The following is a 57,216-nucleotide window of genomic DNA, read 5'->3' as shown; positions in this document are numbered from 1 at the left end:
CGACGGTAGCGTGACCGACCATGAGCGTCCTCGTCATCGGTGGTAGCGGGTTCCTCGGCGGCGAGGTCGTCCGGCAGTCGCTGGAGGCGGGCCATCGGGTGGCCGCGACGTACGCGACACGTCGGCCCGACGGCGAAGGGGTGTCGTGGTCCTCCCTGGACGTCCGGGATCGCCGACAGGCGATCGACCTGATGGACGCCGTTCGGCCGGACGTCGTCGTCAACGCCGCCTACCGACAGGACGACTGGGCGATCACCGCCGACGGTGCCGCGCACGTGGCGCTCGCCGCCGCCGCGACCGGGGCGCGGCTGGTCCACGTCTCCAGCGACGCCGTGTTCTCGGGCGCCGCGGTCCACTACGACGAGACGGCCGACCCCGACCCGATCACCCCCTACGGTGCGGCCAAGGCCGCGGCGGAGACGGCGATCAAGGCCATCGACCCGGGCGCGGTGATCGTCCGCACCTCGTTGATCGTCGGCGACGGAGGCTCGGTCCACGAACGCCGGGTGCACGCCCTGGCGGCGGGAGAGCTCGGGGGAGTGCTGTTCACCGACGTCGTGCGCTGCCCCGTCCACGTCCGCGATCTGGTCGCCGCGCTCCTGGAGCTCGCGTCGTCCGAGCACGGGGGCGTTCACCACGTCGCCGGAGCCGACGCGGTCAGCCGCCACGAACTGGGCGTGCTGATCGCCCGTCGGGACGGCCTGGACCCGGCCGCGCTGCCTTCCGGACGGCGCGCCGACACCGGCCTGTCGGGACCGACGGACGTGCGCCTGGACTGCGCGGCCACACGGCGGCGACTCCCGCACACCGACCTGCGCGGTGCCCGGGAGTTCCTGTAGCCGACCACACGTTCCCACAGTCGGCCGCCCCGTGCAGGCAGCCGAGCAAGAGCGGCATCCGTGTGTATTCTGACGTGCGGATTTCTCAGCCTCATGATAAGGGCGAGAATTTATTTGTGCCTTTTGTGGAGATCGACCTTTTGCGTCAGACGAGGGCCGGTCGTATCGGTGAAATCAGTATCCTAGTTCCGACAGGCCTCGTTCCATGTCGGTGACGAAGTCTTTCCAAGAAGAGAGTCGTGACACCGGACCTGAAGGGTCCAGTCGCTGGAGAAGTTGTCGCCTGTTCTCCGAGAATCGGAGATTGAACTGCTTCAACTTGCGCCCTGAGAGCTCTGATGCGTCCGCCAGAACTCGCTTGAGTTCGGCTTTGGGATCGGGCACCGACTCGATCTTGTGCAACGGCGGTATGTTGAGTCGGCACCGGCCGTTGGGGTTCGCCGCGACCTTGCGAATCGCGGTTTCATCCACGAGTAACCAGGCTTCGGTCATGCGTATCGGGATGACTGGAACGCACACGCTTGCGGGCATGTGCTCTTGCACGGCAACACGGATCTCATCGAGGCGGAGACGCCTTCCCACGCCGTCCGCGTCCCGATGGACGGCTACGATCTCGTACTCGCCGCCCAACGCACGGATGGCCGACAGTTTGTCGTGCAAGGTGTGGCCCACGTGACCGAGTCGACCGAGTTCGGGGTTGGTCACCGCGACTTCAGCGCCTCGCTCGGCCGCGATGGTCTCGATGTGATCGGTGATGCCGTCATCGCTGCTGCCCTCGCCTAGAAAAAGGAGGCGGACGGTCATGCCTCCTCCAAGGAGGTCTGGGCTCCAGGAGGTGTGGTGAGGTACGGCAGGATGTCCGGTCTCGCGACAGAGGGCGTTCCCCCGGATTTCGCTCGCCAGCTCCTGGTCATCGGTCGCAGCCGCAGAGCCTTGGTGATGCTCCCCTCTGGCCCACGCAGCCGTACGCTGTCGGCGAAGAGCAGGTCATCTTGATTCACGAGTTGCACGACACCGGGAGAGTGGGTGTTCACCAATATCTGACGGAAGGGATTGTCATCGCCCGGTGGTTCTTCGGGATCCACGGCCAATTCGGTGACGAGATTCACCATCGCCGCGAGATTTCCGGGATGGATTCCGTTTTCCGGTTCCTCCATGCAGAGCACCCCGCGGACGGATGGGTCCTCTTTCAGGACGCACAAGGCGAGGAACCTCAAAGTTCCCTCGGAGAGTCCCCGCGCGGGCATCTGTAGCCCATTGGCCTCTTTGAGTTGCACGGTGAGGAGTTCGCGCACTCCGTCTTCGATCACTCGCAGTTCGTCCACGGACACCCCGGCCAGATCAGCGAGTCTTGTGGAAACCCTGGAGTAAACGCGGTCGGGATCTCCGTGAGGGTCTTGCTGGGCGATACGGAAGAGGGTTCCGGGCAAGTGGAGCCCGTTGGCGCCCATCTTTTGAGGATCGGTGTACCGATCTGCCGCGCGCAGCGCCGTCGGCTCCAGAGCGAGGCGCTGCCAGGACTGCATTTCCCTTCGTGCGGCGAGAATCGTCGGGTCATCGCTACTCGTCACCGTGCTCACAACGGTTGCCGGAGCCCGAGAAGCCGCTGCCGGTTTGGGCTGCCCTCTGCTGCCACCGTCCTGGTGGATACTGACGGTCGTTTGACCGTCCTTGACCGTCGTGGAAATAAAAGCCTGACCGCTGCGATTATTTTTCAGTATTTTGTCGCGGAACTTGCTCTTACTGTGAGGGAAAAGCAGGCGATGTGGGGCATTGCCCAGGTTGATGTGCTTCAGGCTCTCGTGCAAGAGGGTGACGCGGCCGATTCTGTCGGCTCCCGATGGTGGCAGAAATCCGAGGCGCAATTCGTACCGGAGATAGGTGCTGGTGGCTTTTGCCTCCCGGCCGAAGTCATCCTCCACCGCTTCGGGAACGATCATCTCCGCTGCAAAACTCATTTCACGTTCATGAGTCCCATAGCCGTTCCAGAAAAGCTCTCGTGGGTCTCCTGAGCGCTCCCCTCCTGTGCCTCGTACCTCGATCGCGGCTTCGATGAGCGAACGGCTGGACAGCAAGCTCAAGAACTGGATCGCGTCGAACAGGTTCGACTTTCCTGTTCCATTTTCTCCAGCGATGCACGTGAACGGTCCGAAATCAACCTCCAGTCCGAGCAGGTTCTTGAAGCCGTCGACCTCCAGTCGGGTGAGCATGCGATCCCCTGTCCATCACTGCCGGGTCCTTCGGCCGCCCGTATGCGGGACGTCGGTCGAGGAGAAGGACGACCGCATGACATACGGTCAATCGGCAATCTAGCAAGCCGAACCGGCGAACCGGTCGGCTCGGCGCCACGGATCCGCTCGGACACCCCTCGGGGGTGCGACCGCCCGGACCTCGGGCGGCCGCACCCGTCGTCGCCTCACACCACGCCGAAGACGAATCCGCCCGGGGACTTCGTGTCCTCGCCGAAGAGGTACTCCCGCGCCGACAGCACGAACTCCTCCCGGCTGATGTGCCCGTCGCCGTCGATGTCCACGTGCGCGAACCGGGTGCGGGCGTCCGCCTCGGTCGCGCCCAGCGCGGCCGCGTAGACCAGGAACTCCGCCAGGCTGATCCGCCCGTCCCCGTCCTCGTCCAGCAGGTCGAACACCGCCTCGGCCACCGCCTCCGCCGCGTTGAACCTGCTGCGGTCCTCCGACGCCGCGTGCATCGCCGTCACGAACGCCTCGCGCTCCAGGCGGTCCTCGGCCCCCGAGTGCCGCACCAGTTCCTGCCACAGCGACCGGTAGGCCGTCTCGATCGCGTGCGCCTTGGGCTCGGTGGGGTCCAGTACGTAACCGGTCACGTACCTGTCCACGAGCCGTTGATAGTCCGCCCAGGTCGCGACCTTGTCCCCGTCGGTGTCGAGCACGTCGAACAGCTCGTTGAAGCGGGCGATGATCGCCTCGGAGGGGGTGACGCTCACGTGGTTCCTTCCATCGGTCGGGGCGGGCGGGTCCCACCCCTGTCGTACGAGTCCCATGCTGCCGAAAAGGTTCCCTCCGCGTGCCGTTATCGGCGTGTTCACCACGCGTGGCGGACGACCTCCCGCCCGCCGGACCAGGGGATCCCCGCGACCGCGGTGCCCCGGCGCCCTTGCGTCGGGTGCCCGGGTGGCGTGGACCGTGTGCACCGAGCGCGGTGCCCAGGTGACGCCACCACCGGGAGGGGAGGTGGGCGCCGAGCATCCATGTGTCCGGGTCTAAGGTCGAGTCCGACAACGACGTCGAGACGAGGACACGAAGATGGACGTACGCACCTACATCGAGGAGAACCGGGACGGGTTCCTCTCCGCACTCAAGGAGTGGCTGGCGATCCCCTCGATCTCCGCCGACCCCGAGCACCACGATGACGTGCGCGGATCCGCCCGATGGCTGGCCGATCACCTCACCGCCACCGGCTTTCCCACCGTCGAGGTGTGGGAGACCCCCGGCCTGCCCGCCGTGTTCGCCGAATGGCCGGCCGTCGACCCCGACGCGCCCACCGTGCTCGTCTACGGCCATCACGACGTGCAGCCCGTCGACCCCGTCGAGGCCTGGGACACCGACCCCTTCACCCCCACCGAGCGCGGCACCTCCCTGTTCGCCCGCGGCGCCTCCGACGACAAGGGCCAGGTCCTCTTCCACGCCCTGGGTGTACGCGCCGCCCTGGCCGCCTCCGGCGCCGACGCCCCGCCCGTCACCCTCAAGTTCCTCGTCGAGGGCGAGGAGGAGTCCGGATCGGTCCACTTCGCGGACCTCATGCGCGCCAACCGCGACCGCCTGGCCTGCGACGTCGTCGTCATCTCCGACACCACCATGTGGGCCGCCGACACCCCGTCCATGTGCGTGGGCATGCGCGGCGTCACCGACGTCGAGATCTCCCTGTACGGCCCCGACCGCGACCTGCACAGCGGCTCCTTCGGCGGTGCCGTTCCCAACCCGCTCCAGGCCATGAGCGGACTGCTCGCCGCCCTGCACGACGATGACGACCGCGTCGCCGTCCCCGGGTTCTACGACGGGGTCGTCGAGGCCGACGCCGAGGAGCGCGAACTCATCGCCCGCCTGCCCTTCGACGAGAAGGAATGGCTGGCCACCGCCGCCTCCACCGCCACCTGGGGCGAGAAGGGCTACAGCACCCTGGAGCGCGTCTGGCTGCGGCCCACCGCCGAGATCAACGGCATGTGGGGCGGTCACACCGGTGCCGGCGGCAAGACCATCGTCCCCCGCTCCGCGCACGCCAAGATCAGCTTCCGCCTCGTCCCCGGCCAGGAGCCCCTGGAGATCCAGGCCCGCGTCCGCGCGTTCGTCGAGGCCCGGGTCCCCGCCGGCCTGCGCGCCGAACTGGAGTTCGGCGGCGGTGTGCGCGCCTGCGCCTCCGACCTGTCCTCCACGGCCCTCAAGGCGGCCCGCGCCGCGATGGAGCGCGCCTTCGGGGTCCCGGTGCTCTTCACCCGGGAGGGCGGCAGCGGTCCCGAGGCAGACATCGCCGACATCCTCCAGGCCCCGCTGGTGTTCGTCGCCGTCGGACTCGACGAGGACCGCATCCACGCCCCCAACGAGAAGGTCGAGGTTCCGCTCCTCCTCAAGGGCGCCGAGAGCGTCGCCTACCTGTGGGAGGAGCTGGGCGGCGGGGTCTGAACCGGACGGGTTCCGCGTTCGGGCATGACGCGGGACCCGATGGTGTTACTCCTTTAGGCATCGGCCGCGCCCCGCGCGGGGCGCGGCCCGCCCGATCCGCACGTTCCCGGAAGGCCTCATGCACGTCGACACCACCCCCACCCTGTCCCGCGCCGCCGTCGACCCCGTCGCGCACCGCCGCTCGGACGACGCCTGGCTGGAGAAGGCGTGGGCGGACCCCGACACCCGGGTCCTGGAACTGGAGGGCGGCGACCCCCTCTCCTACGGGTGGAAGGCCCTCATGGCCAAGCAGTCCCGGGCGCTCGCCACCACCGACGGGCCGCCCGCGCTGGTCTTCACCTCACCGGAACGGGCACCGGAGGGTGAACGCTACCTGCTGGGGGAGGCCGACGGCCGGGCCTACTTCGCGGTCCGCTCGCCCCGCGAACTCACCGAACGCGACGGAGCCCGTCCCGCCTCCCTGCGCGAACTCGGCCCCCTGCTCGGCGACCACGACACGGGGCTGCTCACCCGCGCCGTCGCCCTGGCCAACTGGCACGCCACCCACCGGTTCTGTCCCGCCTGCGGATCGCCCACCGTCATCTCCGCCGCCGGCCACCTGCGCACGTGCGAACGGGAGGGCCGCGAACAGTTCCCCCGCACCGACCCGGCGGTCATCATGCTGGTGCACCGCGACCAGGAGGGGGAGCAGGAGATCCTGCTCGGCAACAACCCGCACTGGGACGCGCGCCGCTTCTCCGTGCTGGCCGGGTTCGTCGAGGCCGGCGAGTCCCTGGAACAGGCGGTGATCCGCGAGGTGGCCGAAGAGGCGGGGATCGTCGTCGAGACCCCACGCTACCTGTCATCGCAGCCGTGGCCGTTCCCGCGCAGCCTCATGATGGGCTACACCGCGCGCGCCGTCGGCGAGACCGAGCGCACCGACGACGAGCTGGGCGCCCTGCGCTGGTTCACCCGCTCCGCGCTGGCGGAGACGGCGGCCGTCGGCGAGATCGTGCTCCCGGGACGGATCTCGATCGCCCGCTCCCTCATCGAGCACTGGTACGGGGGAGAACTCCCCGGCCAGTGGTAGCCGGGAGGCGGAGGCCCCGGAGACGACCAGGCCGCCTCCCGTGCCGCTTCGGGCCTCCGCTCCGTCCGCCCACTCCCGGAAGGCCGTCGACGAACGGTCGACGGTCCTTCCCGGCACCGTGTCCGGGCGCCCGGAGGGCGGGATACCGGGAGGCACGGTGTCGTCACACGGACATCCTCGTTCCCCGGGACGTCCACTCCACCGGCCTCCGGTAACCCCGCGGGCGCCCTAGTTCGAGTTCGCGCCGGGGGAGACGCTCAGCTCGTCCGGCAGCACCGTCAACGGACTGGTACTGCTCTCCACCACGTCCCGGGCCAGGTCGGCGACCTTGCGTCCACGCGAACGCGCCGATGAGCGCAGCCGCTCGAACGCCTCGCGCGTCGGCATGGTGTGCCGCTCCGCCAGGACGCCGATCGCCTGCTCCACCACCACACGCGAGTGCAGCGCGTGCTCCAACTGGGCGATGGTGTGGCGCAACCGCTCCACCTCCGTGGCCCCCTCCGGCGCCCGACCGGGCGCCTGCGACCGGGGCCGCTCCCCGCCCTCCTCCTCCGTGAGCAAATCGGCGAGGACCATCGCGCTCACCAGGTCGGGCAGCTCGTGCCCGTTCCCCACGCGCCACCCCGTCGGGGTGCGGCGCACCACGCCGACCGCGTCGGCGACCGCTATGTCATGAGAACTCACGTCGTCCCCCAACTCAACACTCCCCGTCGTCATCCGTCCGAGCCGTCAGAGCGGCCGGTGCGGTCGTGTCGGGGACGCCCCTCGGGGTTCTGGGGGGCCGCCGCCCCGCGGGAGGGAACCCACGGGGCGGCGTTTCTCCGACCTACGACAGCTCGGCCAGCTTCTTCTTCACCTGAGCGAGCGACGGGTTGGTCATCGCCGCTCCGTCACTGAAGACCACCGTCGGGACCGTTTGGTTCCCGTTGTTGACCTTCATCACGAGTTCCGCGGCCTCCGGGCGTTCCTCGATGTTCACCTCGTGCCCGGTGATCCCTTCCCGGGCCAGCTGGCTCTTGAGCCGCTTGCAGTACCCGCACCAGGGGGTGGTGTACATCGTGAAATTCTCGGTCGCCGTGCTCGTCATCTCGCTCACGTTCTCTCCGTCCTGCGGTCGGCGTTCCACGCCCGGTCCCACATCCCAACACCGTGGGCCCCGGTCCGCTTCCCTCGACCGCGCGACACAACGTGGGACGCCTCACAGGGCCGGGTGGTTCTGAAATGTGTCATTCGGCTCGATCGGCCCGCTGACGCGTCCGGGCGGTCGCTCCGGCCCCTGTGCCCCCTTTCGGAACCGACCTGTGGACGGGTGCGGATCCGTCCCCCGGGAGACCGATACTTGAGAGACTGTCCCCGGAACAGCACAACCGTCTCGACCACCCTCAGGAGCACCATGGACCCCGACCGCGTCCTGGAGGGACTGGACCCGGAGCAGACCCTGGCGGCGCGTGCGCTGCGCGGCCCCGTGTGCATCCTGGCCGGTGCCGGAACCGGGAAGACCCGCGCCATCACCCACCGCATCGCACACGCGGTCGCCGCCGGAGTGGTCTCCGAGCAGCAGGTCCTCGCGGTCACCTTCACCAACCGCGCCGCCGGTGAGATGCGCGGCCGCCTGCGCTCCCTGGGCGCCCCCCGGGTACAGGCCCGCACCTTCCACGCGGCCGCCCTGCGCCAGCTCTCCTTCTTCTGGCCCCAGGTCATCGGTGGCGAGAAGCCCACCCTCATCGACAGCAAGATCCAGGCGGTGGCCCGCGCGGCCCACTCCGTCGGCGTCCAGCCCGACCGCACCGGTCTGCGCGACCTGGCCTCCGAGATCGAATGGGCCAAGGTCACCCAGGTCCGCCCCACCGACTACGAGCGCGTCATCGCCAAGACCTCCCGACAGGCCCCGATGCCCGCCGGCGAGGTCGCCCGGGTCTTCGAGGCCTATGAGGAACTGCGCCGGGAGCACAACCTCCTCGACTTCGAGTCGATGCTCGAACTCACCGCGGCCATGATCAACGAGTACCCGGCCATCGCCCAGCGCGTCCGTGACCAGTACCGCTATTTCGTCGTCGACGAGTTCCAGGACGTCAACCCGCTCCAGAAACTCCTGCTCGACGCCTGGCTGGGCGACCGCGACGACCTGTGCGTGGTCGGCGACCCCAGCCAGACCATCTACTCCTTCGCCGGCGCCACCCCCTCCTACCTCACCGGTTTCGCCGCCCGCTACCCGCACTCCACCGTGGTCGAACTGGTCCGCGACTACCGCTCCACCCCGCAGGTGGTGCGGGTCGCCAACCACGTCATCTCCCAGGCCGGCGGCACCACCTCCGCCGGACACCTCACCCTCCAGGCCCAGCGCCCCGACGGGCCCGACCCCGTCTACCAGGAGTACGAGGACGAACCCGCGGAGGCCACCGGGGTCGCCCGCAAGATCGGCGTCCTGCTGGAGGAGGGCGTCCCGGCCGGCGAGATCGCCGTCCTGGTGCGCACCAACGCCCAGTCCGCCGCCTACGAACAGGCCCTCACCGACCAGGGGGTGCCGTTCACCGTGCGCGGCACCGCCCGGTTCTTCGAACGCCCCGAGATCAAGAAGGCCGTACACCTGCTGCGCGGCGCCCGCCACGAGGCGGCGGGGGAGGAGCCGGCCCCGCTCATCTCCACCGTCCGTCAGCTCCTCGGGCAGATCGGCCTCACCGACACCGCCCCCGAGGGCCGTCAGGCCCGCGAACGCTGGGAGTCGCTGACCGCGATGGTCCAGCTCGCCGAGGACATGGCGGCCAAGCCGCACCCGGACGGCACCCCGGTGACCATGAACGACCTCGTCGAGGAACTCGACGTGCGCATGGCCACCGAACACGCCCCCGGGTTCGAGGGTGTCACCATCGCCTCCCTGCACGCCGCCAAGGGCCTGGAGTGGGACGCGGTGTTCCTGGTCGGCCTCACCGAGGGCATGATGCCGATCATCTACGCCGAGACCGACGAACAGGTCGAGGAGGAGCGCCGGCTCTTCTACGTCGGCGTCACCCGCGCCCGCGAACACCTGGCCATGTCGTGGTCGCTGGCCCGCTCCCCGGGCGGACGCAAGAGCCGCAAGCCCTCCCGCTTCCTCGACGGGCTGCGTCCGGCCTCCCCCACCACCGCCGCCCGACGGACCGAGCGCAAGCGCGGCGGCCCCGCCCGCTGCCGGGTCTGCGGGTCCTCCCTCACCGACGCGGCCGAGCGCAAGCTCGGCCGCTGCCTGGACTGCCCCTCCAGTTACGATGAGGCGCTGCTGGAGCGCCTGCGCGACTGGCGACGCGCGGTCTCCCAGGAGCAGAAGGTGCCCGCCTACGTGATCTTCACCGATGCCACCCTCCAGGCCATCGCCGAACAGGAGCCCTCGGGGCTCTCGCAGCTGGCGGCGGTGTCCGGTGTCGGGGCCGTGAAACTCGACCGCTACGGTGAGGCGGTGCTCGCGCTGGTCTCCGGCGCCGACCCCGTCGCGGTCACCGAAGGTCGGGACGCCCCCGACGACGAGGAGGACACGCCGGAATGAACGACAGAGTCGACGAGAGCCGACAGCAGTCCCTGGCCGACCTGTTGGCCGTGCTCGACCTGGAACGGATCGAGGTCAACATCTTCCGGGGCAGCAGCCCGGAGGAGGGCCCCCAGCGGGTCTTCGGCGGGCTGGTCGCCGGCCAGGCGTTGGTGGCGGCGGGCCGCACCGTACCGGCCGACCGGTACGTTCACTCCCTGCACGCCTACTTCATCCGCCCCGGCGACCCCACGGTTCCGATCGTCTACGAGGTCGACCGGGTCCGGGACGGCCGATCGTTCACCACCCGCCGGGTGGTCGCCATCCAGCACGGCAAGGCGATCTTCACCCTGTCGGCCTCCTTCCACAACGAGGAGCCGGGGCTGGACCACCAGACCCCCATGCCCGACGTGCCCCCGCCGGAGGAACTGCCCAGCACCCGCGAGCGGCTGCGCGCCGAGTTCGGTCGGATCCCGGGGTTCGTGCGCTGGCACCCCATCGAGTTGCGCCCGGTGGGCCCGCTGTCCTACGAGGCCGAGCGCGACCCCCGGCTGCGCACCGCCGTGAACCCGGTGTGGCTCAAGGTCGACGGCGAACTGCCCGACGACCGGCTCACCCAGGTGTGCCTCATGACGTACGCCTCCGACCTCACCCTCCTCGACACCGTGCTGTTGCGTCACGGGCGTTCCTTCGCCGGGATCTCCATGGCCAGCCTGGATCACGCCATGTGGTTCCACCGGCCGTTCCGCGCCGATGAGTGGCTGCTCTACGCCCAGGAGACCCCCAGCGCCCAAGGGGCCCGCGGGCTGGCTCGGGGACTGGTCTACACCCGGGACGGACAGCTCGTGTGCTCCGTGGTGCAGGAGGGCCTCATCCGCGTCGTCGACGCCGAGGGCTGGTCCGACGCCGTGCGCTCCGACTCCGTTTGACCGGTACCGGCCGAGGTCCCGCGGTGGTCCCCCGAGAACGTCGGGGATTACCGCGGGAACGTGGCCGGATCCGGACGTTCTCGCAGGTGGAAAATAGGTTGCTTGTTTTCGTGGGCAGCCCCTAGTCTGTACATCGTCGCCAAGACCGTTCTACCGGCGCGGGTGAAAGATTCCCGTCGCCCGACTCTGAAGGAGGTGCCCGATCCAATGACGAACGTCACCACGAACTTCGTCGCGCAGTCCCGTCAGTCGCTGACCGCTGCTCCGGGCACCGCCATGCGCGGTCTGTCCGGCGGCCTCGCCCTTCGCGGCGAGCGCGCCATCGCCTGCGGCGCCTTCACCGGCGCCGGCTCGGTCTGGAGCGAGGGTGCTCTCCAGGGCACCCGTATCGGTGAGGGGATCCAGGGAGGTCTCGGAGGCTTCGGCCTCCGTCCCGGTGCCCAGGTGATCCTCGCCGCCAAGCCCGAGTCCCACGGCAGTGGTGTGTCCACCGGCAATGAGAGCGCCCGTGACCGAGGCGCACTGACGGCGGATCACGTCGAAGAAACCCCGCGTCGTTACGGCGCATCGGGGGAGTGTCCACGGAGAAATCCGGCCTGGTAGAACAGGTCGAGAGTTTCGACCCGTGGCCGCGGACCCCGATCTAGGGGCCGCGGCTTTCTTTGTATCCTCGTCCGCTCGATCTCCCCCAGGGAGGCAGAGCAGGCGTCTGCATCGCAAGTCAGGTCCCACACCGGACCGGTTCCGGTGAACCGAGAACACCGACCGCGTTGTACGAGACGAACAAAGATCTTGGAGGGCACCGATGCTCGCGTCGGTCCTGGAAACGCCCTGGTTGGGCGAGGCCGAAATCCCCTGCCGCCTACAGCCCGACCTGTTCTTCGCCGAGGCCCCCGCCGACGTCGAGGCGGCGAAGGCCGTCTGCGGCGCCTGCCCGGTCCGCGAACAGTGCCTGTCCGACGCCCTGGACCGCAAGGAACCATGGGGCGTCTGGGGCGGACAGCTGTTCGTCGCCGGTCAGATCGTGGCGCGCAAGCGTCCGCGCGGCCGTCCCCGGAAGAACCCGGCTCCGGTCGCGGCCTGATCACCGCGCCGGAACGCACACCACCCCACCGCACGACACGAACCTCAGAGAGAACGAAGACACATGATGATCCTGGAAATCTTGACCGTGGCCAAAGAGATGGACATCGAGACCCGCGAACGCCAGGGGCGGCGACTCACCGCCCGAGAGATGCGCGCCCGCCAGCGGGAGCAGCGTCGTGCGGAGAACGCGATCATGGAAATCGCGTGGTCACGTCTCTGTTGACCCGGTGATCGGGATGGTGGCCACCGAGGGTGATCACCGCACCCGATGAGCCGGGTCGAGAACAGGGCGGACGCATCGCGGAACCGGTCCGGGACCGGGCGGGGACCCCACGAAAGGGGTCACCGTCCGGTCTCTTTTTCATGTACGGATGATCAAGAGATCTTCTCCGGAGGCCTCCGAGAGGGCCCGAAGGGAAGGCTGGAATGCCCCAGGTCAACGCTGAACGCTCGACGGGGTGGCGTTTTCCGAACATCGACGCCGATCGGGTCGTCCCCGTGAGATCAATGACATAACGGGACAACACACTCCTGTTCGAGAGCGCTCTCCTCGGCTACCGTAAAGTTCGTGCCCTCGAACACCAAAATCGAGGTCCGACGCAGTCCTCGCCGCCGACGCACGGTCTCGGCTTACAGGGACGGGGACACCACCGTCGTCCTCGTGCCCGCGACGTTCTCCCGCGCAGAGGAAAAGCGCTGGGTGGGCCGCATGCTGCAACGACTGGAAGCCCGCGAGGAACGCCGTCGCCCCGGTGACGAGGAACTCCACGACCGGGCCGTCGAACTGGCCCGGCGTTATCTGGACGGAACCCGGCTGCCCGACAGTGTCCGCTGGGTGGACAACCAGAATTCCCGGTGGGGTTCGTGCACCCCCGACACCCGCACGATCCGTATCTCCCGGCGCGTCGCCGGCATGCCCGAATGGGTCGTCGACTACGTCCTCATCCACGAACTCGCGCACCTGTTCATCCCGCATCACGGCCGGGAGTTCTGGGAACTGGTGCACCGTTATCCCAAGGCCGAGCGCGCCCGAGGCTACCTGGAGGGGTTCAGCGCCGGTTCGCGCGCCGAACCCTGTGGCCCCGAACTCGTCCCCGACGAGGAGACGCTGGACTCCACCGAGGTCGCCCTCGAAGAGGAGTGAGCCGGCACGCCCGGCAGCCGGTCCCGGTCCTCCCGTGACGCGGGCCCGCGCTCCGGGGCGGTGCCCGCCGCGCCGGCACCGGACGGAACGGACCTCTCCGAGAAGCCCGCCGTCCCCTCGTCGAGGGGCTCGACCACGGACCGGCCGTACTCCGCTCCCTCCCTCGGGAAGAGCGGGTCGGCCCGTACCGGGGCCCGGACCGCTCAGCCGACGACCAGGACCCCCGACGAGAGCTGGACGGCCGACGGGGCCGGGCGGCCGTCGCGGTCGCCGGAGGGGCTCACCGCACGGAACCCCGATGGGCGGCGACCGCCTCGACCGCGGCCCGGACCAGGGAACGGGTGACCTCGTCGGTGGGCTCGGGCAGCGCCCCCACCGGAAACCAGCCCAGGTCGGCCGACTCCTCGGGGTCGATCACCGGCGTCGCTCCCGGGGGCGCCAGCACCGCGTACTGCACGTCCAGGTGGAAACTCCCCCCACCGCACGGCACCGCGTGACGGTCCAACCTGACCGGCTCCGGCAGCAGCGTCAGATCCTCGATGCCGGACTCCTCGACCGCCTCGCGCAGCACCGCCGCGCCCAGGGTGGCGTCCCGCGGTTCGCAGTGCCCCCCGGTCTGCAACCACATCCGGTGGACGCGGTGCAGGGTCAGCACCACCCGATCGCCCTCGGCCGAGATGACCGCCGAGCTGGCGGTGATGTGCCCGGGCAGGCAGGAACGCCACATCGCGTCCGCGTGGGCGTCCAGGTGGTCCACGTAGGAGCGGCGCAACCCCTCCTGGTGCTCGTCGGGCGCGGCCCAGGCGGACAGCACCGCCCGGGCGTCGGCGTGCAGCGACACCTAGGAGTCCTCTCCCGGCTCGTCCTTCTTCGGGTCCTTCTCTCCCTCGTCCTTCGCGACGCCCGGCGCCTCGTCGGTGAGCGCCGAGATGTCGAAGTCGGTGTCGGTGAACGCGCCGCCGCTGACGAACGCGGCCGGGTCGTCCAGATCCTCGCCGGTCGGCATCAGGTCCGGGTGCTGCCAGACCGCGTCGCGACCGTCGATCCCGCGTGCCTCCTCCAGCGCCGCCCACAGGGCGGAGGCCTCGCGCAGCCGACGCGGCCGCAGCTCCAACCCGACCAGGGCCGCGAAGGTGTGCTCGGCGGGACCGCCGGTGGCCCGACGGCGCCGGGTCGCCTCGGCCAGGGCGTTCGCCTGCGGCAACCGCCCGTCGACCGCGCCCGACACCACGACCGCCACCCAGCCCTCGATGAGGGCCAGAGTGGTCTCCAACCGGTTCAGCGCCGCCTTCTGCTGCGGGGTGTCCTCGGGCTGGAACAGGCCCTGACCGCCGCCTGCGCCGCCCAGCACCTCCTGGAGCGCCTCGGGGTCGGTGAGATCGATCTCTCCGAGCCGGTCCTCCAGGCCGCTGACGTCGAACGACATGCCGTCGGCGTACTCGGCGACCAGTCGGAACACGTGCGAACGCAGCCACGGCACGTGGGCGTAGAGCCGGTGCACCGCCGCCTCGCGGGCGGCCAGGTACAGCCGCACCTCGTCGTCGGGGATCTCCAGTCCTTCGCTGAACCTCTCCACGCCCAGGGGCAGCAGCGCGGCGTTGCCCTCGCCGGCCAGCGGCAGCCCGATGTCGGCGGTACCGACGACCTCCTGGGACAGCTCACCGACGGCCTGGCCGGCCTGCTGGCCGACCATCATGCCGCCCATCTGCTGGATCATGCCGAGCAGGGGGCCGGCCATCGACCGCATCTCCTCGGGCAGGCTCTGCCCCATGGATTTCACGGTCTTGCTGGTCAACGGGTCGCAGAGCTGCGACCAGGAGTCCATGGTCTTCTCGATCCACTCCGACCGGCTCCACGCCTGGATCGACTGGATCCCGGAGGGCAGCGCGGTGGACTGGTCGAGCCACAGGTCGCCCAGGCGCAGGGCCTCCTGGACCTTGGCGTAGTCGGCGGGCGGCACACTGGGGTCGCCCTTCTGCGCGACGACCTGTCGCGCTATGTCCTTGGCCATGCCCCAGTTGATGCCCGACGCCGAAGCGGGTCGGTCACCGCCGGGGGCGGGTTGGGCCGACATCATGTCGGCGAACTGCCGCAGCATGTTCGCCATCTGCTGCGGATCGCCGAACGGGAATCCGTCCGGCGTACCGGAGTCCCCTCCGCCCGGGCGGCCGCTGCCGGCACCACCCGAGCCGGAGCCGCCAGGGCGGCGTCCGGACTCGTCATCGGGATCGTTCGGCATGCTGAAACCGAAAGGCAGGTCGCTCACAATCAGACCTCAGGCAGGATTAGGTTTGGTCTCCACTGTCACGTTAGCTGGGAGTCGCCCGGAGTGAATACCGAAAGCAACCAGGTTCGCCCAGAGCACAGCCGGTCCGGAGGGGCCGGGGTGGTGGTCGCGGTCACCGGTGCGGCCTCCGGGGTCGGCCGGCTCCTCGTGCAACGCCTGGCCGGGGCGGAAGGTTCCGCGGTCCCCCGCGAGGTCATCGCCATCGACGACGAGTTCGCGGACCTGCGCGGTGTCACCTGGCGCATCGCCGACGTGTGCGACCCCGGCCTGGTCTCCCGCCTGGGCGGCGTCGACGTGCTGGTGCACACCGCCGACGACCGTTCCCCGGACACGAGACCGGCCCGACGGCGCGCGCACAACATCCGCGCCGCGCAGACCGTCCTGACCGCCGCGGCCGCCGCGGGCGTCCCTCGCGTGTTCCTCATCACCAGCACCATGGTCTACGGCGCGGCACCGGACAACCCGGTCCCCTTGCCGGAGAACACCCCCCGTGTCTCGGGCAGCGGCGACGGCCTCATGGGCGACTTCGCCGAGATCGAGGCGCTGGCCGAACGCGCCCGTCGCGCCCACCCGGGCCTCACCGTCACCGTGGTGCGCCCCGCGCCGTTGGTGGGCCCCGGCCTGGACACCCTGCTCAGCCGGCACTTCTCGGCCCCGCGCCTGCTCACCGTCAAGGGCCGCGAACAGCACTGGCAGTTCTGCCACGTCGAGGACCTGGCCGGAGCGCTGGCCTTCTGCGCCCTGCGCGGGGTGGACGGCCCGGAGGGGGTCATCGCGGTGGGCGGCGAGGGTTCCCTCACCCAGGGGGAGGTCGAGGAGATCGCCGGGATGAAGCACTTCGAGGTCCCCGCGAACCTGGCCTTCGGCACGATCCGCCGGCTGCACCAGGCGAAGATCACCCCGGCCGCCGAGGGGGAGCTGAAGTTCCTGGTCCACCCGTGCGTGGTCGACTGCTCGGTGCTGCGCGAGGCCGGGTGGAAACCCGCCTACGACAACGGGGCCGCCCTGAGCGGCCTGCTCGAGTCCAGGGGAGGGCCGGCCCTGGTCGGCCGGAGCATCGGCCGCAAGGAGGTCGCGGTCACCGCCGCCGGCGCCGCGGGCGCCACCGCGGCGGCCATCGGTGCGGCCGTCACCATCCGGCACCTGCGCAAGCGCAAGGGCGGTTGATCCGTCCGCGGTCACCGCGGCCCCGTGGGCGGGCGCCCCGCCGCCCGCCCCGGACCACCGCCGATGCGCGGGGCGGGACGATTGGTACCTTCGTAACGTGGAACAGATCACTCTCGCGTCCGTTCGCGACACCCCTCTGTCGGTGGACGAGGTCCTGGCGGCCGTCACCGACCCCCGCGCCGGCGGTACCGCCGTCTTCATCGGCACCGTCCGCGATCACGACCACGGCCGTGACGTGGCCCGCCTGGGCTACTCCGCGCACCCCACCGTCGAGGCCATGCTGCGCTCGGTGATGGAGAAGGTGCTCGCCGACACCTCGGTCCCCGGCCGGCCGGTGGTCCGGCTGGCCGCCGTCCACCGCGTCGGCGACCTGGAGATCGGCGACCTCGCCGTCGTCGTCGCGGCCTCCGCCGAACACCGCGAGGAGGCCTTCGCCGCCTGTCGGCGGCTGATCGACGACCTCAAGGCACAGGTGCCCATCTGGAAGCACCAGGCCTTCTCCGACGGGGACGAGGAGTGGGTGGGGACGCCCTGACGCGCCCCGTACACCGACGGCAATAAGGTGTGCAGCATGGTTCGTCGTGTCATGACCCTTGTTGTCGCCCTCGCCCTTCTCGTCGGGCTCGGGGTCGGCAGCCGCTACCTTCCGATGCCCTATCTGGTGGCCGGTCCGGGCATCACCCTCGACACGGTGGGCCGGACCGACGAGGGCCCGGTCATCCGGATCGACGGGGCGGACCACTACGAGCACGAGGGCTCGCTGTCGATGGTCACGGTGCAGTACGCCGGTGGCCCCCAGCGCCGACTCGACTTCCTCACGGTCGTCCGCGCCTGGTTGTCACCGACGGAGGCGGTCCTTCCGGAGGAACTGCTGTTCCCCGCCGGACGCAGCCCCGAGGAGGTCAGCGAGCGGCAGACCGTCCAGATGAACGACTCCCAGACCAGCGCCACCGCCGCGGCCCTCAACCAGCTCGGCCTCGGCTACGACGCGATCCCCGTGGTCGGCGACACCGTCGAGGGCATGCCCGCCGACGGGCTGGTCGAGCCCGGTGACGTCATCCTCGCCGTCGACGGCGAGAAGGTCCTGACGCGTTCCGAGGGCGAACCCGGCACCGTCGTCGGCACCGCCCTCGTCGTGGAGCGCGTGGGTTCGCGCGAACCCGGGGAGCCCGTCGTCCTGACCCTGGACCGGGACGGCGAGGAGATCGAGGTGGAGATGGTCTCCGAACCGGGCGAGGAGGGCCAAGCCGCCGTGGGCGTCCTCATCTCCGACGAGATGGACTTCCCCATCGAGGTCGACATCACCGTGGGCGACATCGGCGGCCCCAGCGCGGGCATGATGTTCGCCCTGGGCATCATGGACCGCCTCAGCGAGGAGGGGCTCACCGGCGGTGCCTCCATCGCCGGTTCGGGCACCATCACCTCCGCCGGCGAGATCGGCGGGGTGAGCGGCATCCAGCAGAAGATGGTGAGCGCCCAACGGGCCGGCGCCGGCTACTTCTTCGTCGCCGCCGACAGCTGCTCCCAGGTCTTCGAGTCCGCCGCCTACGGCGAACTGGAGGTCGTGAGGGTCGAGACCCTCACCGACGCGGTGGAGGCACTGGAGACCATCCGCACCGGTGAGGGCGAGCTGACCCGCTGCGAATAGCGGCGGCGGGGGAGGCCCCCGCCACCGGTCCGTCCGCCACGGCGAGGCGCCGTCGGCCCGCGGTCCGTCCACCGAGGGGCGTGGGTGACGGGGGCGACCGACGGGCTCAGCCGTCCAGGTCGAGGGTGAGGGCCAGCGCGGAGGTCAGCGCCGGGATCAGGTCGGTGCCGTTGAGCACCGACTTCTCGTCGTCGTGGCTGCGCATGCGCATCGCGCAGTGCCGGGCGCCGTCCCGCAGCACGCCCGCGACCATGCGGATCTCCTCGGTCTCCCGGCCGTCCGCCGTGGCGTCCTCACCGGGGGCCAGGGTCTCGTCGGAGCCCTTCACCACCAGCCGCTCCATGACCAGCGCGCAGCCGGCCACCCCGTCCGGCCACATGATGCGGCCCAGCGCCTCCTCCAACGGCAGGTCGGTGGGGAGCGGATCCTGCTCGACCGGCGTCAACTCCTTCGGATCCGGAGCGCCGGTGACGCCCAGCATCTCGGCGAGGGCGGGTTCGGCGGCCAGCAGGTCGACCGTCGGCACCAGGGCGTACAGCCCCAGCGGTCGGTCCCACCCCTGCTCGGCTGCGTGGCGTTCGAGGTCCATGACGGCTTCGCGAATGTTCGACACGTTTCCATAGTGGCCGATGTGGGAACCTCGCCGCTCCCGTTCGCGGACAGTAGGGTCACAAAGGCACCAGCGGGTTGCCTCGCCGATACACCAACGATGCGACCTTGTCACCCCCGAAGGACGGATTTCGGGAACTCCGAAGGGCCCAAGTGAAGTTCTCCGTTAACAAGGCGCTGCACGCGCACCGAACGCACCTATCAAGCCATAACGAGGGGGAGGCGTGAGCTTCCGATCGCCCGGCGCACCACCTGCGCGCATGCCTCGTCGATCAAGGTTGCTCGCGCCAGTCGCGGCGACCGTGGTCGTCATCATCGCGGGGTTGATGTTCGCCGCGAACTTCTGGACCGACTACATGTGGTTCCAGTCCGTCGGCTACACCTCGGTCTTCCTGACCGAACTCTGGACACGGGTGCTGCTGTTCGCCGTCGCCGCCCTGGTGATGGCCGTCATCGTCGGCGCAAGCATCTTCTTCGCCTACCGGGCCCGCCCCGGTATCCGGCCGATGAGCCTGGAACAGCAGGGCCTGGACCGCTACCGACAGTCCATCGACCCGCACCGCAAGCTCTTCTTCTGGCTCGCCGTGGGCGCCCTGGCCCTCCTCTCCGGCGCCGCGGCCAGCGGTGACTGGCGGTCCTACCTGCAATTCGCCAACGGCGTCGACTTCGGGGTGACCGACCCCGAGTTCCAGATGGACGTCGCGTTCTACGCGTTCGTCTACCCGTTCATACGGATCCTGCTGGGCTACCTCTACGCCGCCGTCATCCTGGCGTTCATCGCGGCGGTCATCGTCCACTACCTGTACGGCGGTGTCCGTCTTCAGAACGACACCGGACAACGCGCCACCCCCGCGGCCCGGGTGCACCTGTCGGTGCTGCTCGGATTGTTCGTGCTGCTGCGCTCCGGTTCGTACTGGCTGGACCGCTACGGGCTGGTCTTCTCCGAGCGCGGCTACACCTTCGGTGCCTCGTACACCGACGTGCACGCCGTCAAGACCGCCCTGACGATCCTCACCGTCATCTCGGTGATCTGCGCCGTGCTGTTCTTCGCGAACATCTACTTCAAGAACACCATGGTCCCCATGGCCAGCCTCGGTCTGCTGGTGCTGTCCGCGGTGATCGTCGGCGCGGCCTACCCGGAGATCGTCCAGCGCTTCCAGGTCAACCCCAACGAACAGCGCCTGGAAAGCCCCTACATCGAGCGCAACATCGCGTCCACGCGTGAGGCGTACGGCATCGACGACGCGGACGTGGTCGCCTACGACGCCACCACCGAGCTGAGCGCCGAGGAACTGGTCCAAGAGGCCCAGGGCACCACCGTCCGTCTGGCGGACCCGTCCGTGGTCTCGCAGACCTTCCAGCAGATGCAGCAGGTCCGCGGCTTCTACCAGTTCCCGGAGGTGCTGGAGGTCGACCGCTACCCGGACGCCGACGGAAACCTGATCGACACGATCGTGGCCGTCCGCGAGCTGGACGGTCCGCCCTCCGACCAGGACAACTGGCTCAACCGGCACCTGATCTACACGCACGGTTACGGGTTCGTGGCCGCAGCGGGCACCCAGATCGACGCCGAGGGCCGCCCGGTCTTCACCGAGTACAACATCCCGCCGCGCGGTGAGCTCAGCGACGTCGTCGGCGACTACCAGGAGCGCGTCTACTACGGTCGCGAGGGCGCCGGCTACGTCATCGTCCAGGCCGAGGAGGAGTACGACTACCCCCTCGACGAAGAGGGCGAGACCGCCGACGTCCCCACTCCGGAGGACGCGGTCGAGCCGGAGGTCGGCCCCAGTCCGGACGACGCCCAGGCTCCGGCCGACGCCGACACCGAGACCACCGACGAGGAGGCCCCCGCCGAGGGCGAGGAGGCCACCGATGATGACAGCGGTGCCGCCGGCTCCAGCGGCTCGCAGGCCTACAACCGTTACGACGGCAGCGGCGGCGTGCAACTGGACTCGTTCTTCGAGCGGATCCTGTACGCGATCAAGTACCAGGAACCCAACATCCTGCTCAACAGCGCGATCACCGGTGACTCGCGCATCCTCTACGAGCGGGACCCGCTGGACCGGGTCGAGAAGGTCGCCCCGTTCCTCACCGTGGACAGCCGCCCCTACCCGGCGATCGTCGACGGCAAGATCGTGTGGATCGTCGACGCCTACACCACGTCCGACGGTTACCCGTACGCCAACCGGATCGACTTCACCCAGGCGGTCACCGACACCTTCACGGACGGGACGCTCCAGCCGGTCGGCGCGCTGCCCGGCAACCAGGTCAACTACATCCGCAACTCGGTCAAGGCCACCGTGGACGCCTACGACGGCACGGTCACGCTGTACGCCTGGGACGAGGAGGACCCGGTCCTCAAGACGTGGATGAGCGCCTTCCCCGGCGTCATCGAGGACAGGGACGAGATGAGCGACCAGCTCATCGACCACCTGCGCTACCCGGACGACCTGTTCAAGGTGCAGCGCGAGATCATGCGCGAGTACCACGTCACGAACGCCGCGGCCTACTACGGCGGTCAGGACTTCTGGGCGGTGCCCAACGACCCGACCGGCGCCACGGACCGGCCCGAGTCGCCCTACCGCCAGACCATCCACTACCCGGGCGACGAGGAGGCCAGCTTCTCGCTGACCACCACCTACGTGCCCCGGGGCCGTGAGAACCTGGCGGCCTTCATGGCGGTCAACAGCGACCCGCGCTCCGACGACTACGGACAGCTGAAGCTGCTGGAACTGCCGCGCAGCACGGTCATCTTCGGTCCGGGGCAGGTCCAGAACGCCTTCGACGCCGACGCCAACGTCCGCGAGGTGCTGCTCCCACTGGAGCAGTCCAACGCCGAGGTGACCCGGGGCAACCTGCTCACCCTGCCGTTCGCGGGCGGTCTGCTCTACGTCGAGCCGCTGTACGTGCAGGCGGGCGGCGGCGGTGCCGCCTCCTTCCCGCTGTTGCAGCAGGTGATGGTGGGCTTCGGTGAGGAGGTCGCCATCGGCAGCAACCTCCCCGACGCGCTGAGCAACCTGTTCGACGGCGCCGCCGCGCCGCCGGCCGAACCGGAGGGTGAGGAGGAGGCTCCCGAGGAGGAGGCCCCCGAGTCCGAGGCCGGCTCCGGCGGCGACCAGGACCTCACCGACGCCTTGAACGAGGCGGTCGAGGCCTGGGAGGAGTCGCGCGAAGGCCAGGAGGAGGCCGACGAGCGCCTCCGTGAGGCCCTTGAGGCCATCGAGGAGGCCCTCGCCGAGCAGGAGGGCGGCGACTAGCCGTTCGCCGGCACACGGCACTCCACGGGGCGGGATCCGCAAGGGTCCCGCCCCGTTCGTATCGCGCCGATTCGCGTTCCCGTCCAGGGCACGCTACTCTGAAGACACAACGACGCGGGGTGGAGCAGTTCGGTAGCTCGCTGGGCTCATAACCCAGAGGTCGCAGGTTCAAATCCTGTCCCCGCTACCAAGGCCCGGACCCGGGATGTATTTCCCGGGTCCGGTGTTTTCCCCGGTTCATTCCCTGTGAACGGGCCGGGGGGAAGATGTTCTTCGCGAACATCCCCGATCCGGAGTTCGTAGCCGGATGATCAGGCCCGATCTCGATCGTTCCCCTCACGGGAAACGATTTGCGGCCCGGAGGAAAAGCCTCTAAAGTAGAGATCAACGACGCGGGGTGGAGCAGTTCGGTAGCTCGCTGGGCTCATAACCCAGAGGTCGCAGGTTCAAATCCTGTCCCCGCTACTGAAATCGGGCCCGGAAATCCAATGGATTTCCGGGCCCGAGTCTTTTCCGGGAGAAGCGGATTCTCCTCCGCCGTTATCGCGGCCCCACCGTCACGCCCACGATCCGGGATCGGTCGGGTGGGCGAGGGCTCCGGGCGCCGTCGGGCGAGGGGACGCGACGACGACGCCCGGAGGTCTCAGCGGGTGCGGCCCTCCACGAGCTCCACCACACGGTGGGCCCGCTCGGCGACCTTCGGGTCGTGGGTGACCACGACCACCGCCGAGTCGCGGATCCGGGCCTGCTCCAGCAACTGGTCCATGATCATCTTGCTGCTGTCGGCGTCCAGGGCGCCCGTGGGCTCGTCGGCGAGGATCAGGGCGGGATCGCGACTGAGCGCCCGCGCCAGGGCCACACGCTGCTGCTCACCGCCGGAGAGCTGGTGCGGCTTGGAGTGGAGACGGTGCCCCAGCCCCACCGCCTCCAAGAGCTCGCGGGAGCGCGACCGGCGACGCAGCGCCGGTTGCCCGGCGAGCACCAAGGGCACACCCACGTTGGCCAGTGCCGTCCGCCGCTCCAACAGGTGGAACTGCTGGAACACGAACCCGATGCCCTCGCCGCGCAGCCGCGACCGGGGACCCTCGCCCAACCGGCTGGTGTTCACCCCGTCGAACACGTACTCCCCGCTGCTCGGCCTGTCCAACAGACCGAGCAGGCTCAGCAGGGTCGACTTGCCCGAACCGGACTGGCCGACGATCGCGACGATCTCACCCCGGTGCACCTCGAACGTGCAGTCGTGCAGCACGTCGATCCGGGTCCCCGACACCATGAAGTGCCGGGTCAGACCCTCCACGCGCAGGAGCGGCGCCGACGGCGGCACGGCCTCCGGCGCCAGGGGGGACGGCATGCCGACGGACATCTACATCCCCTCCTCTTCGAGGAGGTAGTCCTCGTCGTCGCCTTCGTCGGCACCGGGGACGTCGAAGCGCGGGTCGAGCGGGATCGGGTCCATGACCTGCTCGCCGACCTCCACGCCGGAGACGACCTCGATGAGCGAGCCGTCGGAGACGCCCAACTCGACCTCGCGGGTCTCCTCGGTGCCGTCCTCGGCGATCACGATCACCTCACCGGAGCCGGTGGTGCCGCGCACCGACGTCACCGGGACGACGATGACGTCCTCGGCCTTGCCGGTGCTGATCGAGAGCTTCCCCTGGACGCCCTCGAACACCTTCGTGTCGGAGGGGACCCGGCAGGCCAGTTCGCCGCCGCCACCGCCACCGCCGCCGCCCTCCTCCATCGAGAAGTCGAACTCGTCGGTGCTCTCCTGCTCCTCGCCGTCGCCCCGGGCCGCTCCCAGGGAGAGGAAGTCGCACTGGGCGGGCGGCGGGCCGTTCTTGATCTCCAGGAGGATGTCCTTGGGCTCCTCGTAGAACCGGTACAGGTCGTTGGCGGGGATCGTGGCGACCGCCCGGTACACGTCCGGTGCGACGGAGGCCACGACCGCGCCGGGCTCCAGCACGTCGCCGACCTCCACGTCGGCCAGACCCGACACCTTGCCGGAGACGGGCGCGTACAGGCTGACCTCACGGGTCACCGGAGCGGCCGCCTCCTCGCCCTCGCCGCCCGCGGCGGACTCCTCGGTGATCTTCACGTTGATGATGGGCGCGCCCTGCTCCACCTCGGCGCCATCGGTCACCCACAGGTGGGCGACCTGGCCGCCCTTCTTGGCCTTGACGCTCCTGCCGGGCTCGGCCTGGACGGTGGCGTCCAGCACCATGACCGAGTCGACCGTGCCCAGCTCGACGGGGTGGGGGACGCCGTTCACGTCGAGGGCGCCGTCGGAGAGGAACTCCTCCCCGGAGGATCCGCCCAGTCGGGACATCAGGAAGTACCCGGAACCGGCGATGGCGATGACGAACAGCAGCGCCGCCGCGCCGATGATGATCCACTTCTTCACGTGTGTCTCCTATTCCCGCAGTCCGGCGACGACGGACGAGCGCAGTGCCCGAAGGGCGGGGATGACTCCGGCGAGCAGGCCGACACCGGCGGCACTGCCCAGGCCGACCAGTACGGCGGTCAGGGGGATGGTGAGGGCCACATCGGGCGGCAGGTCGATGAACGAGGCCGCGATCATTCCGCCCGCGGTGACCAGGACCCAGCAGCCGAGCAGGGCGAGGACACCCGCGACCAGCGACACCACGACCGACTCCATCACCACGGCGACGAACAGGGTGAAGCGGGTGGCGCCCAGCGCGCGGTAGGTGGCCAGTTCGCGACGGCGCTCGCGCACGGTGACCAGGCCGACGTTGAGCACGCCGAGCAGGCCGGTGGTGAGGGTGATGGCGGCGATGCCGATGAGGCCGATCGACAGGTAGGTGATCAGCTCGTTGACCTCCTCGGCGTAGTCCGCCCGATAACTCGTGAGGGAGCCCTCGGACAGATCCGGACCCCAACGCTCGGAGGCCGACATCATCCGATCGGAGAAGACGGTGCCCCAGGGGTCCTCCGCCGCCGTGTCGGAGGGGTCGATCCGGACGAGGTACTCGAAGTCCTTCAGGGACACGGGCGCGGTGACGCCGTCCTCGGAGGTCTCCACGGTCTCGCCGAAGATCAGCTCCTCGGTGGCGGGCGCGCGCAGCAGGTAGGCGCTGTACCAGCCGAAGTCGAGGGTCGAACTCTGCGAGACCCCGACGACGCGGACGTCCATCCAGTGGTCGGTGCCGATCTGGACGGTCGTGACGTCGCCGAGGTCGGCGGCCAGGGTCTGGTTGACCACCATGACCGGGGCCAGGGACTGGGAATCGGCCTCCGTGAACCAGCGGCCCTCGGTCATGTTGATCCGGCGGATGTCTCCCAGGGTGGCGTCCACGGCCCGGAACTCCACGTCGCGGACGACCTGGTCGCCGGAGCGCATGGAGGTGTTCCCGATCGAGTGGTAGATCGACACGTCCTGGCCGCCGGCGCGGTGGAGGTCCTCCTCGAAGGCCACCACGTCGGTGACCTCGCCTCCCCAGAGCCCGACGCTGAGGGTGGCGGGGCGGCCGGCGTTGGCCTCGCTGTAGGAGACGGCGAAACGTTGGCCGAAGTCGCCGGCGGTGACCACGGCGATCAGCGAACCGACACCGACGACGATGCCGGCGCAGGACAGGATGGTCCTGGCGATGTTGGCGCGGGAACCGGCGAAGGCGAGCAGGATCCCGGCCACGAGGGAACGCAGCATACGGTCCCTTCCCAATGTGTGCGTGGGGTGACGCCGCGTCGAAGGCGGCGTTGTGAAGGCCCGCGGGGGCGGTGCCTCACGAACATCATCGCGGAGCCCGGGGGTTTCGGTTCATGATCACTGGGGGATTTTTGTTTTTTCGGCGCCCCGTCGAGGGGGCCTGGGCGGAGAGTCGTCCCGCTCGCCGTCACACTTCGAAACCATCGCAGGTCAAGGTGGTTCCAGTGGTGCTCTCCGACCAGAGCACCGTGTACACGCCGGGAGGCGGTCCGCCCTCTCCCAGCTCGGGATAACGGACATGAGACCACTCCCCGGGGACCGTGTCCGTTTCCAGGGTGTGGACGTCACCGTCCGGGGTGCGGACCGTGACGGTCACGGGAGCCGGGTCGACGTCGTCGGGCGGCAGGATCCCCAGTGCGACCGGGCCCTCCTCGACGTCCGCGCGCGGTGCCTCGGTGCGCCAGGCGCCCTCTCCCGGAACCTCGGCGGTGTCCACGGCCGGGACGCACAGGAGGAGTCCGGGGTCGAAGACGGTCTCGGGCGGGGCGGTGGGTACGGCGTCGGCGTCGGACGAGCGCACGGAGTCCGCGATCATCGCGTCGAGTTCGTCGGGCGTGTACCCGTGGCCGCCGCCGCAGGCGACGGTGGTGAGCAGCAGCACGGCGGTCGCACCCAGGCGACCTGAAAGAGGAGTGAGCGTCGGCACACACGACACGCTACTACTCTCCGTGTTATGGCCGATGCCGATCGTGTCGATCAGTGCGTCCGGAACCCGGATCTCGGGGTGTCCCCCGACGCCGAACGCCGACTCACACCGGACGCAGCGGCGTCGGGCCCCCGTTCAGCCAGGTGAGCGCCCGATCGTGCAGGACGCCGTTGGTGCACACCAGCGGCCCGCCGTCGACGAATCCCTCACCGCGCAGGTTCGTGGCCCGGCCGCCCGCCTCCTCCAGGATGATCGGCAGCGGTGCGGCGTCCCACAGCGACAGCTCCGGTTCGGCGGCGATGTCCACCACACCCTCGGCGACCATCACGTGCGACCAGAAGTCGCCGTAGGCGCGGGTGCGCCACACCGACCGGGTCAGGCCCAGGAACGACTCCAACCGGCCCTGCTCCTCCCAACCCGTCAGGGACGAGAAGCTCAGCGAGGCGTCCGACAGCTCGGAGACCTTCGACACGCTGCAACGCGAGGCCTTGGACAGGCTCCGCCCCTGCCACGCGCCGCCGCCCAGGGAGGCCCACCAGCGGCGGTACAGCGCCGGGGCCGAGACCACGCCGACCACCGGCCGGTCGCCCTCCAACAGGGCGATGAGCGTGGCCCACACCGGAACGCCGCGTACGTAGTTCTTGGTGCCGTCGATCGGGTCGATCACCCACACGCGGTTGCTGTTGCCGGTCTTGCCGTACTCCTCGCCCACGACGGCGTCCCGTGGACGGGCACGCGACAGGACACCGCGGAGCGTCTCCTCGACCAGGCGGTCGGCCTCGGTCACCGGGGTCAGGTCGGGTTTGGTGTCGACCACCAGGTCCAGCGCGCGGAACCGCTTGAGCGCGATGTCGTCGGCAGCGTCGGCGAGCACGTGGGCCAGTCGCAGATCATCGTCAAAGGACAGCATGGGCGGTAACGCTACCCTCCCGGGCGCGGACATGGCCAAGGGGCTCCACCCGAGTGATCGGAGTGTCGTCGAGAAGGCTCTTCCGGGGGCGAACACGGGGGTGGGAGCCGACGCGGTCGGGTGCGACCATGGGGGAATGGATACCAGACAGGGCGGACCGGTCCGGGAACGGCTGATGGACGCCGCCTACGCCGAGGTCGTCTCCGGGGGGTGGGGTGAGCGGCGCATGGCCGACATCGCGGCCGCGGCCCAGGTGTCCCGCCAGACCCTGTACAACGTGTTCGGCAGCAAGGAGGGGCTGCTCCAGGCCGTCGTCGTGCGCGAGGTCAACGCACTGCTGGACGGGGTGATGCGGGTCCTGGCCGTCGAGCACGGCGATCCGGCCCACACCGTGAGCCGGACCGCGCGTCTCATCCTGGACACCGCTCGGGACAACCCGCTGCTGCACGCGGTGGTCACCGGTGACCGCGAACTGCTGCCGGTCCTGACCACCCGCTCCCGCCCCCTGCTCGGGGTGCTCGGCGACCGCATCGCGGCCTCCCTGCGCGAGAACCGGCCCGACCTCGATCCGGCCGTGGCCGAGGCGGTCGCCGACGTCGGTGTGCGTCTCACCGTGTCCTACGCCCTCCAGCCCATCGATCCCGCCGAGGCGGCGCGCCGGGTGGAGACGGTGACGCACGGAATGCTGCTGGTCGGCCACCGGGAGGGGCGTTGACCGGAGAGGACGCGGGTGAGGAGCTGCGGGCGTACATCCGGGAGGGACGGATCACGTCCATCCCGGTGCGCCGCCCCGCGCGACTGCTCCTGCTCGACCGGGTGGCGCGGGCGTTCGAACCCGGCGTCCGGTACACCGAGGCCCGGGTCAACGAGGTGATCGGCGTGTTCAGCGCCGACGTCCCGGCGCTGCGCCGGGGCCTGGTGGACGAGGGGTTCCTGGAGCACGACCGCGTCCATTACTGGCGCTGTGGCGGCACCGTCGACCTGTGAACCCCGCTCAGGCCGGGTCCCGCAGGAGCCGGTCGACCAGCCCGGCGCCGTCCTGGTCCCCGTGCCCGTCGGCGACGTGCCGTTCCATGAGGGCGGCGTAGGGGCGCAGCAGTTCGGTGCTCATCCCCTGTTCCTCCGCGGTGCGCAGCTGGGTGTCGTAGCCCTGCGACTGCATGGCCAGGTTGGAGACCACTCCGGTGGTGAGGTCGCCGCTCTCCAACCGCCCGGCGAACCCGCCGGCGGCGTCCGACAGCATCGCTCCCACCCAGGCCTCAAGGAGCCCGGCGACCTCTCCGAGCGGGACCCCGGAGCTCCGGGTCAGCGCGAAGGCGTGCGTGATACCGGAGAACATGCCGTTCATGGCGCTGAGCAGGGCCACGTCCAACAGGGCGGCCAGGCCCGGGTCCTCCCCCGAGAACCGGGTGCCGGTGGGCACCGCCAGCGCCTTCTCGTGCTCGGCGAACGCCTCCGTCGAGCCGCTGTAGAACGTGTAGGCGCCCGACTCCGCGACGCCCACCATCGGCGGGACGGCCATGATCCCGCCGCTGACGAACCGGGCTCCGCGCGCGGTGGCCCACTTCGCGCGGGCGCGTGCCTCCTCCGGGGTGCCGGTGGTGATGTCCACCAGGTCCTTGCCGGTCAGGTCCACCCCTTCCAGCACGGAGCCGACGGAGGCGTCGTCGAGCAGGCAGGTGACGATGAGCCGCCCGGCGGCCACCGCCGCGGCCGGATCGGCGGCCACGTCGGCGCCCGCGGCGGCCAGGGGCTCGGCACGGGACGCGGTGCGGTTCCAGGCGGTGACGGGGCGGCCGGCGGCGAGCCAGGCACGGCCGAACGCGGCGCCCATGTCGCCCAGTCCGAGCAGGACGACGCGGGTCGGGTCAAGGGTGTTGTCTGTCATGTCGACTAGGCTCGCGCCGGGCGGGAACGCCCACAAGTACGCACTTCGAAGTGGGTGCTCACCCTGGGGTGAGCGTGCAGGCAGGGGGAACATGGTGGCTCTTCGTCGGCCGGGGGCGTATCACTGCGGGACCTCCGCCGCCATGGACGTGATCGGCGGCAAGTGGAAGATCGTCATCCTGTGGGCGCTGGGCGAGCGCCCTCACCGGTTCGGTGGGCTGCGCCGCACCCTGGACGGCGTCTCCGAGAAGGTCCTCGCCGCCCACCTGCGCGAGATGGAGGAGGACGGGATCGTCCGTCGAGAGGACTTCGACGAGGTTCCGCCCCGGGTGGAGTACTCCCTGACCCCGCTCGGCGTCTCCCTCAACGAGGCTCTGGAACCCCTGGGCGACTGGGGGGAACGGCACGTCATCGGCCGGAGCCCCACCGGCGGGGGCACCGGTGGGGCTCCGGATCCCGGGGAGGAGGACGTCCCGGGGGAGGAGGAGCGCAGGCCGCGGGCCGTCCGCTGAGGTCGGCGGGCGGGTGGGGCGGAGGTACCGCAGCGGGTGGGATCAGGGCTCCCGCTCGTGTTCCTCCTCGACGTCGCCCTCGCGGCTCGCCAGCAGCCTGCGCAGCGATGCCACCCGCGCCGGGTCGGCCCCGCCCCGCGCCAGGACCGCCTCGACGGCGCAGTCCTCGGCGTCGGCCTGGTGGGTGCATCCCGCAGGGCAGTCCGAGGCGAGGTCGGCCAGGTCGGGGAAACCCTCGACGATGGTCTCCGGGGAGATGTGCGCCAGCCCGAAACTGCGCACCCCGGGGGTGTCGATCAGCCATCCGCCCTCGAACGGCAGCGCGACCGCCGAGGTGGAGGTGTGCCGTCCCCGGCCGGTGACCGCGTTGACGTGGCCCACCGCCCGGTCGGTGCCCGGGATGAGCCGGTTGAACAGGGTCGACTTGCCCACGCCCGAGGACCCGACGAGCACGGTGGTGCGTCCGGCCAGCTGTTCCGTCAACCCGGTGAGGTCTCCGTCCGGACTGAGCACCTCGTAGGGCACGCCCAGCGGCGCGTACACCTGGAGGAGTTCGTCGGGGCTCGCCAGGTCGGCCTTGGTCAGGCACAGCAGCGGGGTCAGCCCGGCGTCGTAGGCGGCCACCAGGCACCGGTCCACGAACCGGGGCTGGGGGGCCGGGTCGGCCAGGGCGCACACGATCGCCAGCCGGTCCGCGTTGGCCACGATGATCCGCTCCACCGGGTCGGTGTCGTCGGCGGTACGGCGCAGCACCGAGCTGCGCTCCTTGACCCGCACGATGCGCGCCAGGGTGTCCGGGAGCCCCGAGAGGTCGCCGACCACGTCCACCCGGTCGCCCACGACGATCGACCCGCGGCCGAGTTCGCGGGCCTTCATCGCCACGATCCGGTTGCCCTCGACCAGACAGCGGTACCGTCCCCGGTCCACGGCGGTGACCAGACCCTCCACCGCGTTCTCGTGTTTGGGGCGGGTGCGGGTGCGGGGGCGCGAACCGCCCCGGGCGCGCACCCGGATGTCGTCCTCGTCGAGGTGGCGTCCCCCGCCCCGGATACCGCTCATGCCAGGGCCTCCGCCCACAGACCGGGGAAGTCCGGCAGGGTCTTGCGGGTGGTGGCGATGTTCTCCACCTCCACCCCGGGCACCGCGAGCCCGATGACGGCGCCGGAGGTGGCCATGCGGTGATCGTCGTAGGAGTGGAAGACGCCGCCGCGCAGCGGCCGGGGCTCGATGATCAGGCCGTCGGGCAGCTCCTCGACGGCACCGCCCAACCGGTTGATCTCGGTGGCCAGCGCGGCGATGCGGTCGGTCTCGTGTCGACGCAGGTGCGCGATGCCGGTCAGCCGGGACGGCGTCGAGGCCAGGGCGGCCACCGCGGCGATGGTGGGCGTCAGTTCGCCCACCTCCCGCAGGTCCGCCTCCAGACCCAGGATCCGACCGGTGCCGCGCAGGGTGAGGGCGCCGTCGGCCCACTCCACCTCGCCGCCCATCCGGGTGAACAGCGAACGCAGGTGGTCGCCCGGCTGGGTGGTGCGCTCCGGCCAGCCGTCGATGGTCACCTCGCCGCCGGTGACCAGGGCGGCGGCCAGGAACGGGGCCGCGTTGGACAGGTCGGGTTCCACGGTGATCTCGGTGACCTTGATCGGCCCCGGCTCCACCGCCCACACGTCATCGCCGACCGTCACGGTCACCCCGGCGGCGCGCAGCATCTCCACCGTCATGTCCAGGTGTGGGCGGGAGGGCACCGGCGCGCCCTCGTGACGCACCCGCACACCCCGCTCGAACCGGGCGCCGGCCAGCAGGAGCGCCGACACGAACTGGGACGAGCCCGAGGCGTCCAGGACGACGTCGCCGCCCCGGACCCGGCCGGTCCCGCGCACGGTCATGGGCAGGGCGCCGTCGGTGTCGTCGATGGCGGCGCCCAACGCGCGCAGGGCCGCCAACAGCTCGCCGACGGGCCGTTCGCGGGCCCGGGGGTCGCCGTCGAAGTGCACGTCGCCCGCGGCCAGCGCGGCCACCGGGGGCACGAACCGCATCACGGTGCCCGCGTTGCCGACGTCCACCGAGGCCGGGCCGCGCAGAGGGGCGGGCGTGACCACGAGGTCGTCGCCGCGTTCGGCGACGACGGTGCCCAGCGCCCGCAGCGCCCCCACCATCAGTTCGCTGTCCCGGCTGTTCAGGGGACGGCGCACCAGGCACGGCGTCTGCGACAGCGCGGCCAGGACGAGCGCGCGGTTGGTCACCGACTTGGACCCGGGCAGGGTGAGTCGGGCGCGGACCGGACGGTCGGCGACGGGAGCGGGCCAGTGCTGTGCTGCTGCGGTGTGCTCGGGCATGCCCCAAGGTTATCGGTCGTGCTTCCCTGAGGCTTATCCTTGGTGGGCCATGGTGTATCTGGATCACGCTGCCACGACCGAGGTCCGCCCCGAGGTGGTCGCCGACGTGGCGGCCGGGCTCGGCGCCCTCGGCAACCCGTCCTCCCTGCACGGTCACGGCCGCGCCGCCCGTCGCACGGTCGAGGAATCCCGCGAACGCGTCGCCGAGGCCCTCGGGTCCACCCCGCACGAGGTGGTCTTCACGGCGGGCGGCACCGAGTCGGACAACATCGCGATCAAGGGCCTGTACTGGTCGCGCAACGCCGAGGACCCGCGCCGAAGACGCGTCATCACCAGTGCGGTCGAACACCACGCCGCCCTGGACCCCGCCCACTGGACGGCCGAGCACCAGGGCGCGATCCACGAGACGCTGCCCGTGGACGCCCTGGGCCGGGTACGCCCGGAGACCCTCCGCGAGGCGATCGAGCGCGACCCCGACTCCGTCGCCGTGGTGTCGGTCATGTGGGCCAACAACGAGGTCGGCACGGTACAGCCGATCGTCGAACTGGCCGCCGTCGCCGCCGAGCACGGCATCCCCTTCCACACCGACGCCGTGCAGGCGGTGGGCGTGGAACCGATCGATTTCGCCGCCTCGGGGGTGAGCGCCCTCACGGTCAGCGGGCACAAACTCGGCGGTCCGGTGGGCACGGGGGCTCTCGTGCTGGCGCGCGGACTGACCCCGGTGCCGATCCTGCACGGTGGCGGTCAGGAACGCGACATCCGTTCGGGGACCCTGGCCACACCGCTGGTGCTCGGCCTGGCCACCGCCGTCCACCTGGCGGTCATCGAGCGTGAGAAGCACGTGGGGCACCTGAGGGGCCTGCGCGACTCCCTGGAGGAGCGGGTGCGCGCCGTGGTCCCCGACGTCGTGGTCAACGGCGACCCGCGCGGGCGGCTGCCGGGCATCGCGCACCTGTCGTTCCCCGGCTGCGAGGGCGACTCCCTCCTCATGCTCCTGGACGCCAAGGGCGTCTCCTGCTCCACCGGCTCGGCCTGCTCGGCCGGGGTCGCCCAGCCCAGTCACGTGCTGCTGGCGATGGGCGCGGACACCGACACCGCCTCCAGCAGCCTGCGTCTGTCCCTGGGGCGCACCTCCACGGAGGCCGACGTCGACGCCCTGGTCGAGGTGATCGGCCCGGCCGTGGAACGCTCCCGCGCCGCCCTGGCCAAGCGGCGGCGCGGGTAGCGGCGGTCACCCGCCGAGGATCCCGGCTATCCGGCGCGGTGGACGGTGACCGACTCGATCACCACGTCCTCCGCTGGTTTGTCGTTGGGACCGGTGGCCACCGTGGAGATCTCCTCGACCACGGCCATCGACGCGTCGTCGGCGACGTACCCGAAGATCGTGTGCTTGTCCTCCAGGTGCGGCGTCGGCTCGACCGTGATGAAGAACTGCGAACCGTTGGTGCCCGGACCGGAGTTGGCCATGGCCAGCACACCCGGCTCGTCGAAGGTCTCGCCGGTGCCGACCTCGTCCTGGAACCGGTAACCGGGGCCGCCGGTGCCGACGCCCTCCGGGTCCCCGCCCTGGATCATGAAGCCGGGGATGACCCGGTGGAAGATCGTGCCGTCGTAGAACTCCGGCGCCCCGGTGACCGGGTTGGCCGGTCCGGCGCCCTCGGCGAGCCCGACGAAGTTGGCGACCGTGACCGGCGCGACGTCGGACAACAGGTCCACCGTGATGTCGCCGCGGTCGGTGTGCAGGGTGGCGCCCTCCACGTCGCTGACGTCCACGTCCGGGACCTCGGCGCCGTCCGGTGCGGGGGCGGAGTCCGTGGCGCCCGGGTCGGCGGCGGTGCCGTCGTCGCCGCAGGCGGTGGCCGTGAGGAGGAGGACTCCGGTCACGAGGGTCGTGGTCAGGGTGGACAGGCGCATGTGATCACTCTCAGGACGGGACGGCGGGGCGCCACTCAGGCTACCGACCCGCCGTCCCCGCCCGTCACCCGCGCCCCGTCAGGGCCGCGTCTCCTCCGGTCCGTCCTCTTCGCGGCGTTCGGCCTGCTCACGCGCGCGGCGACGCTGTTCCTCGGCGCGCTCCCGGCAGCGGCGCAGGAATTCCTCGTCGTCCTCCGGGGTCACGCCCCGGGCCCGGTTGGGGTGGTCGTATTCGGGGAAGGGGGAGGGCGGACGCACGGGACCGGCCTCGACCCGCCGCGGCCGACCCAGGGCGAACCACAGCAACGCCCCCAGCTTGGGCAGCAGCAGGACGATCACCGCCCAGGCGGGTTTGGGCAGCAGCCGTACGGCGTCGGCATCGGATCCGATGACGTCGAACAGCGCGTACACCCAGACGGCGAGCGCCACGATGAAGAACATCAGGTAGAGGTAGGCCACGGGATCTTCCTGTTTTCGGGGGAGCGTTCGGCGTGCCGGGTGGCATTGTCAGACCTTGTACTGACTTATCACGGATCGCCGCACTCCATCGGTCGCTTGACCGGGCACCCCGCTCCGGGAGAGGCTCGACCCACGGGGCCGTGCGGTGTCGATCCCAAGGAGGTTCGGCCCCACCGGGCGACGGGAGAGGATGATGGGCGTGAACACTGTATTGCCCTCGGCGGTATGGCTCCCCTTCGGCGAGCGGATCCTCCGGGCCCGCTCCGACAAAGGACTCTCGCGCGCCGAACTCGCCGCCACGGTCGGGGTGAGCGACGACAAGATCGGCGAGGTGGAGAGCGCCCGCTGCCGGCCGGCCCGCTCCCTCGTCGAACGGGTGGACACCGCGCTGGGAACCGACCACCAGCTGGTCGACGCCTGGGCGGTCGCCCTCCAGGCGGAGGCGTTCCCCAACGAGTTCGGGGACCTGCGCGAACTCACCGTCCACGCTCCGGAGGTGTGGGAGACCCAACCCGTGGTCATCCCGCCCTTCCTGCGCACCCGAGAGTACTCGTGGGCGGTGCTGCGCCCCAGCTACTTCGACCTCTCCGACACCGAGGTCGAGGCCATGGTGGAGGAGGAGATGGCCCTGAGGGCCGCGATGACCGGCCCCGAGGGGCCCTCGCTGCGCGTGGTCCTCAACGAGACCGTGCTCCGCCGCCCCCAGGGCGGCGCCGACGTCCTCAACGCCCAACGCGACTTCCTCGCCGACCTGGTGGCGGCGGGCATCGTCCGGTTGGGCATGATCCCCGAGAAGTCGCCCCGGCACCCGGAACTGGGCGGCCCCTTCCGGCTCATGGAGTACGGGGACCGGGCGCCCATCGTGTACGCCTTCGCCGCCCAGGGCGGTGAGCTGATCACCGACCCCGAGCAGGTCACGCGGTGCTCCATGGTCCGCGACGCCATCGAGGAGGTCACCGTGGAACTCACCCCCGACTCGGAGGTCCTCACCGCGCGGTGGCCCGAGGGCTGATCCCGGGGCCGCGTTCCCGCCCGCGGGCCTTGGGGTGGGGTCCCCTCATGGGCTAGGTTGCCGGCCATGGATATCGCGATCACATCCGGATACGTCGTACCCGTCGAGGGAGACCCCATCGACGGCGGCACCGTTCTCATCTCCGACGGCAGGATCACCGCGGTCGGGCCGGACGGCCGGGTCACCGTTCCCGAGGGCGCCACCGTCGTCGACGCCTCCGGCAAGTGGGTCCTCCCCGGCTTCGTCGAGGCCCACGGGCACATCGGCATCGACGAGGAGGGCATCGGCTGGGCCGGTGACGACACCAACGAGATGACCGACCCCAACGGCGCCCGCATGCGCGCCCTGGACGCCATCAACCCCGCCGACCGGGGCTTCGTCGACGCCCTGTCCGGCGGCGTCACCAGCTCGGTGGTCAAGCCCGGATCGGGCAACCCCATCGGCGGGCAGACGGTCGCCATCAAATGCTGGGGCCGCAGTATCGAGGACCGGCTCATCAAACAGCCCGCCAGCGTCAAGAGCGCGCTCGGCGAGAACCCCAAGCGGGTCTACGGCAACAAGGACAAGCTGCCCTCCACCCGCCAGGGCGTGGCCGCCGTCATCCGGGACGCCTTCACCAAGGCCCAGGACTACAAGGCCAAGCGGGCGCAGGCCGAGGCCGAGGACAAGCCCTTCGACCGGGACAACACCCTGGAGGTGCTGGTCCGGGTCCTGGACGGTGAGCTCCCCTGGTGCCAGCACACCCACCGGGCCGACGACATCCACACCGCCATCCGACTGGCGGACGAGTTCGGGTACCGGTTGATCGTCAACCACTGCACCGAGGGCCACCTGCTGGCCGACGAACTGGCCGCCCGGAACATCCCCGTCATCACCGGTCCGCTGATGACCAACCGGTCCAAGGTCGAGGTCAACAACAAGACCCTGGCCAATCCGGGCATCCTGGACCGGGCCGGGGTGAAGGTGGCCCTCACCACCGACCATCCGGTCGTGCCCATCGAGTTCCTGATCCACCAGGCCACCCTGTGCGTGAAGGAGGGCATGGACCCGGTGTCGGCGATCCGCGCCCTCACCGTGAACCCGGCCGAGATCATGGGCCTGTCCGACCGCGTCGGCTCCCTCAAGCCGGGACTGGACGGCGACGTCGTCGTGTGGTCCGGCGACCCGCTCGACGTGATGAGCCGCGCCGAACGGGTGTTCATCGAGGGCCGCGAGGTCTACACCTACGACTACGAGGCCCGCTGCGGGGTCGCCGTCGACGCCTATTACCGCGAGTCGTGAGGTGGGGCCGGGCCCGGACCGCCTCGCGCGGTCCGGGCCTCAGGCCGTGACCCTGGCCCTCAGGGCGGGAAACGAGGTGGTCGTGGCCGACGATCCACGGTGATGCACCGATGTGCGGGCAGGGTCCTCGGAAGGAGTGTGGAATCGGTCGGGACGACGGAGCCCCCGACCCGCTCCGGGAGGACACCATGACCACCCACGACGCCGCCGCGCTCGCCGCCGACCGGTACCGCGCAGACACGGAGAGGGCCGCCGCACGGGAGCGCGAGGCGCGCCGGATCCGCGACGAGCGCGGCGGGGCCGCGGTCCCGCGGCGCGCCGGCCGTGCCGGGGCGCGGGATCGGGGCGACCCGACATCACCCACGACCTCGCCGTGTAGGTCCCCGGTGCGGAAGGGCGGACGGTGCGTCGCGCGGGGCACCGCCCGCCGCACGACACACGAGGCGCGATCGGCGGGGAGGGCCGCCCACGGTCGTCCCCGGGCCCCCGAGGGGCCGTCGACCCCTCCTCGAACCCGGAGGGCCGGCCTTCGTGACCGCGCTCAGTCCGTGAGGGAGATCCGGCGGAAGGGGAGGTCGCCGAAGACGGTCCCACCCTCACCGGCCGCCATCACGGTGACCCGCTCCGACTCCAACCGCTTCCGGACCGACTCCGCGTCGGTCTCCGCAGGGAACGGCGTCAGGACGATCGGCGCGCCCGCGGCCATCGGCCCGAGCAGGAGTTCGGCGCCCTGACCGAGCGAGCGCAGCGGCTCGTCGGAGGCCGCGAACAACGCCATCCGGTCGGCGTCGGTCAACCCCCACCGCTCCGCGCGGGACCGGGCGTCGGCGACCAGGTCCGCACCCGAACGGTCCGCGTCCACGCGCAGCGCCGGCGTCCCCGGGTCCACCGGGTAGGGGGAGAAACGGTCGCCGTGGGCGCGCACCTCCACCGAGTAGTCCTGCACCATCGGCGGCACCTCCCGCAGCGGCAGCCCCAACGGGTGCAACGAGGTGCCCACGACCTCCTCGGCGCCGCTGTCCAGGGCGGCCTCCAACCGATCGGCGTCGGCCACCGCGACCAGGGCGCCCTCGGGCAGGTCCGGTCCGGTGGCGATCTCGGCGATCGCCCCGACCGACCAGCACGCCGTCAGCCACACCAGGGACTGCCAGTGCACCGGCAGGGCCAGGACCACCCGGTCGCCCGGCTGCGCCCCGAACCCGTCCACCAGCATGTTCGCGGTCTTGGACACCCAGTTGTCGAACGTGGCCCGGGACAACTCCACCCGGCCGCCGGAGGCGTCGTAGGAGGTCGTGAACGGGCGGGCGGGATCGGCGGCGACCAGGTCGCGCCACAGCTGCGCGGGAGTTTCGGACATGGCCCACACTCTAGATGTTCCGCTCTGAGAGCTGGGGACACGGGAGGCGGGAGGGCCGCCGATCACGGAGCGGAACCCCGAGGCGGCGGGTCCGTAACGAACCCCCGCAGGGTGTGCGTCGGGGTGACGGGAAGTGACACAGTGGCCTCATGCGTTTGCCTCCCGGACGATTCCTCGCCCGTGTCACCGCGCTGCCCGCGATCGCCGTCTCGGCCTGGCTCCTGGTTGCCTTCCCCCTTCTGGCACTCGGCCTGTTCACCCCCTGGATCGCCCTGATCCTCGGGGCCCCCGCCGTGATCGCGGCCGGTGCGCTGGTGCCGCGGCTCATCCCGGACCCCGACGAGGACGTGCCCTGGTGGCCCGTCCTCCTGGTCCTGGTCATCACGGTCGCCTTCGCCGTCGTGCAGATCGCCTACCACGCCGAGGCCCTGGTCATCCGCCGCGACCCCGCCTCCTACGCCATGTACACGGTGTGGATCGCCGAGAACGGGTACCTGCCGATCCCGCAGCAGCGCGACCTCATCGCCGGGAACGACCCCGCGCTGAGCTACCAGAGCCTGGCCCACTACGAACGCGGCGACGCCATCTGGCCCCAGTTCATGGCGGGCGCCCCCCTCATCACCGCCATCGGGTACTGGATCGGAGGGCTCGACGGCATGCTCGTCGTCACCCCGATCCTGGGCGCGCTGGGCGTGCTCACCTTCGCCGGGCTCACCGCCCGACTGGTCGGCGCCCGCTGGGCCCCCCTGGCCGCCCTGGTCCTGGCCCTGTGCCTGCCCCAGCAGTGGGTGAGTCGGTTCACCTACAGCGAGCCCGTCACCCAGATCCTCCTGCTCGGCGGGCTGGTCCTCGCCTACGACTCCCTGGTCCGGCGCACGCACATCTCCGACCGCTGGTCGCGGGACCGGACCCTGGCGGGCATCGCCGGCCTGGTGCTCGGTCTGTCGCTGGTGGTGCGCGTCGACGCGATCCGCGACCTGTTGCCCGTCGTGGGGTTCATCGCCCTGCTCCTGCTCGCCCGACGCGGGCAGGCGCTGCCCCTGCTGGGCGGCCTGGCACTGGGCGTCGGCCTGGGCCTGTACGCCGGGTACGGCCTGTCCCTGCCCTATCTGGAGTACCTGTCGGACTCCCTCGATCCGCTGCTGATGATCAGCGGCGGTGTCGTCCTCGCCGCCGTCATCGGTACCGCGGCCCTGTGGCGGTACGGGCCGCCGCACACGGACCGGGTGCGGTGGCTGCCCAACACGGTCGCCGCCCTGGCCCTGCTCACCATGGTCGGCTTCGCGATCCGCCCCCTCCTCTGGCCCGACCACGGCCACGGCAGCGACTTCACCGACGGCTGGGTCGCCTATGTCCAGTCCCGGGAGGGCCTGCCCGTCGAGGGCAGCCGCACCTACTACGACATGAGCCTGTACTGGGTGGGCTGGTACGTGGGGCTGGGCACCGTCCTGTTCGCCTCGCTGGGCGTGGCCCTCGTGCTGCGCCGCCTCACGTCGTGGCGCGACCCCCAGTGGCTCCTGCCCGCCATGCTGCTGGTGTGGTCGGTGTCCACCACCCTGATGCGCCCCGCCATCACCCCCGACCACCCGTGGGCCAGCCGCCGTCTCATCGTCCTGGTGATCCCCGCGTTCGTGCTGTTCGCGGTCTGGTTCCTGGCCTGGCTCACCCGCTACTGCGCCATCGCCGTGCGCGCGGAGAGGGACGCCTCGCCGGTCCGCGCTCTGCCGGTGGTGGTCGCCGCCGGCGCGGCCGTGGCGATGATCGGCCCCACCGCCATCACCTCCTTCGCCGGGATCATGGGGTACCGGCAGGACGTGGGGACCGTGGCGGCCACCGAACGCCTGTGCGCCGCGTTACCCGACGACGCCTCGGTGATCGTCGTCGACCCCGGGATGGCGGGCAACTACATGCCGCTGCTGCGCAACGTCTGCGGTGTGCCCACCGCCGCCCTGAACGACGCGACACCGGAGAACGTCGACCGCGTCGTCGCGGGGATCCACCAGCGGGACCGTACCGCCGTGCTCGCCTCCGAGGACTGGGACCAGCTGACCTCCCTGGCCCCCGAGAGCGAACCGGACCGCCCCTTCCACGTGGTCGCGCAGATGGATCCGAGTACGCTCATGGCACCCCCCACCGGTCATTGGAGCTTCGTCGGGAGCGTGTGGATCACGGTCGTCCCCGACCCCTGATCCCGGCCCCCGTCCCATCCCCGTCCCCACCCGCTGAAGAGAACGTATGAGCCAGACACACGACGACGCCCGATTCCGCTCCGAGGCCCGCCCGTCGCCCACCACCCCCGACGGAGAGCCCTCGGCTCCGGTACCCCCCTCTGCCGAGGCCGCCGACCCACCGGTGCGGGTCACCATCGTCCTGCCCTGCTACAACGAAGAGGACCACGTCGTCGACGAGGTCAAGCGCATCTGCGCGGCCATGGACGCGTCCGACTACGGGTACGAACTGCTGGCCGTCGACGACGCCTCCACCGACGGCACCCTGGAACGGCTCCGTGAGGCCGCCCCCGCCCACCCGCACATGCGGATCATCGCGTTCGGCCACAACGGCGGTTCCGGGACGGTCCGCCGCATCGGCAGCCAGCGGGCCCGCGGCGAGTTCGTGGTGTGGACCGACGCCGACATGAGCTATCCCAACGAACGCATCCCCGAACTCGTCGCCATGCTCGAAGAGGACCCGGAGATCGACCAGGTGGTGGGGGCCCGCACCCAGGAGATGGGCAGCCACAAGGCGCTGCGGGTGCCCGCCAAGTGGATCATCCGCAAGATCGCCGAACGCCTCACCAACACCCGCATCCCGGACCTCAACTCCGGCCTGCGCGTGTTCCGCCGTGACGTCGCCCGCCCCTACCTGCGGCTGCTGCCGCCCGGGTTCTCCTGCGTCACCACCATCACGCTGGCGTTCCTGTCCAACCAGCACCCGGTGCGGTACGTGCCCATCGAGTACGCCAAGCGGGCGGGGAAGTCGAAGTTCCACTTCGTCGGCGACGCCTACCGCTACATCCTCCAGGTGCTCCGCATGGTCATGTACTTCAACCCGCTCAAGGTGCTGATGCCCCCGGCGCTCACCCTGTTGGGCGTCGGCGTCGCCAAGTTCGTGTTCGACCAGGTGCGCAACCCGCTGTACATGCCCAACAACACCGTCATGATCCTCATGACGGGGCTGATCATCGCCGCGCTCGCCCTCTTGGCCGACCTCATCGTGCGCTCCCGGAACGGGGCGTGAGCACCGTGCGGGTCGCCCTGGTGGGCCCGGCCCACCCGTACAAGGGCGGCGGCGCCCGGCACACCACCGAACTCGCGCACCGGCTCCGGGCGGCCGGTCACCCGACCGTGGTCGAGTCGTGGCGGGCCCAGTACCCGGCGGCGCTCTACCCCGGGACGCAGACCGTCGACGAGCCCGAGGGGGAGCCCTACCCCGACACCCGTCGCGACCTGGCCTGGTACCGACCGGACGGATGGTGGCGGATCGGGCGGCGGCTGGCCCGGGAGAACGACCTGGTGGTACTCACCCTGTTCTCACCCGTGCAGGTGCCCGCCTACCTCGGGGTGCTGGCGGGGGCGCGGTCGGCGGGCGGTGAACGCACCCGGGTCGTGGCACTGTGCCACAACGTGCTGCCGCACGAGCGTCGTGCCGTGGACGTGTCGCTGGTCCGGGCGCTGCTGCGGCGGGTGGACGGGGTGCTCGCCCACTCCCACGAGCAGGCCGGCCTGGCGGAGGGGATGCGCGGTGCCGGGTTCGACGCCCCCGTCACCGCGGCGCTGCCCCCGCACCTGCCCGCCACCGGGGCCGTCGTCCCCCCGGCGCCGGGAGAGCGCCGGAACCTGCTCTTCCTGGGCATCGTCCGCCCCTACAAGGGCGTCGACGTCCTGCTGCGGGCCCTGGCGGCCGGGGCGCCGGACGACGTGACCCTCACCGTCGCCGGGGAGTTCTGGGGCGGGACCGCGGAGCAGGCGGCGCTGGCCGGGGAGCTGGGACTGGCCGACCGGGTGCGGCTGCGCGACGGGTACGTGCCCGCCGAGGAACTGCCCGGGCTGTACGCGGCGGCCGACGCCGTGGTGCTGCCCTACCGGACCGCCACGGCCAGCCAGAACGTGTGGCTGGCCCACGAGCACGGAGTGCCGGTCATCGCGACCCGGGCCGGCGCCCTCGCCGACCACGTTCGCGAGGACGTCGACGGCCTGCTGTGCGCCCCGGGCGACGTGGACGACCTGGCCCGCGCGCTCGACCGCTTCTACGCCCCCGGCGCTCCCGAACGGCTCCGCGCCGGGGTGCGCCCGGTCGACCCGGAACCCTTCTGGGCCGACTACGTCGACCGTCTGCTGACGGCCTGAGCCCGGGAGCCGCGCCGTCCACCGCGCGGCTCCCGGGCCCCGACCGGGTTCCTCAGAAAGGCGGGTCGTCGGTCCAGCCCATCTCCTCGTAGAGGGTGTACCCCACCACGTCTCCGGGCTCGCTCCAGTCGGACTCCGACTCGGCGGGCTCGACCACGACCTGTTCAAGGGAGAGCAGGCCGCCCGTCTCGGAGTCGAAGAGGATCCGCTCCTCGAACGTGCCCCTTGCGGTGGGGGAGAGCGTGTAGGCCACGCCAACGGCGTCCCGACCGGAGAGGTCCGTCACCCCTCCGAGCGCCCGGACACCGGGAAGCCCGGCCAGGACGGTGTACATGCCTGCTCTGACCTCGGGGGGGTAGGGGAGGGACAGGGCACCGCTGACGTACGAGAAGCGCCGTGCCCCCTCATCCGCGTACCCGTTCTCCGCCATCACCGCGTACTCGTTGTCGAGATGGTCCTGGTGGGCCGAGTTCTCCGCTTCGGTCTCCGGAACGGAGAACAGCATCTCCTCCAACAGCTCGGGGTCGGAGGGTAGCGACCGGAGGTCGGGGTGTTCCACGGTTCCGAGTCCGAAACCCCACCCCCCCGGCTGAGGACCTGTGATCTCCCCGTCCTCCTCCTGTGTGGGGATCTCCACACGTCCGGTCTCGGAATCGTGCGGCCAGTACTCGGGGGAGCCGTCGCGTTCCCACGCGGCCCGGTGGTCCTCGTCCACCAGGGCCCAGGTCGTCTCATTGGTCCGCTGGGCGCTCAGCCCTGACTCCTCGCCTTCGAAGTCGTTCGTGTCGATGTCGTATTCACCCGTCCAGCTCCACTCCTCGGTGCGGTAAACGCGGTACACCCCGTACCGGTCGTCCTCGGGGCCCACACCCCAGGCCTGCGCCCAGGTGAGGCGCTGATGCCAGACGTCGCCGTCGACGGGCCGGGACCGGGCCGCCTCGATGACCGGGGCCATCACCTCCCGGACCGAACCGCCCACCTCGCTCTCAGAGGGGTCGGTCGCCGGGCCCACGGTGACCGTGCCCGGACCGGGGAACACCACCAGCGCCAGGAACAGGGCGGCCGCGGCGACCGCCGCGACACCGCTCAGCACCACTGGCAGTGTGCGCGGTCGACGCACCGGCCGCGATTTCCTGCGGCCCGGACGCCAGCCGGTCGACAGGGCCAGCTCGTCGGGGGAACGCTCCGGGATCTCGGACCTCATGGTCCGCAGGTGATCGAGCTCGTTCACCGGTCTTCCTCCTCGCGGGTCGTGGTGGACGTGGGCAGGGCGGTGCGCAGGCGCTTGCGTGCGCGGTGCAACCGGGAGCGCACGGTGCCCACCGGGATGCCCAGGACCGAGGCGACCTCCTCGTAGGTCAGCTCACCCCAGGCGATCAGCAGCAGGACGTCGCGATCGCCCTTGGACAGCCGGGCCAGGGCACCGGCCAGGGACGCCGACACCGACGCAGCGTCCACCCGCTCGCCGACCCGGTCGGCGTGCCCCTCCAGGACCGGGTCCACGCCGGTCCGAGCCAGGGCGCGGTAATGGCGGGTCTCGGCGCGGTGGTGACCGCGGACCAGGTTGGCGGCGATCCGCCACAGCCACGGCCTCGCGTCTGGGTACGCCGGGTCGTAGCGGTGCCGTTCGCGGAAGGCGACGTGGAAGGTCTCGGCGACCACGTCGTCCGCGTCGGCCCGACCGAGCCTGCGGACCACGTAGCGGTGCAGCGCGGGGGCGTGCCGGCGGAAGATCTCACCGAAGTCGGTGGGATCGTCCAGCGACCGGAGGACGACCGATGCGTCGCTCCCCGCTTCTTCGGGCACACGTGCCCGGGAGGCGGCAGGGGACATGAGGGTCCAATCGGTGGGGGACTACGAACGCTTCCACCCGTACTAGACCGATCCCCGGGATCGGGTTCACACCGCTTCCGGGCGCGACCCCTCCGGCGCGGCCGACCGGCCCTCGAACCGGGTCGACAACACCGACAACCCCGCCCATGCCACATCGGCGAACGTCATGACCAGACGCGACAGCACCGCCACGACCAGGGCCGCGCCCGCGTCCACCACCGGGGCCAACGCCACCACCAGCACCGCCTCGCGTACGCCCAGCCCGGCCGGCGCGAACACCACCAGCAGCCCCAGCGTCCACGCCAGAGCGTAGGCGCCCACCGCCGGCGCCAGGGAGGCCCACGGGTCTGCGCCCACCGCCCAGGTCAACACCCACACGTGCAGGCCCAGCGGCACCCACGCCACCAGGGTCCACCCGAGCGCCGTCGCCATCGCCCGCCCGCCGATGTCGAGCGGACCGGCCTCCGCCACCTCTCGGAACCGGGCGAACGGACGGGCCACCAGGCGCACGCCCCACCGCACGACGCGCGGGTGCAGGCCCGCGAGCAGCAGCGGGGCCAGGGCCAACGCCCACCACCAGGTCCGGGCCGCCTCCACCGACGACAGCGGCAACGCCACCCCCGCCACCGCCAGGCCGGCGGCCACCGTCACACCCACCGCCAGCAGGGTCGCCGCGGTCCCCCGCACCCGGGGCACGTCCCGGTCGCGGGCCAGCTCCACCTGGGCCACGAACGCCCACACCGACCCCGGCAGGTACTTGCCGAGCTGGCCGACGAACATCACCCGGGCCGCCACCGGCACCGACAACGGCGATCCCAGACCCGCCAACAGGGCCCGCCAGGCGAGCATCTGCGCGGTCAACCCGACCATGCCGGAGAGCACCGCCACCGGCAGCGTCCACAGGGGCAGCGCCGAAGCGGCGTCGCGCGCCTGCTCCCAGTGCCCGCGCAACGCCCACCCGGCGCACGCGCACACCAGGACCACCAACGCGAACCGCACCCAGGGGTCACGGCGCAGCCGAGAGAGCACCCGGTCCCTCCTCACATCTCCTCCGCCGACCTTACGCCGTCCTCCCGGACGCCCGGCGTGACCGCGTCGTCACGGCGGGGCCGGGGCGGTGGGATCGGGGCGACGCGGCCGACGGGCCCGGAACCCCCGGGGCGTAGGGTGCCCCCTATGACCGGTGCGAACGAATCCGACCCCGCCCCGACCCCGTCCGCCATGCGTCGGGCCCTGGCCCGGGCCCGGGACGGCAAGACCCTCGACGTCGCCGAGGCGGAGGTGCTCCTGCACGCCCGCGGCGAGGACCTGGACACCCTCCTGGGGTACGCCGAACGGGTCCGCGACGCGGGCCTGGAGGCGGCCGGCCGGCCCGGCGTCGTGACCTACAGCCGCAAGGTGTTCGTCCCCCTGACCCGCCTGTGCCGCGACCGCTGTCACTACTGCACGTTCGCCACCGTGCCCGGGCGGCTGCCGGCCCCGTTCCTGTCCCCCGACGAGGTCCTGGACATCGCCCGCCGGGGTGCCGAGACGGGCTGCAAGGAGGTCCTCATCACCCTCGGGGACCGACCCGAGGACCGGTGGAAGCAGGCCGCCGAATGGCTCGACGCCCACGGATACGACGACACCCTGTCCTACGTCCGCGCCGTGGCCATCATGATCCTCGAAGAGACCGGACTCCTGCCGCACCTCAACCCCGGGGTGCTCACCTGGGCCGACTTCCAGCGCCTCAAGCCCGTCGCCCCGTCCATGGGCATGATGCTGGAGACCACCTCTCGGCGGCTGTTCACCGAGAAGGGCCAGGCCCACTACGGCAGCCCCGACAAGGACCCCGCCGTCCGCCTGCGCGCCCTGGAGGACGCGGGCCGCTCCAGCGTCCCCTTCACCACCGGCATCCTCCTGGGCATCGGCGAGACCCTCGCGGACCGGGCCGAGTCCATCTTCGCGATGCGCTCCGTCGCCCGCCGCCACGGCGGGATCCAGGAGATCATCGTCCAGAACTTCCGCGCCAAGCCGGACACCCCGATGATGCACCGGCCCGACGCCGAGCTCGACGAGATGGCCGCCACCATCGCCGTCACCCGGCTGATCACGGGCCCCAAGGCGCACATCCAGGCCCCACCGAACCTCATCGACGGTGAGCACGGCGGCCGTGACGAGTACGCCCTCATGCTGCGCGCCGGGATCGACGACTGGGGCGGGGTCTCCCCGCTCACCGCCGACCACGTCAACCCCGAACGCCCCTGGCCCCAGATCGAGGACCTGGCCGCCCGCAGCGCCGCCCAGGGGTTCACCCTCAAGGAGCGGCTCACCGTCTACCCCGAGTACATCCGTGCCGGGGAGCCCTGGCTCGACCCCCGCCTGCGGGCGCACGTCGAGGCCCTGGTGGACCCGGAGACCGGCCTGGCCCGCGAGGACGCGCCCCTGGTGGGCCGTCCCTGGCAGGAACCCGAGGCGGTCCTCGCGCCCACCGGGCGCACCGACCTGTACACGGCCGTCGACACGGAGGGGCGTACCGGGGACCGTCGCGGCGACTTCGACTCGGTCTACGGCGACTGGGAGTCGCTGCGCGAGGGCGTCGACCGCGACGGCGCGCTGCCCCGCCGGTTCGACCCGCGGATCGCCGAGGCCCTGCGCGCCGCCGAGAAGGACCCGGCGGGGCTCTCCGACGAGCAGGCCCTGGCCCTGCTGCACGCCGACGGGCCCGAAATGGAGGCCCTGGCGGACCTGGCCGACGGGATCCGACACGACGCGGTCGGAGACGACGTCACGTTCGTGGTCACCAGGAACATCAACTTCACCAACGTCTGCTACGCCGGCTGCCGGTTCTGCGCGTTCGCCCAGCGCCGCACCGACGCCGACGCCTACACCCTCTCCCTCGACCAGGTCGCCGACCGTGCCGAGGAGGCGTGGAAGGCGGGCGCCACCGAGGTGTGCATGCAGGGCGGGATCCACCCGGACCTGCCGGGCACCGCCTACTTCGACATCGCCGCCGCCGTTCGCGAGCGCGTTCCGGACATGCACGTCCACGCGTTCAGCCCGATGGAGGTGGTCAACGGGGCGGCGCGCACGAACCTGCCGATCCGCGAGTGGTTGACCCGAGCGCGCGAGGCCGGTCTGGGGTCGATCCCGGGTACCGCCGCCGAGATCCTCGACGACGAGATCCGCTGGGTCCTCACCAAGGGCAAGCTCCCGGCGAGCGAGTGGATCGAGGTCATCACCACCGCCCACGACCTGGGCATCCCCACCACGTCCACGATGATGTACGGGCACGTGGACTCGCCCCACCACTGGGTGGCGCACATCAAACTGCTGCGCTCGCTCCAGGAGCGCTCCCTGGAGCGCAACGGGCGGCCGGGGTTCACCGAGTTCGTGCCGCTGCCGTTCGTGCACACCAACGCGCCCATCTACCTGGCGGGCCTGGCCCGTACGGGGCCCACGGTCCGCGAGAACCGGGCGTTGCACGCGCTGGCCCGCCTGCTGTTGCACGGATCGATCGACAACATCCAGTGCTCCTGGGTCAAACTCGCCGAGGACACCTGCCGCCACCTGCTGCGCGGCGGTGTCAACGACGTGGGCGGCACCCTGATGGAGGAGACCATCAGCCGCATGGCGGGTTCGGGACAGGGGTCGTACAAGACCATCAGCGACATCCGCGCCCTGGTGGAGCCCACCGGTCGGCCGCTGCGCCAGCGCACCACCCTCTACGGTGAGGCCTCCGCGGAGCGCCGCCGCGTGGCCGAGGCCAGCGACGGCGTCGCCCCGAGCATCCTGCGCAGATCCCTGCCCCTCGTCTGAGAGGGTCCGACCTCGGGGCGGCCGTGTCCGCCTCGGACCCGGAGGAGGTCGAAAGGCACGCCCCGCCGTGGCGCCGAGGGTGGTCCGAAGCCGGGAACGGCGAAGGGGCGGGAGCACCGTGATGGTGCCCCCGCCCCTCCCCTCAGGGCCGCGCGGAGCGGGTCCGGGGGCCGGCGGGCCCCCGCGCGCGGCCGGGGGTCAGCAGGCCCCCCGGTCGATCCAGACGCCCCACTCGCCGGTGGTGCCCGGCTGGTCGCCCTGCGTCCACCAGCGCGCCTCGTACTCGCGGCCGTCGTGGCTCACCCGGTTCCCGCCGGTGTAGACGCTCTGGGCGTTCCAGGCCGGTGCGGTGCAGTCGCCCGGCTCGCCGTCGCCCGGCTCGCCGTCGCCCGGACCCCCGTCACCGGGCCCGCCGTCGTCGGGACCGTCCACCACGGTCCCCTCGCGCGGGTGGTCGTAGGTGATGGCGTACTCGGTGCCGCCCACCTCGACCCGCCAGTTGGAGGGCTGGGCGATGGGCAGACGCCAGTTGAGGTTGAACGTGAACGTCCCGCCGGCCGGGATCGACTGCCAGCCCGGAACGGTGATCCGCGCCCGGTGGAAGTCGCCGTCCAGGCCGCCGATGTTGTTCGCCCGGGAGTGCCCGATCTGGAGGTGGGTGAGACCCAGCCCCGACTGGTCGCCCATGTTGCCCGGCGCGGAGGTGCCGTAGTCGAAGGTGATCTTCGAGCCACCCGGGATCTCGGCGGCCGAGTTGTTGGTGATGGTCACCTTGGGGTTGATGGGGTAGTTGTTGTCGCCCAGGGCGAACTCGTGGAATTCCACGTCCACGTCCAGGACCTCGGCCGGGGCCTCGGTCTCGGCCTTGCGGGCGCCGTAGGGGCCGGCGTCGCTCAGGGTCTCGTGCAGCGAGGTGATGAGCGTGTCGCCCATGACGTACTGCCCGGCGTCCTCGTCGTAGGCGTAGTCGCCCGCCATCTCCCAGATCATGATGCCGCCCAGACCGGTGTCGGCCACGTAGTCGGCCTTGGCCTGGATGGTTCGATCGGCGTCACCGGACAGGAAGGTGCGCGTCTCGGCGTTCCACCACCACTCGTTCTTCGTGACGTCGTCCCAGTGCCGCTCGTAGGTTCCGACGATCCCGTCGTCCACCCCGTAGTCGTCCACGTAGTCGCCGACCACGCCGTTCTCCAGGTTGAGGACGTGCCACATCGGGTTGGCCCCCGCCGGGATCTCGCCACCGGTCACCGGGTCGCTGTCGTGCCACAGGTTGTCGATGCCGTCGGCCCCGTTGCCGCAGGGGGTGTTGACGCCGGTGCCCGGCAGGCACCGTGTCTGGTTCGGTAGCGCGGAGGTGCCCCACAGTCCGTCGGTGCCGCCCTGGACGTCCTTCCAGCCGCGCGTGTAGAAGGGCACGCCCAGGTTGATCCGGCCCGCCTGCATGGCGCCCCGGAAGTAGTGGTGGGCCCAGTCGGCGTTGAGGTAGCCGATGCCGTTGTAGGCCCCGTACACCGCGCTCAACTCGGGGTCCAGGCCGCTGTCGTACAGCGCCCCGTTGTGGCCGACGAAGTGGTTCCAGGTGCCGTGCAGGTCGTAGGACATCATGTTGACGAAGTCCAGGTACTGCACGACCTGGTGCACCTCCTGGCCGCGCAGTAGCCAACCCGAGGCGGGGACGGCCGCGGTGAGCTGGTAGTACGTGCCGTCCTCGGCGGAGGCCTCGTCGAGCTTCTCGCGCAGGACCCGCATCAGCTCCTCGTAGCCCTCCCACAGCAGGCCGCGCCGGGCGTCGGAGATCCAGAAGTCGTCGGGACTGCCCGCGCCGTTGTTGGAGGTGGCGTACTCGTAGTCGATGTCGAGCCCGTCGAACCCGTATTCGCGCACGAACTCCACGGCCGAGTCGGCGAACGTCTCGATGCCCGCGTGGTCGACCCCCGTCGAGGTCGTCGTCATCGAGTAGAACCCGCCGCTGTCCACCCGCTCGCCATCGGGCCCGAAGTAACCGCCGGTCTCGGCCCAACCGCCGACCGCGACCAGGGTCTTCACCCCGGGGTGGTCCTTCTTGAACGTGTTGAGCAGGTTGAAGTGGCCCTCGTAGTCGAACTCCGGGTCCGGCGTCAGGCCGTCCCAGGTCATCCCGGTGGCCGGGTTGTCGGGGGTGTCGGCGCCCACGGACACGCGGTCGTCCGGGCCCACGTGCGCGAAGGCGTAGTTGATGTGGGAGATCCGGTCCCAGGGGATGTCGTCGACCAGGTACTCGGGTTGCCCGTTGGAGCCGTTGCGCCAGCTGGTGAAGTAGCCGATGACCCGTCGGTCGAGGTCGTTGGGCAGCTTCTCGCGGCCGTCGGTGTCGTAGACGTCGCAGTAGGGGACGTCCACGCCGGGGGTCGGGTACAGGCCGTCGGGTCGGCACTCGGCGTCGGTGGAGGCGACGGGCTCGGCCGGTGCGGCGTGCGCGACCGCGGGCGTGAACAGCGCCCCGGCGGCCAGTGCCAGGGTGGCGAGGGCCGCTCCGAGGGAGCGGGCCCGGCGTGCGGGCCCACCGCGGGGTCGGGTGTCGGACATGGGACCTTCCTCGTTGTTCTCGGGGGATGCGTCGGGCCCGGGTGAGGGCACGACAGAGGACCCCGCCGGCACGGGGGCCGGGGGGAGCGGGTGGAGAAGAAGGGGCGGGGCGGGCCGCCCGGCGGTCGCCGGGCGGCCCGGTCAGGGGAGGGTCAGCAGGCGGCGACGAGGCGCCAGACGCCCCACTCGCCGGTGGTGCCGGGCTCTTCGCCCCGCGTCCACCATTGGGCGCGCCACTCGGAACCCTTGTGGGAGACCACGTTGCCGCCGGTGTAGACGTCGCCGCTCTTCCACGCGGGGGCGGTGCAGTCCCCGGGTTCCGGGGTGGGCTGCTCGGTGGGCGGGTCGGTGGGGACGCCGCCGCCCGGGCCGCTCGCGAGACGGTCGGAGATGGTGTTCGCGAACGCGTAGCCGTTGGTGGCGTCCCAGTTGATGGACCAGGTCATCACGCCACCGATGGGGCCGTACGGGGTGTCGGGGGAGAAGCTCCCGCAGTTCGTCCCGGCCTCCAGGCAGTCGAGGGCGCGGACGATCTGGCTCGGTGCCATGTACCCGCCGCCGGCGGCGGAGGGCACCGCGGGCAGGCCCAGGCCGACCTGGCTCGGTTCCAGCCCCATCTCCAGCTGGATGCAGGCCAGCGCGGCGACGAAGTCGGGCGTGCCCTGGGCGTAGACCTTCTGGTCGCAGCCCATCATCGTGCCGGAGTTGTAGTACTGCATGTTGACGATGGTGAGGATGTCGGAGATGTTCGACGCCAGCCGGTAGTAGCCCATGCTCGGGGCCTGGAAGTCGATCGTCTGCGGCGCCATCGCGATGATGAGGTCGTCGCCCGCCTGCCCGTGCAGGTCGCGCAGGGCGTCGGTCATGTACTGGGCGTTGATGCCGTGTTCGAGGTCGATGTCGACACCGTCGAACCCGTAGTCCCGCATCAACGCGTACGTGGTGTCGGCGAAGTTCCGCGCCTGGGTCGGGTTGGAGACGATCACGTTCCCGAGTTCGCCGCCGACCGAGATGATCACCTTGCGACCCTCCGCCTGGATCGCGGCGATGTCGGCGCGGAACCGCGCGTCGGTGTAGCCGCCCAGTTCGCCACCGGCCAGGTTGAACGTGATGCCGCCGTCGAGGCTCGGGTGGTTGTCGGCGAAGGCGACGGCGACGAGGTTGTACTCGGAGGGGATCGCGGACAACGGCATCACGGTGGAGCCGTTGTCGAAGTTGTGCCAGTAACCGGTGAGCCACTGGCCGTTCTGCTGCGCCGCGCTCTCCTCGTTCGCCACGTTGTGGACCTCCGTGGAGGCGGGGGAGAGCTGGGTCGCGCCGATGGCGAGCGCGGCGGTCAGTGCCGCGAACGCCCCGGCCAAGAGGGCCTTCGCCCGGGGGGTGCGGGCTCGGTGACGGTTCATGGTCGGGGGGTTCCTTCCGTCGAGCGGGGAAGACGAAGGTCGGAGGGTTGAATTGTTAAGAAACCTTAGAGTTGCCTTACTCACGCGTCAATGGAATGGGAAGGAAAGCTTTCAGTTTTATTCGGTACCGGGTTCCGCTCTGGGAACGTGAAGGACGCCCGGAGTTCATTCGTGCCACGGACCGCTCCTCCTCTCGCCGAGGACCGCATCCCGGCCCTCCTCCCGCCGGGCGGCCCGGTCGGTACGGCCCTCCCGGCGCGGCGCGCTCAGGGGCCCCGATCCGCGCGCACGGTACCGCCGCCCACCGCACGGCCCCGGCTCGGGGGCGCGCTACCGGCAGGGCGGAGGGGACCGGGCCGCGCGGTCGCCCGGCGAGGGTCTCCGGAAGACGGACGGGCCCGCCGACCGGTGGTCGACGGGCCCGACGGTTCGGCTCAACGGACCTCGATGAAGTCCTCCGGATCGCGCGGAGGCCGCTCCCGGGGCGGCTCGGCCGCGTGGCCCACCGCCACCGCTCCCATCGGCCGCCAGTGCGCGGGCACCTCCAGCACCTCGCGCACCACACCGGGGCAGAACATCGTCGAGGAGATCCACGCCGAGCCCAGACCCTCCACGGCCAGCCCGACCAGCAGTCCCTGGACCCCGGCGCCCATCGCCACGTGGAACATCGTCCGCTCCGCGTCGGCCCGCCGATCGTCCGGGTAGGCGTGCGCCCCGTCGGGCACCAGGAACGGCACCACGAGGTAAGGGGCGCCGCGCAGCACGTCGCCGCGTCGCGTGCGCCGCGCGATCGCCGCCTCGTCGAACCCGTCGCCGCGCAGATCGGTCACCCAGGCCTGGAGCATCGCGTCCAGCAGACGCTCGCGCACCTCCGCGGACTCCACCAGCACGAACCGCCACGGCGTCGTGTGATGCGGGGCGGGCGCGGTGATCGCCGTCGCCACCGCGCGGCGCACCGACTCGGGGTCCACCGGGTCGTCCGTGAACGCGCGCACCGTGCGCCGGGCCGGCACCACCTCGCGCGAACCGTATCGGAACAGGTCGGCGTCGGCCGACCGCACCAGGGCCGCCGCCCCCGGCCCGTCCTCGTCGGTGACGACCCCGGTCAGGCCGCTCACGACCGCGACCGGGACCCCGCTCGTCTTGCCCTTGACCAGTTCGCCGGCCGCGGCGATCTCGTCGGCGACCGCGTTGACCGTCGCCTCCATGAGGTTGCCGTGGGTGTCGACCGAGCCCCGCAGGTCCTGTACCGGGGTCACCCCGGCCGCGCCGATGGCCACGTCGGTCTGTCCGACCCGCCAGGGGCGTCCGAAGGTGTCGGAGACGATCACGCCCACGCGTGCCCCCAGCCGCTCACGCAGTCCGGCGCGCAGGGCGCGGGCCGACGCGTCCGGGTCGGCGGGCAGGAGCAGCACGGTGCCCGGTTCGACGTTGGAGGCGTCCACGCCGGCCGCGGCCATCACCAGGCCGTGGCGGGTCTGCACGATCCGGGTCCGCCCGGCGCGGGCCACGACCCGCACCGTCTCGGCGTCGATCGCCGCCTCCCGGTCCATCCGGCGCAACCGTCCCTCGGCCTTGGCGACGATCTTGGAGGTGACCACCAGGACGTCCCCGTCGGCCAGGGGCTCTCCGGACACCGCGACCGCGTCGGCGATCAACGCGGCGAGGTCGTCGCCCTCGACCACCTCGGGAACACCGGCCAGACCGCGTACCCGCACCCCGGTGCTCATCCCCGGCCGCCCTTGCGCCCGGCCAGCTCCCGGCCCAGGTCCAACGCGGCCCCGGCGATCGCCTCCGTGGCCGCGGGGTCGCTCATGTACAGGGGACGCGAACGCACCTCGATCCCCTCCACCTCGGTGCCCGCGTCGGCTTCGTCCACCAGCCACCCGTCGAGCAGGTCCGCGCCCAGGTGGGCGGCGACCGCCCCGGCGCTCGTCTCGACCCCGATCGCGGTGAGGCAGGCGTCGGCCATGCCGCGCACCGGTGCCCCTCCGATGATGGGGGAGACGCCCACCACCGTCTTGTCGACCATGGCGTCCCGGATCCCGGGGACGTTCAGGATGGAGCCCACGCTCACCACAGGGTTGGAGGGCGGCAGCACGACCAGGTCGGCCTCGGCGATCGCCTTCAGCACCCCGGGGGCGGGCGCGGCGTCCTCCGCGCCCACGCCGACGATGCTCAGCGCGGGCACCGACGCCCGGTACCTGATCCACCACTCCTGGAAGTGGATCGCGCGGCGCTTGCCGTCCTCCTCGATGACCACGTGCGTCTCGACCTGGTCGTCGGTCATCGGCAGGAGCCGTACCCCCGGCCGCCAGCGGTCGCACAGGGCCTCGGTGATCGCCGACAGCGGGTATCCGGCGGCGATCATCTGCGCGCGCACGATGTGGGTGGCGGTGTCCCGGTCGCCCAGCCCGAACCAGGTGGGGCGCATCCCGTAGGCGGCCAGCTCCTCCTTGATGGTGAAGGTCTCCTCGGCCCGGCCCCAGCCCCGCTCCTCGTCGATCCCCCCGCCCAGGGTGTACATCACAGTGTCCAGATCAGGACATATCCTCAGTCCGAACAGGGTGATGTCGTCACCCGTGTTGCCGATGACGGTGATGGCGTCTGTGCTCTGTTCCCCGGGGGCCGGCGCGTCGACTCCGAGCGCGGCCTTCAGGCCCCGCAGGAAGCGTGCTCCGCCGATACCTCCGGCCGGTACGACTATCCGCATGCGTCCAAGTCTGGCAGGCTGGGAACATGTACGGGTCGTCTGCCCCACCGTGGGCGCGACCCGGGCGTGACCGTTCCGGTACCGGGAGTTCGCCGATTCGCCGAACCTCGATACCGTGGCCGCCGTCCCACCTTTTCGGCCCGGTCCTCCGGTGTCCCCACGTTCACGAGCCGGGGCGGGCCGATTCCATCCGACAGCCCGACGATATTGCCACTCTTCCTCTCACGAGGGCGGCGACGAAGCAGCAGAGGGGAATCTCCCTTGAACAACGAAACACTGGAACGTCTGCGCCTACCCGCGGCCTGGGTCCTGATCGGTGCCGTGGGCGCCTCGGTGCTGGCGGGTCTCATCGGTTTGATCTCCGGCTCCGCCTACCCGGGTTCCTTCGCCTCGGCGATGCTCGGTGCGAGCGGTCATTTCTTCGGTCTGTCCGTGGTGATCCTGCTCGCCGTGGCCGTCGCCCTGGTGCTGACCTCCGAGCGCACCCGTTCCGCGGCCTTCCCGATCGTGCTGATCGCCCTCATCCTCTCGGGGGTGGGGCTGCTCTTCGCGTTGGTCAACCTCATCGCCGGGTTCATGCTGGGGGCCTCCGCGGGCTTCGGGAACCTCCTGGGCACCCTGAGCCAGGGCGCGGTGCTGGGCATCTTCGCCTTCGCGCTGCTCAAGGTGTTCAACGACCCGACCCTGGTGCCGCGCGCCGCGCCGCAGCAACCCGCCTACGGCGGCTATCCCCAGACCGGTGCCCAGCAGGCCTACGCCCAGCCCGGTTACCCGGCCCAGGACCCGATCGCGACCGGTCAGCCCGCGGCCGACCCCGCCCAGGCCGTCTCGGGCCAGCAGGCGCAGGGTTACGACGCCTACGGTCAGCCGGTCCAGCAGTACGGTACCGGCGCCCAGCAGGCCTACGGTCAGCAGGCCTACGACGCCTCGGCCCAACAGGCGGCCTACGGGACGGACCCCTCGGCCCAGCAGGCGCAGCCGCAGGGTTACGACGCCTACGGTCAGCCGGTCCAGCAGTACGGTACCGGCGCCCAGCAGGCCTACGGTCAGCAGGCCTACGACGCCTCGGCCCAGCAGGCGGCCTACGGGACGGACCCCTCGGCCCAGCAGGCGCAGGCGCAGGGTTACGACGCCTACGGTCAGCCGGTCCAGGCACAGCAGTACGGCACCGGCGCCCAGCAGGGCTACGGCCAGTCCTACGACCCGTCCCAGTACGCCCCGCAGGGTGGCGACCAGCAGGCGGCCCCCTCCGGTGAGCAGGCCGCCCAGGACGCCATCAACTACGGCTGGTACCAGCAGCAGGGTCAGCAGGCGCAGCCGCCGTCCGCGGGATCGGAGAGCGGAGTTGACCCGTTCTTTAACTCCGGTGAGAACAACGGAACAGAAACGACCGACCAGACCGGTGGCGGCTACGGCGGCCAGTACGGATCGACCCCGGGATACGGCTCTGACCAGCAAGGACAGGGTGGAACCGGGGGTCAGCAGGGCTGGTACGGGGGAGAGGGCCAGCGCTGAACCCTCCGCGAGGGCTCTCGGCCCCCCGTCACCTCGGAACGCCGTGAATTGCGTGGTAATCCACAGAACGGACATGAAGCGAGTGTCGCCGGCACTTCGTTACATGATATTCAGTGGATTACCACGTAGGGCGCTTGACGAGTAGCGCTGCGTCCGCGTGTAATTCCAAGGTGGGATTCCGCCCGGCCTGGGGGACGAAAAGGGCCGGGTACATCTACGGGGGGCAACAGGAGGTGCGCATGAGCGAGATCATCCCGCTGGCGCACGGCTCGGATGAGGATCTGGGCTGGCAGGAACGCGCACTGTGCGCGCAGACCGACCCGGAGGCGTTCTTCCCCGAGAAGGGCGGCTCGACCCGGGAGGCCAAGAAGGTCTGTCAGTCGTGCGAGGTGCGTGCGGAGTGCCTGGAATACGCGCTCGAACACGATGAGCGCTTCGGTATCTGGGGGGGACTCTCCGAGCGCGAGCGCCGAAGGCTGAAGAAAGCCGCCGGAGGGGATTTCGATTTCCTGGCGGACATGCTCTAGGAGGCACGTACGGAAGCGTGTCCGGGCCACGAGCCCGGGCGCGCTTCTTTCATGTTCACGGCCGTTCGGGGGCGAGTCGGGTTTTGGTGATCGGCACCCTTAGGCGGTGAATGCGCTGATATGCCACCACCGGTACGGACCGGAGTGAATATGCGCACAATGGGACGAGGTGGCGTAGGGTGATGTCCCGCACGCACCCGTGCCCCCGACCCGTGGTCGGGAACCGGCGTCATCGCACGCCCACCGCCCCGGCTCCCGCCCCCCGCCAAGGGCCCCGTGTCCGGGACGGTCG

General features: G+C 71.0%; 51 protein-coding genes and 2 tRNA genes. 27 read left to right on the top strand and 26 right to left on the bottom strand.

Translation table 11 applies throughout. The annotated features are described in order from the left end of the window. Positions 1-20 precede the first annotated feature (20 nt). On the top strand, positions 21-839 hold the full coding sequence (locus PWG71_RS06775; RefSeq protein WP_274808669.1) for an SDR family oxidoreductase: 819 nt from the start codon (positions 21-23) through the stop codon (positions 837-839). A 174-nt stretch (positions 840-1,013) separates the two neighbouring features. Here the strand turns inward: PWG71_RS06775 and PWG71_RS06770 are convergent, their stop codons facing one another. From PWG71_RS06770 to PWG71_RS06760, 3 genes are all read right to left on the bottom strand, one after another. After that, positions 1,014-1,643 carry a hypothetical protein gene (locus tag PWG71_RS06770; RefSeq protein WP_274808668.1) on the bottom strand — a complete coding sequence of 210 codons (630 nt, stop codon included), beginning with the start codon at positions 1,641-1,643 and terminating at the stop codon, positions 1,014-1,016. Next, the gene (locus PWG71_RS06765; RefSeq protein WP_274808667.1) at positions 1,640-3,049 is read right to left on the bottom strand and encodes an AAA family ATPase; all 1,410 of its coding nucleotides are present in this window, start codon (positions 3,047-3,049) and stop codon (positions 1,640-1,642) included. The genes PWG71_RS06770 and PWG71_RS06765 overlap by 4 nt, the downstream gene beginning before the upstream one ends. A gap of 206 nt (positions 3,050-3,255) precedes the next feature. Then, positions 3,256-3,801, bottom strand: a complete 546-nt coding sequence (locus PWG71_RS06760) for an EF-hand domain-containing protein (RefSeq protein ID WP_274808666.1) — start codon at positions 3,799-3,801, stop codon at positions 3,256-3,258. A 319-nt stretch (positions 3,802-4,120) separates the two neighbouring features. On the opposite strand from PWG71_RS06760, the gene PWG71_RS06755 reads away from it, so the two are divergent. Further along, a complete protein-coding gene (locus PWG71_RS06755; protein WP_274808665.1) occupies positions 4,121-5,494 on the top strand; it encodes a dipeptidase in 1,374 nt (457 codons plus the stop codon). A gap of 118 nt (positions 5,495-5,612) precedes the next feature. Then, positions 5,613-6,563 (top strand): NAD(+) diphosphatase, encoded by a 951-nt coding sequence (nudC, locus tag PWG71_RS06750; RefSeq protein WP_274808664.1) that lies wholly within the window; start codon positions 5,613-5,615, stop codon positions 6,561-6,563. Positions 6,564-6,791: 228 nt separating this feature from the next. On the opposite strand, the gene PWG71_RS06745 is transcribed toward nudC, so the two are convergent. Continuing rightward, positions 6,792-7,280: an ANTAR domain-containing response regulator gene (locus PWG71_RS06745; protein ID WP_274808663.1), complete on the bottom strand. Its 489-nt coding sequence runs from the start codon at positions 7,278-7,280 to the stop codon at positions 6,792-6,794. A gap of 109 nt (positions 7,281-7,389) precedes the next feature. Beyond that, the gene (locus tag PWG71_RS06740) at positions 7,390-7,650 is read right to left on the bottom strand and encodes a mycoredoxin (protein ID WP_274808792.1); all 261 of its coding nucleotides are present in this window, start codon (positions 7,648-7,650) and stop codon (positions 7,390-7,392) included. 306 nt (positions 7,651-7,956) lie between these two features. On the opposite strand from PWG71_RS06740, the gene PWG71_RS06735 reads away from it, so the two are divergent. The 6 genes from PWG71_RS06735 to PWG71_RS06710 all read left to right on the top strand — a co-directional run bounded on the left by PWG71_RS06735 (position 7,957) and on the right by PWG71_RS06710 (position 13,221). Further along, positions 7,957-10,083 carry an ATP-dependent DNA helicase UvrD2 gene (locus PWG71_RS06735; protein ID WP_274808662.1) on the top strand — a complete coding sequence of 709 codons (2,127 nt, stop codon included), beginning with the start codon at positions 7,957-7,959 and terminating at the stop codon, positions 10,081-10,083. Next, positions 10,080-10,991: an acyl-CoA thioesterase II gene (tesB, locus tag PWG71_RS06730; RefSeq protein WP_274808661.1), complete on the top strand. Its 912-nt coding sequence runs from the start codon at positions 10,080-10,082 to the stop codon at positions 10,989-10,991. Before PWG71_RS06735 ends, tesB begins: the two co-directional genes overlap by 4 nt. A gap of 207 nt (positions 10,992-11,198) precedes the next feature. Continuing rightward, positions 11,199-11,594, top strand: a complete 396-nt coding sequence (locus tag PWG71_RS06725; protein ID WP_274808660.1) for a hypothetical protein — start codon at positions 11,199-11,201, stop codon at positions 11,592-11,594. Between the two features lie 202 nt (positions 11,595-11,796). Beyond that, entirely contained in the window at positions 11,797-12,075 is a 279-nt protein-coding gene (locus PWG71_RS06720) for a WhiB family transcriptional regulator (RefSeq protein WP_274808659.1), read from the top strand. A gap of 63 nt (positions 12,076-12,138) precedes the next feature. Then, positions 12,139-12,300 carry a hypothetical protein gene (locus tag PWG71_RS06715; RefSeq protein WP_274808658.1) on the top strand — a complete coding sequence of 54 codons (162 nt, stop codon included), beginning with the start codon at positions 12,139-12,141 and terminating at the stop codon, positions 12,298-12,300. Between the two features lie 345 nt (positions 12,301-12,645). Then, entirely contained in the window at positions 12,646-13,221 is a 576-nt protein-coding gene (locus tag PWG71_RS06710) for a M48 metallopeptidase family protein (protein ID WP_274808657.1), read from the top strand. 280 nt (positions 13,222-13,501) lie between these two features. Here the strand turns inward: PWG71_RS06710 and PWG71_RS06705 are convergent, their stop codons facing one another. After that, complete coding sequence (locus tag PWG71_RS06705) at positions 13,502-14,062, bottom strand: NUDIX hydrolase (RefSeq protein ID WP_274808656.1); 561 nt, start codon at positions 14,060-14,062, stop codon at positions 13,502-13,504. Beyond that, complete coding sequence (locus tag PWG71_RS06700; protein WP_274808655.1) at positions 14,063-15,487, bottom strand: zinc-dependent metalloprotease; 1,425 nt, start codon at positions 15,485-15,487, stop codon at positions 14,063-14,065. A gap of 123 nt (positions 15,488-15,610) precedes the next feature. Here PWG71_RS06700 and PWG71_RS06695 point away from each other — a divergent pair, with 123 nt between their 5' ends. From PWG71_RS06695 to PWG71_RS06685, 3 genes are all read left to right on the top strand, one after another. After that, the gene (locus PWG71_RS06695; protein ID WP_274808654.1) at positions 15,611-16,675 is read left to right on the top strand and encodes an NAD-dependent epimerase/dehydratase family protein; all 1,065 of its coding nucleotides are present in this window, start codon (positions 15,611-15,613) and stop codon (positions 16,673-16,675) included. A 97-nt stretch (positions 16,676-16,772) separates the two neighbouring features. After that, entirely contained in the window at positions 16,773-17,210 is a 438-nt protein-coding gene (locus PWG71_RS06690; RefSeq protein ID WP_274808653.1) for a molybdenum cofactor biosynthesis protein MoaE, read from the top strand. A 51-nt stretch (positions 17,211-17,261) separates the two neighbouring features. Then, entirely contained in the window at positions 17,262-18,323 is a 1,062-nt protein-coding gene (locus PWG71_RS06685) for a YlbL family protein (protein WP_274808652.1), read from the top strand. Between the two features lie 106 nt (positions 18,324-18,429). Here PWG71_RS06685 and PWG71_RS06680 read toward each other — a convergent pair whose 3' ends face one another. Further along, the gene (locus tag PWG71_RS06680) at positions 18,430-18,936 is read right to left on the bottom strand and encodes a PPA1309 family protein (RefSeq protein ID WP_274808651.1); all 507 of its coding nucleotides are present in this window, start codon (positions 18,934-18,936) and stop codon (positions 18,430-18,432) included. 256 nt (positions 18,937-19,192) lie between these two features. Here PWG71_RS06680 and PWG71_RS06675 point away from each other — a divergent pair, with 256 nt between their 5' ends. From PWG71_RS06675 to PWG71_RS06665, 3 genes are all read left to right on the top strand, one after another. Beyond that, positions 19,193-22,189, top strand: coding sequence for a UPF0182 family membrane protein (locus PWG71_RS06675; protein WP_274808650.1), 2,997 nt, complete (start codon positions 19,193-19,195; stop codon positions 22,187-22,189). 113 nt (positions 22,190-22,302) lie between these two features. Continuing rightward, positions 22,303-22,379, top strand: a tRNA-Met gene (locus PWG71_RS06670). Positions 22,380-22,580: 201 nt separating this feature from the next. After that, positions 22,581-22,654 (top strand) — tRNA-Met (locus PWG71_RS06665). A gap of 178 nt (positions 22,655-22,832) precedes the next feature. Here the strand turns inward: PWG71_RS06665 and PWG71_RS06660 are convergent. The 5 genes from PWG71_RS06660 to hisN form a co-directional block, all read right to left on the bottom strand. Further along, on the bottom strand, positions 22,833-23,552 hold the full coding sequence (locus PWG71_RS06660; RefSeq protein WP_274808649.1) for an ABC transporter ATP-binding protein: 720 nt from the start codon (positions 23,550-23,552) through the stop codon (positions 22,833-22,835). Further along, complete coding sequence (locus PWG71_RS06655; protein WP_274808648.1) at positions 23,553-24,590, bottom strand: HlyD family efflux transporter periplasmic adaptor subunit; 1,038 nt, start codon at positions 24,588-24,590, stop codon at positions 23,553-23,555. It lies immediately after the preceding gene. A 9-nt stretch (positions 24,591-24,599) separates the two neighbouring features. After that, on the bottom strand, positions 24,600-25,853 hold the full coding sequence (locus PWG71_RS06650) for an ABC transporter permease (RefSeq protein WP_274808647.1): 1,254 nt from the start codon (positions 25,851-25,853) through the stop codon (positions 24,600-24,602). 187 nt (positions 25,854-26,040) lie between these two features. Then, a complete protein-coding gene (locus PWG71_RS06645) occupies positions 26,041-26,559 on the bottom strand; it encodes a hypothetical protein (RefSeq protein WP_274808646.1) in 519 nt (172 codons plus the stop codon). 103 nt (positions 26,560-26,662) lie between these two features. Continuing rightward, entirely contained in the window at positions 26,663-27,469 is an 807-nt protein-coding gene (gene hisN / locus PWG71_RS06640; RefSeq protein WP_274808645.1) for a histidinol-phosphatase, read from the bottom strand. Between the two features lie 136 nt (positions 27,470-27,605). Here hisN and PWG71_RS06635 point away from each other — a divergent pair, with 136 nt between their 5' ends. Together PWG71_RS06635 and PWG71_RS06630 are read left to right on the top strand one after the other, a co-directional pair. After that, positions 27,606-28,184, top strand: coding sequence for a TetR family transcriptional regulator (locus PWG71_RS06635; RefSeq protein ID WP_274808644.1), 579 nt, complete (start codon positions 27,606-27,608; stop codon positions 28,182-28,184). After that, positions 28,181-28,456, top strand: a complete 276-nt coding sequence (locus PWG71_RS06630; protein ID WP_274808643.1) for a DUF2087 domain-containing protein — start codon at positions 28,181-28,183, stop codon at positions 28,454-28,456. The genes PWG71_RS06635 and PWG71_RS06630 overlap by 4 nt, the downstream gene beginning before the upstream one ends. A 7-nt stretch (positions 28,457-28,463) precedes the next feature. Here the strand turns inward: PWG71_RS06630 and PWG71_RS06625 are convergent, their stop codons facing one another. Beyond that, complete coding sequence (locus tag PWG71_RS06625) at positions 28,464-29,357, bottom strand: NAD(P)-dependent oxidoreductase (RefSeq protein ID WP_274808642.1); 894 nt, start codon at positions 29,355-29,357, stop codon at positions 28,464-28,466. A gap of 91 nt (positions 29,358-29,448) precedes the next feature. On the opposite strand from PWG71_RS06625, the gene PWG71_RS06620 reads away from it, so the two are divergent. After that, entirely contained in the window at positions 29,449-29,868 is a 420-nt protein-coding gene (locus tag PWG71_RS06620; protein ID WP_274808641.1) for a winged helix-turn-helix transcriptional regulator, read from the top strand. 42 nt (positions 29,869-29,910) lie between these two features. Here PWG71_RS06620 and rsgA read toward each other — a convergent pair whose 3' ends face one another. Together rsgA and aroA are read right to left on the bottom strand one after the other, a co-directional pair. After that, positions 29,911-30,927 (bottom strand): ribosome small subunit-dependent GTPase A, encoded by a 1,017-nt coding sequence (rsgA, locus tag PWG71_RS06615; RefSeq protein WP_274808640.1) that lies wholly within the window; start codon positions 30,925-30,927, stop codon positions 29,911-29,913. After that, the gene (aroA, locus tag PWG71_RS06610) at positions 30,924-32,201 is read right to left on the bottom strand and encodes a 3-phosphoshikimate 1-carboxyvinyltransferase (RefSeq protein ID WP_274808639.1); all 1,278 of its coding nucleotides are present in this window, start codon (positions 32,199-32,201) and stop codon (positions 30,924-30,926) included. Before aroA ends, rsgA begins: the two co-directional genes overlap by 4 nt. Positions 32,202-32,250: 49 nt before the next feature. Here aroA and PWG71_RS06605 point away from each other — a divergent pair, with 49 nt between their 5' ends. Next, positions 32,251-33,426: a cysteine desulfurase family protein gene (locus PWG71_RS06605; protein ID WP_274808638.1), complete on the top strand. Its 1,176-nt coding sequence runs from the start codon at positions 32,251-32,253 to the stop codon at positions 33,424-33,426. 26 nt (positions 33,427-33,452) lie between these two features. Here the strand turns inward: PWG71_RS06605 and PWG71_RS06600 are convergent, their stop codons facing one another. Together PWG71_RS06600 and PWG71_RS06595 are read right to left on the bottom strand one after the other, a co-directional pair. Then, entirely contained in the window at positions 33,453-34,115 is a 663-nt protein-coding gene (locus PWG71_RS06600) for a peptidylprolyl isomerase (RefSeq protein WP_274808637.1), read from the bottom strand. A gap of 78 nt (positions 34,116-34,193) precedes the next feature. Continuing rightward, positions 34,194-34,574 carry a PLDc N-terminal domain-containing protein gene (locus PWG71_RS06595; protein ID WP_342455941.1) on the bottom strand — a complete coding sequence of 127 codons (381 nt, stop codon included), beginning with the start codon at positions 34,572-34,574 and terminating at the stop codon, positions 34,194-34,196. Positions 34,575-34,767: 193 nt separating this feature from the next. On the opposite strand from PWG71_RS06595, the gene PWG71_RS06590 reads away from it, so the two are divergent. Beyond that, the gene (locus PWG71_RS06590) at positions 34,768-35,586 is read left to right on the top strand and encodes a helix-turn-helix domain-containing protein (RefSeq protein ID WP_274808636.1); all 819 of its coding nucleotides are present in this window, start codon (positions 34,768-34,770) and stop codon (positions 35,584-35,586) included. Positions 35,587-35,652: 66 nt separating this feature from the next. Further along, positions 35,653-36,867, top strand: a complete 1,215-nt coding sequence (locus tag PWG71_RS06585; RefSeq protein WP_274808635.1) for an amidohydrolase — start codon at positions 35,653-35,655, stop codon at positions 36,865-36,867. 541 nt (positions 36,868-37,408) lie between these two features. Here the strand turns inward: PWG71_RS06585 and PWG71_RS06580 are convergent. After that, on the bottom strand, positions 37,409-38,224 hold the full coding sequence (locus tag PWG71_RS06580) for a TIGR03089 family protein (RefSeq protein WP_274808634.1): 816 nt from the start codon (positions 38,222-38,224) through the stop codon (positions 37,409-37,411). A 149-nt stretch (positions 38,225-38,373) separates the two neighbouring features. On the opposite strand from PWG71_RS06580, the gene PWG71_RS06575 reads away from it, so the two are divergent. The 3 genes from PWG71_RS06575 to PWG71_RS06565 are packed head-to-tail and all read left to right on the top strand — an operon-like array spanning position 38,374 to position 42,570. After that, on the top strand, positions 38,374-40,413 hold the full coding sequence (locus PWG71_RS06575; RefSeq protein ID WP_274808633.1) for a hypothetical protein: 2,040 nt from the start codon (positions 38,374-38,376) through the stop codon (positions 40,411-40,413). Between the two features lie 46 nt (positions 40,414-40,459). Further along, complete coding sequence (locus PWG71_RS06570) at positions 40,460-41,461, top strand: glycosyltransferase family 2 protein (RefSeq protein ID WP_274808632.1); 1,002 nt, start codon at positions 40,460-40,462, stop codon at positions 41,459-41,461. 5 nt (positions 41,462-41,466) lie between these two features. Continuing rightward, the gene (locus tag PWG71_RS06565; RefSeq protein ID WP_274808790.1) at positions 41,467-42,570 is read left to right on the top strand and encodes a glycosyltransferase family 4 protein; all 1,104 of its coding nucleotides are present in this window, start codon (positions 41,467-41,469) and stop codon (positions 42,568-42,570) included. A gap of 52 nt (positions 42,571-42,622) precedes the next feature. On the opposite strand, the gene PWG71_RS06560 is transcribed toward PWG71_RS06565, so the two are convergent. The 3 genes from PWG71_RS06560 to PWG71_RS06550 form a co-directional block, all read right to left on the bottom strand. Next, a complete protein-coding gene (locus PWG71_RS06560; protein ID WP_274808631.1) occupies positions 42,623-43,801 on the bottom strand; it encodes a CU044_5270 family protein in 1,179 nt (392 codons plus the stop codon). Further along, on the bottom strand, positions 43,798-44,403 hold the full coding sequence (locus PWG71_RS06555) for an RNA polymerase sigma factor (protein ID WP_274808630.1): 606 nt from the start codon (positions 44,401-44,403) through the stop codon (positions 43,798-43,800). The genes PWG71_RS06560 and PWG71_RS06555 overlap by 4 nt, the downstream gene beginning before the upstream one ends. A 66-nt stretch (positions 44,404-44,469) precedes the next feature. Continuing rightward, on the bottom strand, positions 44,470-45,432 hold the full coding sequence (locus PWG71_RS06550) for a lysylphosphatidylglycerol synthase domain-containing protein (RefSeq protein ID WP_274808629.1): 963 nt from the start codon (positions 45,430-45,432) through the stop codon (positions 44,470-44,472). 147 nt (positions 45,433-45,579) lie between these two features. Here PWG71_RS06550 and PWG71_RS06545 point away from each other — a divergent pair, with 147 nt between their 5' ends. Then, positions 45,580-48,201: a bifunctional FO biosynthesis protein CofGH gene (locus PWG71_RS06545; RefSeq protein WP_274808628.1), complete on the top strand. Its 2,622-nt coding sequence runs from the start codon at positions 45,580-45,582 to the stop codon at positions 48,199-48,201. Between the two features lie 198 nt (positions 48,202-48,399). Here PWG71_RS06545 and PWG71_RS06540 read toward each other — a convergent pair whose 3' ends face one another. The 4 genes from PWG71_RS06540 to cofD all read right to left on the bottom strand — a co-directional run bounded on the left by PWG71_RS06540 (position 48,400) and on the right by cofD (position 54,882). Then, positions 48,400-50,766 (bottom strand): chitinase C-terminal domain-containing protein, encoded by a 2,367-nt coding sequence (locus PWG71_RS06540; RefSeq protein ID WP_274808627.1) that lies wholly within the window; start codon positions 50,764-50,766, stop codon positions 48,400-48,402. 152 nt (positions 50,767-50,918) lie between these two features. After that, positions 50,919-52,169, bottom strand: a complete 1,251-nt coding sequence (locus PWG71_RS06535; protein WP_274808626.1) for a glycosyl hydrolase family 18 protein — start codon at positions 52,167-52,169, stop codon at positions 50,919-50,921. Between the two features lie 434 nt (positions 52,170-52,603). Then, positions 52,604-53,899: a coenzyme F420-0:L-glutamate ligase gene (locus tag PWG71_RS06530; protein WP_274808625.1), complete on the bottom strand. Its 1,296-nt coding sequence runs from the start codon at positions 53,897-53,899 to the stop codon at positions 52,604-52,606. After that, positions 53,896-54,882, bottom strand: a complete 987-nt coding sequence (gene cofD / locus PWG71_RS06525) for a 2-phospho-L-lactate transferase (protein ID WP_274808624.1) — start codon at positions 54,880-54,882, stop codon at positions 53,896-53,898. Before cofD ends, PWG71_RS06530 begins: the two co-directional genes overlap by 4 nt. A gap of 261 nt (positions 54,883-55,143) precedes the next feature. Between cofD and PWG71_RS06520 the strand changes: the two genes are divergently transcribed. Next, positions 55,144-56,397 (top strand): hypothetical protein, encoded by a 1,254-nt coding sequence (locus tag PWG71_RS06520; RefSeq protein WP_274808623.1) that lies wholly within the window; start codon positions 55,144-55,146, stop codon positions 56,395-56,397. 239 nt (positions 56,398-56,636) lie between these two features. After that, positions 56,637-56,924, top strand: a complete 288-nt coding sequence (locus PWG71_RS06515; protein ID WP_274808622.1) for a WhiB family transcriptional regulator — start codon at positions 56,637-56,639, stop codon at positions 56,922-56,924. Positions 56,925-57,216 lie beyond the last annotated feature (292 nt).

Source organism: Nocardiopsis sp. N85 (genome assembly GCF_028882275.1).
Lineage (GTDB): Bacteria > Actinomycetota > Actinomycetes > Streptosporangiales > Streptosporangiaceae > Nocardiopsis > Nocardiopsis lambiniae.
Note: the sequence above shows the minus strand (reverse complement) of the source record. Positions and strands in the feature narration are given on the sequence as shown.

Coding starts and splice junctions, on each gene's coding strand:
- PWG71_RS06775 (WP_274808669.1), top strand. CDS start 21: ATGAGCGTCCTCGTCATCGGTGGTAGCGGGTTCCTCGGCGGCGAGGTC.
- PWG71_RS06770 (WP_274808668.1), bottom strand. CDS start 1,643: ATGACCGTCCGCCTCCTTTTTCTAGGCGAGGGCAGCAGCGATGACGGC.
- PWG71_RS06765 (WP_274808667.1), bottom strand. CDS start 3,049: ATGCTCACCCGACTGGAGGTCGACGGCTTCAAGAACCTGCTCGGACTG.
- PWG71_RS06755 (WP_274808665.1), top strand. CDS start 4,121: ATGGACGTACGCACCTACATCGAGGAGAACCGGGACGGGTTCCTCTCC.
- nudC (WP_274808664.1), top strand. CDS start 5,613: ATGCACGTCGACACCACCCCCACCCTGTCCCGCGCCGCCGTCGACCCC.
- PWG71_RS06745 (WP_274808663.1), bottom strand. CDS start 7,280: ATGACGACGGGGAGTGTTGAGTTGGGGGACGACGTGAGTTCTCATGAC.
- PWG71_RS06740 (WP_274808792.1), bottom strand. CDS start 7,650: ATGACGAGCACGGCGACCGAGAATTTCACGATGTACACCACCCCCTGG.
- PWG71_RS06735 (WP_274808662.1), top strand. CDS start 7,957: ATGGACCCCGACCGCGTCCTGGAGGGACTGGACCCGGAGCAGACCCTG.
- tesB (WP_274808661.1), top strand. CDS start 10,080: ATGAACGACAGAGTCGACGAGAGCCGACAGCAGTCCCTGGCCGACCTG.
- PWG71_RS06725 (WP_274808660.1), top strand. CDS start 11,199: ATGACGAACGTCACCACGAACTTCGTCGCGCAGTCCCGTCAGTCGCTG.
- PWG71_RS06720 (WP_274808659.1), top strand. CDS start 11,797: ATGCTCGCGTCGGTCCTGGAAACGCCCTGGTTGGGCGAGGCCGAAATC.
- PWG71_RS06715 (WP_274808658.1), top strand. CDS start 12,139: ATGATGATCCTGGAAATCTTGACCGTGGCCAAAGAGATGGACATCGAG.
- PWG71_RS06685 (WP_274808652.1), top strand. CDS start 17,262: ATGACCCTTGTTGTCGCCCTCGCCCTTCTCGTCGGGCTCGGGGTCGGC.
- PWG71_RS06675 (WP_274808650.1), top strand. CDS start 19,193: ATGCCTCGTCGATCAAGGTTGCTCGCGCCAGTCGCGGCGACCGTGGTC.
- PWG71_RS06660 (WP_274808649.1), bottom strand. CDS start 23,552: ATGTCCGTCGGCATGCCGTCCCCCCTGGCGCCGGAGGCCGTGCCGCCG.
- PWG71_RS06650 (WP_274808647.1), bottom strand. CDS start 25,853: ATGCTGCGTTCCCTCGTGGCCGGGATCCTGCTCGCCTTCGCCGGTTCC.
- hisN (WP_274808645.1), bottom strand. CDS start 27,469: ATGCTGTCCTTTGACGATGATCTGCGACTGGCCCACGTGCTCGCCGAC.
- PWG71_RS06635 (WP_274808644.1), top strand. CDS start 27,606: ATGGATACCAGACAGGGCGGACCGGTCCGGGAACGGCTGATGGACGCC.
- PWG71_RS06625 (WP_274808642.1), bottom strand. CDS start 29,357: ATGACAGACAACACCCTTGACCCGACCCGCGTCGTCCTGCTCGGACTG.
- PWG71_RS06620 (WP_274808641.1), top strand. CDS start 29,449: ATGGTGGCTCTTCGTCGGCCGGGGGCGTATCACTGCGGGACCTCCGCC.
- rsgA (WP_274808640.1), bottom strand. CDS start 30,927: ATGAGCGGTATCCGGGGCGGGGGACGCCACCTCGACGAGGACGACATC.
- aroA (WP_274808639.1), bottom strand. CDS start 32,201: ATGCCCGAGCACACCGCAGCAGCACAGCACTGGCCCGCTCCCGTCGCC.
- PWG71_RS06605 (WP_274808638.1), top strand. CDS start 32,251: ATGGTGTATCTGGATCACGCTGCCACGACCGAGGTCCGCCCCGAGGTG.
- PWG71_RS06600 (WP_274808637.1), bottom strand. CDS start 34,115: ATGCGCCTGTCCACCCTGACCACGACCCTCGTGACCGGAGTCCTCCTC.
- PWG71_RS06590 (WP_274808636.1), top strand. CDS start 34,768: ATGGGCGTGAACACTGTATTGCCCTCGGCGGTATGGCTCCCCTTCGGC.
- PWG71_RS06585 (WP_274808635.1), top strand. CDS start 35,653: ATGGATATCGCGATCACATCCGGATACGTCGTACCCGTCGAGGGAGAC.
- PWG71_RS06580 (WP_274808634.1), bottom strand. CDS start 38,224: ATGTCCGAAACTCCCGCGCAGCTGTGGCGCGACCTGGTCGCCGCCGAT.
- PWG71_RS06575 (WP_274808633.1), top strand. CDS start 38,374: ATGCGTTTGCCTCCCGGACGATTCCTCGCCCGTGTCACCGCGCTGCCC.
- PWG71_RS06570 (WP_274808632.1), top strand. CDS start 40,460: ATGAGCCAGACACACGACGACGCCCGATTCCGCTCCGAGGCCCGCCCG.
- PWG71_RS06555 (WP_274808630.1), bottom strand. CDS start 44,403: ATGTCCCCTGCCGCCTCCCGGGCACGTGTGCCCGAAGAAGCGGGGAGC.
- PWG71_RS06545 (WP_274808628.1), top strand. CDS start 45,580: ATGACCGGTGCGAACGAATCCGACCCCGCCCCGACCCCGTCCGCCATG.
- PWG71_RS06540 (WP_274808627.1), bottom strand. CDS start 50,766: ATGTCCGACACCCGACCCCGCGGTGGGCCCGCACGCCGGGCCCGCTCC.
- PWG71_RS06535 (WP_274808626.1), bottom strand. CDS start 52,169: ATGAACCGTCACCGAGCCCGCACCCCCCGGGCGAAGGCCCTCTTGGCC.
- PWG71_RS06530 (WP_274808625.1), bottom strand. CDS start 53,899: ATGAGCACCGGGGTGCGGGTACGCGGTCTGGCCGGTGTTCCCGAGGTG.
- cofD (WP_274808624.1), bottom strand. CDS start 54,882: ATGCGGATAGTCGTACCGGCCGGAGGTATCGGCGGAGCACGCTTCCTG.
- PWG71_RS06515 (WP_274808622.1), top strand. CDS start 56,637: ATGAGCGAGATCATCCCGCTGGCGCACGGCTCGGATGAGGATCTGGGC.